The 56,540-nt window shown below is 62.0% G+C and carries 57 protein-coding genes (2 of these 57 running past the window's edge); 23 read left to right on the top strand and 34 right to left on the bottom strand.

Annotation, left to right across the window (positions count from 1 at the left end):
• From ftsH to ruvC, 14 genes are all read right to left on the bottom strand, one after another.
• Positions 1-989 carry the 5' portion of an ATP-dependent zinc metalloprotease FtsH gene (ftsH, locus tag INS80_RS11290; RefSeq protein WP_192965734.1) on the bottom strand. 925 nt of this gene lie to the left of the window's left edge, so only the first 989 of its 1,914 coding nucleotides appear in the window; the start codon lies at positions 987-989; its stop codon lies beyond the left edge, outside the window.
• A 75-nt stretch (positions 990-1,064) separates the two neighbouring features.
• A complete protein-coding gene (gene tilS / locus INS80_RS11285) occupies positions 1,065-2,318 on the bottom strand; it encodes a tRNA lysidine(34) synthetase TilS (RefSeq protein ID WP_226892605.1) in 1,254 nt (417 codons plus the stop codon).
• Positions 2,315-3,145: a tol-pal system protein YbgF gene (ybgF, locus tag INS80_RS11280; protein WP_192965733.1), complete on the bottom strand. Its 831-nt coding sequence runs from the start codon at positions 3,143-3,145 to the stop codon at positions 2,315-2,317. Before ybgF ends, tilS begins: the two co-directional genes overlap by 4 nt.
• A gap of 4 nt (positions 3,146-3,149) precedes the next feature.
• A complete protein-coding gene (pal, locus tag INS80_RS11275; protein WP_192965732.1) occupies positions 3,150-3,653 on the bottom strand; it encodes a peptidoglycan-associated lipoprotein Pal in 504 nt (167 codons plus the stop codon).
• Between the two features lie 108 nt (positions 3,654-3,761).
• Positions 3,762-5,102: a Tol-Pal system beta propeller repeat protein TolB gene (gene tolB / locus INS80_RS11270; protein ID WP_192965731.1), complete on the bottom strand. Its 1,341-nt coding sequence runs from the start codon at positions 5,100-5,102 to the stop codon at positions 3,762-3,764.
• Complete coding sequence (gene tolA / locus INS80_RS11265) at positions 5,099-6,214, bottom strand: cell envelope integrity protein TolA (protein WP_192965730.1); 1,116 nt, start codon at positions 6,212-6,214, stop codon at positions 5,099-5,101. Before tolA ends, tolB begins: the two co-directional genes overlap by 4 nt.
• A gap of 15 nt (positions 6,215-6,229) precedes the next feature.
• On the bottom strand, positions 6,230-6,736 hold the full coding sequence (tolR, locus tag INS80_RS11260; protein ID WP_192965729.1) for a protein TolR: 507 nt from the start codon (positions 6,734-6,736) through the stop codon (positions 6,230-6,232).
• A 3-nt stretch (positions 6,737-6,739) separates the two neighbouring features.
• A complete protein-coding gene (gene tolQ, locus INS80_RS11255) occupies positions 6,740-7,435 on the bottom strand; it encodes a protein TolQ (protein ID WP_192965728.1) in 696 nt (231 codons plus the stop codon).
• 107 nt (positions 7,436-7,542) lie between these two features.
• Entirely contained in the window at positions 7,543-7,929 is a 387-nt protein-coding gene (gene ybgC / locus INS80_RS11250) for a tol-pal system-associated acyl-CoA thioesterase (RefSeq protein WP_192965727.1), read from the bottom strand.
• A gap of 67 nt (positions 7,930-7,996) precedes the next feature.
• Positions 7,997-8,554, bottom strand: coding sequence for an RNA 2',3'-cyclic phosphodiesterase (gene thpR / locus INS80_RS11245; RefSeq protein ID WP_192965726.1), 558 nt, complete (start codon positions 8,552-8,554; stop codon positions 7,997-7,999).
• 14 nt (positions 8,555-8,568) lie between these two features.
• Complete coding sequence (locus INS80_RS11240) at positions 8,569-9,228, bottom strand: hypothetical protein (RefSeq protein ID WP_192965725.1); 660 nt, start codon at positions 9,226-9,228, stop codon at positions 8,569-8,571.
• A 391-nt stretch (positions 9,229-9,619) separates the two neighbouring features.
• Positions 9,620-10,651: a Holliday junction branch migration DNA helicase RuvB gene (ruvB, locus tag INS80_RS11235; protein WP_192965724.1), complete on the bottom strand. Its 1,032-nt coding sequence runs from the start codon at positions 10,649-10,651 to the stop codon at positions 9,620-9,622.
• Positions 10,652-10,658: 7 nt separating this feature from the next.
• Positions 10,659-11,351, bottom strand: coding sequence for a Holliday junction branch migration protein RuvA (gene ruvA / locus INS80_RS11230; RefSeq protein ID WP_192965723.1), 693 nt, complete (start codon positions 11,349-11,351; stop codon positions 10,659-10,661).
• Positions 11,348-11,845: a crossover junction endodeoxyribonuclease RuvC gene (gene ruvC, locus INS80_RS11225; RefSeq protein ID WP_192965722.1), complete on the bottom strand. Its 498-nt coding sequence runs from the start codon at positions 11,843-11,845 to the stop codon at positions 11,348-11,350. The genes ruvA and ruvC overlap by 4 nt, the downstream gene beginning before the upstream one ends.
• 349 nt (positions 11,846-12,194) lie before the next feature.
• On the opposite strand from ruvC, the gene INS80_RS11220 reads away from it, so the two are divergent.
• Entirely contained in the window at positions 12,195-12,413 is a 219-nt protein-coding gene (locus INS80_RS11220; protein WP_192965721.1) for a DUF1127 domain-containing protein, read from the top strand.
• Between the two features lie 166 nt (positions 12,414-12,579).
• Here the strand turns inward: INS80_RS11220 and INS80_RS11215 are convergent, their stop codons facing one another.
• The 3 genes from INS80_RS11215 to INS80_RS11205 all read right to left on the bottom strand — a co-directional run bounded on the left by INS80_RS11215 (position 12,580) and on the right by INS80_RS11205 (position 15,224).
• Complete coding sequence (locus INS80_RS11215) at positions 12,580-12,975, bottom strand: hypothetical protein (RefSeq protein WP_226892604.1); 396 nt, start codon at positions 12,973-12,975, stop codon at positions 12,580-12,582.
• 63 nt (positions 12,976-13,038) lie between these two features.
• Entirely contained in the window at positions 13,039-13,911 is an 873-nt protein-coding gene (locus tag INS80_RS11210) for a 50S ribosomal protein L11 methyltransferase (RefSeq protein ID WP_192965720.1), read from the bottom strand.
• Between the two features lie 77 nt (positions 13,912-13,988).
• Entirely contained in the window at positions 13,989-15,224 is a 1,236-nt protein-coding gene (locus tag INS80_RS11205) for an MFS transporter (protein WP_192967259.1), read from the bottom strand.
• Positions 15,225-15,353: 129 nt separating this feature from the next.
• Between INS80_RS11205 and INS80_RS11200 the strand changes: the two genes are divergently transcribed.
• Entirely contained in the window at positions 15,354-16,415 is a 1,062-nt protein-coding gene (locus INS80_RS11200; RefSeq protein WP_192965719.1) for a YeeE/YedE family protein, read from the top strand.
• 8 nt (positions 16,416-16,423) lie between these two features.
• On the opposite strand, the gene INS80_RS11195 is transcribed toward INS80_RS11200, so the two are convergent.
• Complete coding sequence (locus INS80_RS11195; protein WP_192965718.1) at positions 16,424-18,619, bottom strand: primosomal protein N'; 2,196 nt, start codon at positions 18,617-18,619, stop codon at positions 16,424-16,426.
• A 107-nt stretch (positions 18,620-18,726) separates the two neighbouring features.
• Between INS80_RS11195 and fsa the strand changes: the two genes are divergently transcribed.
• Positions 18,727-19,380, top strand: a complete 654-nt coding sequence (gene fsa, locus INS80_RS11190; protein WP_192965717.1) for a fructose-6-phosphate aldolase — start codon at positions 18,727-18,729, stop codon at positions 19,378-19,380.
• Positions 19,381-19,727: 347 nt separating this feature from the next.
• On the opposite strand, the gene INS80_RS11185 is transcribed toward fsa, so the two are convergent.
• Positions 19,728-20,261, bottom strand: coding sequence for a transcriptional regulator (locus INS80_RS11185; RefSeq protein ID WP_192965716.1), 534 nt, complete (start codon positions 20,259-20,261; stop codon positions 19,728-19,730).
• A gap of 41 nt (positions 20,262-20,302) precedes the next feature.
• Between INS80_RS11185 and INS80_RS11180 the strand changes: the two genes are divergently transcribed.
• The 3 genes from INS80_RS11180 (at position 20,303) to INS80_RS11170 (ending at position 22,446) form a co-directional block, all read left to right on the top strand.
• Positions 20,303-20,680, top strand: a complete 378-nt coding sequence (locus INS80_RS11180) for a VOC family protein (RefSeq protein ID WP_192965715.1) — start codon at positions 20,303-20,305, stop codon at positions 20,678-20,680.
• A gap of 120 nt (positions 20,681-20,800) precedes the next feature.
• Positions 20,801-21,514, top strand: a complete 714-nt coding sequence (locus tag INS80_RS11175; RefSeq protein ID WP_192965714.1) for a DUF484 family protein — start codon at positions 20,801-20,803, stop codon at positions 21,512-21,514.
• Positions 21,511-22,446, top strand: a complete 936-nt coding sequence (locus tag INS80_RS11170) for a tyrosine recombinase XerC (RefSeq protein ID WP_192965712.1) — start codon at positions 21,511-21,513, stop codon at positions 22,444-22,446. The genes INS80_RS11175 and INS80_RS11170 overlap by 4 nt, the downstream gene beginning before the upstream one ends.
• 28 nt (positions 22,447-22,474) lie before the next feature.
• Here the strand turns inward: INS80_RS11170 and INS80_RS11165 are convergent, their stop codons facing one another.
• On the bottom strand, positions 22,475-23,086 hold the full coding sequence (locus tag INS80_RS11165) for a class I SAM-dependent methyltransferase (RefSeq protein WP_192965711.1): 612 nt from the start codon (positions 23,084-23,086) through the stop codon (positions 22,475-22,477).
• 199 nt (positions 23,087-23,285) lie between these two features.
• Here INS80_RS11165 and INS80_RS11160 point away from each other — a divergent pair, with 199 nt between their 5' ends.
• The 3 genes from INS80_RS11160 to INS80_RS11150 all read left to right on the top strand — a co-directional run bounded on the left by INS80_RS11160 (position 23,286) and on the right by INS80_RS11150 (position 25,049).
• Positions 23,286-23,492, top strand: coding sequence for a hypothetical protein (locus tag INS80_RS11160; RefSeq protein WP_192965710.1), 207 nt, complete (start codon positions 23,286-23,288; stop codon positions 23,490-23,492).
• A gap of 39 nt (positions 23,493-23,531) precedes the next feature.
• On the top strand, positions 23,532-24,227 hold the full coding sequence (locus INS80_RS11155) for a CDP-alcohol phosphatidyltransferase family protein (protein ID WP_192965709.1): 696 nt from the start codon (positions 23,532-23,534) through the stop codon (positions 24,225-24,227).
• A gap of 189 nt (positions 24,228-24,416) precedes the next feature.
• On the top strand, positions 24,417-25,049 hold the full coding sequence (locus INS80_RS11150) for a hypothetical protein (RefSeq protein ID WP_192965708.1): 633 nt from the start codon (positions 24,417-24,419) through the stop codon (positions 25,047-25,049).
• A gap of 32 nt (positions 25,050-25,081) precedes the next feature.
• Here INS80_RS11150 and INS80_RS11145 read toward each other — a convergent pair whose 3' ends face one another.
• Entirely contained in the window at positions 25,082-25,561 is a 480-nt protein-coding gene (locus INS80_RS11145; protein WP_226892603.1) for a methylated-DNA--[protein]-cysteine S-methyltransferase, read from the bottom strand.
• 212 nt (positions 25,562-25,773) lie between these two features.
• Between INS80_RS11145 and INS80_RS11140 the strand changes: the two genes are divergently transcribed.
• Entirely contained in the window at positions 25,774-26,271 is a 498-nt protein-coding gene (locus INS80_RS11140) for a hypothetical protein (protein WP_192965707.1), read from the top strand.
• Positions 26,272-26,386: 115 nt separating this feature from the next.
• Here INS80_RS11140 and ileS read toward each other — a convergent pair whose 3' ends face one another.
• Positions 26,387-29,308: an isoleucine--tRNA ligase gene (ileS, locus tag INS80_RS11135; protein WP_192965706.1), complete on the bottom strand. Its 2,922-nt coding sequence runs from the start codon at positions 29,306-29,308 to the stop codon at positions 26,387-26,389.
• A 309-nt stretch (positions 29,309-29,617) separates the two neighbouring features.
• Between ileS and INS80_RS11130 the strand changes: the two genes are divergently transcribed.
• Positions 29,618-30,160 (top strand): hypothetical protein, encoded by a 543-nt coding sequence (locus tag INS80_RS11130; RefSeq protein ID WP_192965705.1) that lies wholly within the window; start codon positions 29,618-29,620, stop codon positions 30,158-30,160.
• 153 nt (positions 30,161-30,313) lie between these two features.
• On the opposite strand, the gene INS80_RS11125 is transcribed toward INS80_RS11130, so the two are convergent.
• The 4 genes from INS80_RS11125 to INS80_RS11110 all read right to left on the bottom strand — a co-directional run bounded on the left by INS80_RS11125 (position 30,314) and on the right by INS80_RS11110 (position 34,250).
• Entirely contained in the window at positions 30,314-31,027 is a 714-nt protein-coding gene (locus INS80_RS11125; protein WP_192965704.1) for a VIT1/CCC1 transporter family protein, read from the bottom strand.
• 294 nt (positions 31,028-31,321) lie between these two features.
• Positions 31,322-32,356, bottom strand: a complete 1,035-nt coding sequence (locus INS80_RS11120; protein WP_192965703.1) for a YcjF family protein — start codon at positions 32,354-32,356, stop codon at positions 31,322-31,324.
• The gene (locus INS80_RS11115; RefSeq protein WP_192965702.1) at positions 32,353-32,835 is read right to left on the bottom strand and encodes a GNAT family N-acetyltransferase; all 483 of its coding nucleotides are present in this window, start codon (positions 32,833-32,835) and stop codon (positions 32,353-32,355) included. Before INS80_RS11115 ends, INS80_RS11120 begins: the two co-directional genes overlap by 4 nt.
• Entirely contained in the window at positions 32,832-34,250 is a 1,419-nt protein-coding gene (locus INS80_RS11110) for a YcjX family GTP-binding protein (RefSeq protein WP_192965701.1), read from the bottom strand. The genes INS80_RS11115 and INS80_RS11110 overlap by 4 nt, the downstream gene beginning before the upstream one ends.
• A 146-nt stretch (positions 34,251-34,396) precedes the next feature.
• On the opposite strand from INS80_RS11110, the gene truA reads away from it, so the two are divergent.
• Entirely contained in the window at positions 34,397-35,176 is a 780-nt protein-coding gene (gene truA, locus INS80_RS11105; protein ID WP_192965700.1) for a tRNA pseudouridine(38-40) synthase TruA, read from the top strand.
• 302 nt (positions 35,177-35,478) lie between these two features.
• Here truA and INS80_RS11100 read toward each other — a convergent pair whose 3' ends face one another.
• Positions 35,479-36,279: a thioesterase family protein gene (locus INS80_RS11100; protein WP_192965699.1), complete on the bottom strand. Its 801-nt coding sequence runs from the start codon at positions 36,277-36,279 to the stop codon at positions 35,479-35,481.
• 5 nt (positions 36,280-36,284) lie between these two features.
• Positions 36,285-37,520, bottom strand: coding sequence for an acyl-CoA dehydrogenase family protein (locus tag INS80_RS11095; protein ID WP_192965698.1), 1,236 nt, complete (start codon positions 37,518-37,520; stop codon positions 36,285-36,287).
• A 124-nt stretch (positions 37,521-37,644) separates the two neighbouring features.
• Here INS80_RS11095 and INS80_RS11090 point away from each other — a divergent pair, with 124 nt between their 5' ends.
• Positions 37,645-38,580, top strand: coding sequence for a 2-hydroxyacid dehydrogenase (locus INS80_RS11090; protein ID WP_192965697.1), 936 nt, complete (start codon positions 37,645-37,647; stop codon positions 38,578-38,580).
• Positions 38,581-38,599: 19 nt separating this feature from the next.
• Here INS80_RS11090 and INS80_RS11085 read toward each other — a convergent pair whose 3' ends face one another.
• The 3 genes from INS80_RS11085 to INS80_RS11075 are packed head-to-tail and all read right to left on the bottom strand — an operon-like array spanning position 38,600 to position 41,164.
• Positions 38,600-39,118 carry a flavin reductase family protein gene (locus INS80_RS11085; protein ID WP_192965696.1) on the bottom strand — a complete coding sequence of 173 codons (519 nt, stop codon included), beginning with the start codon at positions 39,116-39,118 and terminating at the stop codon, positions 38,600-38,602.
• A gap of 3 nt (positions 39,119-39,121) precedes the next feature.
• A complete protein-coding gene (locus INS80_RS11080) occupies positions 39,122-40,357 on the bottom strand; it encodes a styrene monooxygenase/indole monooxygenase family protein (protein WP_192965695.1) in 1,236 nt (411 codons plus the stop codon).
• Positions 40,358-40,387: 30 nt separating this feature from the next.
• Complete coding sequence (locus INS80_RS11075; protein ID WP_192965694.1) at positions 40,388-41,164, bottom strand: SDR family oxidoreductase; 777 nt, start codon at positions 41,162-41,164, stop codon at positions 40,388-40,390.
• Between the two features lie 180 nt (positions 41,165-41,344).
• Here INS80_RS11075 and INS80_RS11070 point away from each other — a divergent pair, with 180 nt between their 5' ends.
• The 7 genes from INS80_RS11070 (at position 41,345) to INS80_RS11040 (ending at position 48,585) form a co-directional block, all read left to right on the top strand.
• Positions 41,345-42,385, top strand: a complete 1,041-nt coding sequence (locus INS80_RS11070) for an AraC family transcriptional regulator (RefSeq protein ID WP_192965693.1) — start codon at positions 41,345-41,347, stop codon at positions 42,383-42,385.
• Between the two features lie 211 nt (positions 42,386-42,596).
• Entirely contained in the window at positions 42,597-43,658 is a 1,062-nt protein-coding gene (locus INS80_RS11065) for a C4-dicarboxylate TRAP transporter substrate-binding protein (protein WP_192965692.1), read from the top strand.
• Between the two features lie 124 nt (positions 43,659-43,782).
• The gene (locus tag INS80_RS11060) at positions 43,783-44,295 is read left to right on the top strand and encodes a TRAP transporter small permease (protein ID WP_192965691.1); all 513 of its coding nucleotides are present in this window, start codon (positions 43,783-43,785) and stop codon (positions 44,293-44,295) included.
• Positions 44,295-45,635 carry a TRAP transporter large permease gene (locus INS80_RS11055; RefSeq protein ID WP_192965690.1) on the top strand — a complete coding sequence of 447 codons (1,341 nt, stop codon included), beginning with the start codon at positions 44,295-44,297 and terminating at the stop codon, positions 45,633-45,635. The genes INS80_RS11060 and INS80_RS11055 overlap by 1 nt, the downstream gene beginning before the upstream one ends.
• A gap of 17 nt (positions 45,636-45,652) precedes the next feature.
• Positions 45,653-46,477 carry an IclR family transcriptional regulator gene (locus tag INS80_RS11050; RefSeq protein WP_226892602.1) on the top strand — a complete coding sequence of 275 codons (825 nt, stop codon included), beginning with the start codon at positions 45,653-45,655 and terminating at the stop codon, positions 46,475-46,477.
• A 125-nt stretch (positions 46,478-46,602) separates the two neighbouring features.
• The gene (locus INS80_RS11045) at positions 46,603-47,034 is read left to right on the top strand and encodes a PaaI family thioesterase (RefSeq protein WP_192965689.1); all 432 of its coding nucleotides are present in this window, start codon (positions 46,603-46,605) and stop codon (positions 47,032-47,034) included.
• 54 nt (positions 47,035-47,088) lie between these two features.
• Positions 47,089-48,585, top strand: a complete 1,497-nt coding sequence (locus tag INS80_RS11040) for a class I adenylate-forming enzyme family protein (RefSeq protein WP_192965688.1) — start codon at positions 47,089-47,091, stop codon at positions 48,583-48,585.
• A gap of 6 nt (positions 48,586-48,591) precedes the next feature.
• On the opposite strand, the gene INS80_RS11035 is transcribed toward INS80_RS11040, so the two are convergent.
• The 3 genes from INS80_RS11035 to INS80_RS11025 are packed head-to-tail and all read right to left on the bottom strand — an operon-like array spanning position 48,592 to position 52,883.
• On the bottom strand, positions 48,592-49,800 hold the full coding sequence (locus INS80_RS11035; RefSeq protein ID WP_192965687.1) for an efflux RND transporter periplasmic adaptor subunit: 1,209 nt from the start codon (positions 49,798-49,800) through the stop codon (positions 48,592-48,594).
• 7 nt (positions 49,801-49,807) lie between these two features.
• Positions 49,808-52,171, bottom strand: coding sequence for an ABC transporter permease (locus INS80_RS11030; protein ID WP_192965686.1), 2,364 nt, complete (start codon positions 52,169-52,171; stop codon positions 49,808-49,810).
• A gap of 4 nt (positions 52,172-52,175) precedes the next feature.
• Entirely contained in the window at positions 52,176-52,883 is a 708-nt protein-coding gene (locus tag INS80_RS11025; protein WP_192965685.1) for an ABC transporter ATP-binding protein, read from the bottom strand.
• A 197-nt stretch (positions 52,884-53,080) separates the two neighbouring features.
• Between INS80_RS11025 and INS80_RS11020 the strand changes: the two genes are divergently transcribed.
• From INS80_RS11020 to INS80_RS11010, 3 genes are all read left to right on the top strand, one after another.
• Positions 53,081-54,703 carry an acyl-CoA synthetase gene (locus INS80_RS11020; RefSeq protein WP_192965684.1) on the top strand — a complete coding sequence of 541 codons (1,623 nt, stop codon included), beginning with the start codon at positions 53,081-53,083 and terminating at the stop codon, positions 54,701-54,703.
• Between the two features lie 231 nt (positions 54,704-54,934).
• On the top strand, positions 54,935-55,960 hold the full coding sequence (locus tag INS80_RS11015) for a BMP family protein (RefSeq protein WP_192965683.1): 1,026 nt from the start codon (positions 54,935-54,937) through the stop codon (positions 55,958-55,960).
• Between the two features lie 16 nt (positions 55,961-55,976).
• Positions 55,977-56,540 carry the start of an ABC transporter ATP-binding protein gene (locus tag INS80_RS11010; RefSeq protein WP_192965682.1) on the top strand. It continues 981 nt past the right edge of the window, so only the first 564 of its 1,545 coding nucleotides appear in the window; it begins with the start codon at positions 55,977-55,979; its stop codon lies beyond the right edge, outside the window.

The raw sequence follows: 56,540 nt of genomic DNA, 5'->3' as shown, positions 1-56,540 counted from the left end.
TCGCGGCCCTTGATATCAGGGTTGCCCACGGTGACGTTGCGGTCAAACCGGCCCGGACGCAGCAGCGCGGGGTCCAGAACGTCGCGGCGGTTGGTGGCGGCGAGGATAATCACGCCCTCGTTCGCTTCGAAACCGTCCATTTCCACCAGCAATTGGTTCAACGTCTGCTCGCGTTCGTCGTTGCCGCCGCCATAGCCGGCGCCACGATGACGGCCCACGGCGTCGATCTCGTCGATGAAGACGATACAGGGCGCGTTTTTCTTGGCCTGTTCGAACATGTCACGCACACGAGATGCACCGACACCCACGAACATTTCAACGAAGTCCGAACCGGAGATAGTGAAGAAGGGCACACCCGCCTCGCCTGCAATCGCACGGGCCAGCAGGGTCTTACCGGTGCCCGGAGGGCCAACCAGCAGCGCGCCTTTCGGGATCTTGCCACCAAGGCGCGAGAATTTCTGCGGGTTGCGCAGGAATTCCACGATCTCTTCCAGCTCTTCCTTGGCCTCGTCGATGCCTGCAACATCGTCAAAGGTGACGCGGCCATGTTTCTCGGTCAGCATCTTGGCTTTGGATTTGCCAAAGCCCATGGCGCCGCCCTTGCCGCCGCCCTGCATGCGGTTCATGAAGTAGACCCAGACGCCGATCAGCAGAAGGAATGGCAGCAGAGTGATCAGGAAGGACTGAAAACCCGACTGCTCCTGCTTTTCGGCGCGCACCGGGATATTGTTCTCGATCAGCATCGAGGTGACTTCGGCGTCGGTCGGCTTGATGGTGACATAGCTCTGCCCGTCAGAGGTGCTGAAGCGAACCTGCTCCCCGTCAAGGGTGACGGTGCTGACCTGGCCTCCTTCAACGGCGGCGACAAAGTCGGAATAGGTGCGCTCACGGCTCTGCATATTGCTGCCGGATCCGCTGAACAGGTTGAACAGCGCGAGGATCAGCAGGAACAGAACGACCCAGAAGGCGATATTGCGTGCATTACCCAAGGAAAATCTCCCAATGTTCCAGGCGACACTCAGGACGCCTGCGTTGCGCTTAAAATAGGGAACATTCGGTCAGGTTCAATGCGATAAAAAGGATGCATGGAACTCTTCTTCTCCGCGTATCAGCTCTGCCTCGCATTCATTTGCTCGCCGCAACAGGGGCGCGGCAAGCAACGCAGGGCCTCTCCACAGGGCCGGAGTGACAGCGAGTACGGGTGCAGGTAGCCCGCTTTCGCGCCAGTCCGGGCATTGACGCAAGCCATCCTCCCCAAGGGCGCGAATGCTGCAATCCTTTGTTTCCTTGACAAGAATACGCCATCGCCCGTCCCAGACCTCTTCCGGGGCCACGTCGCAGCCCGCAACGGCGCGGCTTTCCCGGCAAATCCAGATCCGTCCCCGCTGATAGAACAGGCGCACCCCGCCCAAGGTGGCGCCTCTGCCTTCGCGAAGTCCTGTAATCGCCGCCAGCATGGGCGCGCGGCGCGGCGGGTATCCGGCGCAGGTGACCCATTTTATCGCGCCCAGAAGCAATCGATAAGCGATTTCATCCGGTAAAGCGGCAAAACCGGCTGCCTCAATGGACACCGCCCCCGCGCGCAGTTCTGCCAGATTTTTTGCTGCCAATTTTGCATAGTGGTCAAGGGCTTGGCGCGCCTGCGCCATGTTTTCCGCAACAATGGAAAGCGCCTCTGCCGTTAGCCCAAGGTCCTGCAGTGTCTCCAGTGCGCGGCGCACCCGCACACGTTCGAATCGCACATCCTCATTTGAGGGATCCTCGATCCATTTCAGCCCCATGTCGTCCAGATAGGAACGCAGCTCCTGCCGCCGGACCGAAAGCAAAGGGCGCCAAAGCGTCACACCATTGCGATCACGCACCTCGGACATGGCCGAAAGACCATCCACGCCGGAGGCACGCATGAGGCGCATCAAAACCGTTTCCGCCTGATCGTCTGCCGTATGCCCAAGCGCCAGCCATTCAATGCCCCTGGCACGAGCCCAGTCAGCCATCAAATCGTAACGTGCCTGACGCGCCTGATCCTGGAGGTTGCCCTGTGTTGGTCCCTCTTGCCAGACGATGATATCGTGCGAAAGGCCAAGGCCATCAGCCAGATCTGCCACCTGCCGCGCCTCATCAGCAGCTGCTGCACGCAAGCCATGATCAACCGTGACCACAGACAGTTCGACACCTTTTGGGGACAGGCTCTGATGCAAAAGATGCAAGAGCGCCACAGAATCGCTACCGCCAGAAACTGCAACGCCGATCCTTTCTGGCAGGGGCGCGCGAAGCGTGGCGCCAATCCTGCTCAGAATATCTTCAGCAGTTTTCTTCAAGAACAGCCCAGCCGCGCCATCTCGGCCTCGGCCTTGGCAACGGTTTCGTTACCCGAAAAACGGGCTCCAACTTCCGACAGGGTGATACAGGCCTGGTCCATCTGCCCGAGGCGCCCAAGGGCGGCGCCAAGTTCAAACAGGGCTTCGGGCGCCATCGGGCCAACCGCATCGCCGGTAAAAGACGCAAGGTAGGCCCGCGCCGCCTCACGAGTATCGCCCAGTCCATCCATCGCCTTACCGCGGTGGAAATCAGCCTTGGCCGCCAGAGGGCTACCGGGATAGGCCGCGTTGAAGGCGGCGAACTTATCGGCAGCCTCCTGATAGCTGCCGCTTTCCAGCGCGGCCTTGGCCGCGTCGAAATCCGCGCGTTCGCCGACAGCCAGTTCTTCGGTCGGGCCAGTCTGAGCGGTCGGCGTTTCAGCGCCGCCGCCTTCGACGTCTCCACCAAGGGTGGAGGTCTCACCCAGCGCCGCGATATCCCCACCTTCCAGCTCAACCAGGCGGAATTCCAGATCGCCAATCCGGTTGGTGCCATCTGCGACGATCCGGTTGATCCGGTATTCCAGCTGTTCGGTCTGCGCCGTCAGGCGCTGCAACTCCATTTCAATCGCCGCAACACGATCCAGAACCGATGTCCCCGCCAGATTGGTCGACGGCGCACCGGTGGTCGACAGTTCGCGATTGAGTCTCTGTATCTCCACATGCAGCACGGTCAGTTCCTGCCGGATATCGGCGAGGGTATGCTGATCCTGCGCCCGAGCGGGCAGAGGGACACACAGCACGCATGCAGTGACCGAGGCGGTCAGGAAGGCTCGGATTGATCGCATCGGATTACCCCGTCAAGCCACTCGCCAGCACGGTCACAGCCCTGCGGTTCTTGGCATAGCAGCTTTCGGCCGAGCAGATCTCGATCGGGCGTTCCTTGCCAAAGCTCACGACCTGAATGCGGTTTCCCGCCACCCCTTGCGAGATCAGGAATTCGCGCGCTGCATTGGCACGGCGCGCGCCAAGGGCGAGGTTGTATTCGCGCGTGCCCTGCTCGTCGGCATGGCCCTGGATGGTGACGTTGTAATCAGTATTGGCAAGAAGCCAACCCGCCTGACCGCGCAGGGTTGCCTCTGCTTCGGGAGAAAGGGTTGACTGATCCACCGCGAAGAGAACCCGATCACCGATCGCCTGCTGGAAATAGGCGGGGCTGGTGGGGTCAGAGACCGATCCGGCTGCTCCGGCGCCCGCGCCACTGCCGCCAAAACGCGTGTCATCCCATGTCGCGTTACTACATGCCGCCAGCCCGAGGGCTGCGGCCATAACAAGTGCAATTCTCAGTCCGCTCATCTTCAATCCCTACCCCTTCGCATTTCTTGACGGCAACCTACCATATGCTGAGTCAGTCGACCATGCTCGTATTTATGCCCAAATTGCGTTGTCCTTATTCATGCAGACCTAGTTCTGCAACGGCGACCAGGCCGGATCCGAAGCCCCATCGGGCGTGCGCACCGGCTTGAGGTTGCGCCCCGAGATGTCCACCGAATAGAGCAGCGCCCGCCCGCTGGCCCCTTGGGTTTCGCGGGTGAACATGATCACCCTTCCATTTGGCGACCAGGTTGGTCCTTCATCAAGGAAAGACGCTGTCAGCAGGCGTTCCTCGCTGCCATCGGTGCGCATGACGCCGATGTGAAAGCGGCCCTTGTTCTGCTTGGTAAAGGCGATGAGATCCCCGCGCGGCGACCACACCGGCGTGCCATAGCGCCCGGAACCAAAGCTGATCCGCTTGGCCGCGCCGCCTGTGGCAGGCATCACATAGAGCTGTGGCGCACCGGACCGGTCACTTTCAAAGACGATCTGGCTGCCATCGGGCGAATAGGAGGGCGCAGTCTCGATCGAAGGCGCCGTGGTCAGGCGGGTGCGCTGGCCGCTGGCGATATCCATTGTGAACAGATCAGTATTGCCGCCCTGAGACTGGGAATAGACCACAGTGCGCCCATCGGGCGAAAACCGCGGCGCAAAACTCATGATGCCGTCATCCGTCGACAGGATACGGCGCTGCACCCGCCCCACATCAAGCACGTGGATCTGTGGAAAGCCGGTCTCGTAACTGGTGTAGAGCACTCGGTCGCCGGTGGGCGAAAACCGTGGGGCCAGCACGATGGCATCGCTGTTGGTCAGATACTGCACATTGGCGCCATCATAATCCATGATCGCCAGCCGTTTGCGCCGATCGTTCTTGGGGCCGGTTTCAGAGACGAACACCACACGGCTGTCGAAATAGCCGCCCTCGCCGGTGATACGGCTGTAGACCGCATCGGCTACCTTGTGCGCCATACGTCGCCAACCGTCGGTGGTCCCTGAGAATTGCAAACCACCGCCCAATTCTTTTTCAGCAAAGACATCATAGGCGCGGAAGCGGACAGTCAGCTGTCGCCCGTTGACGCTAACGGCGCCTGCGATCAGCGCCTGAGCATTCACTGCCTTCCAATCCGCGAACTTCACCGGATCATCAAAGCCGGTGATCTTTGAGATATGCGCCGAGGCAGGCACTTCCCGAAACAGGCCCGTACCGGACAGATCCGTCGCCACCACCCGCGCGATCAGGGACGCATACTCGGAGGCCGCCGCATCATCCGGGATGAAGTCAGGTACCGCATAGGGCAAGGGTTCGATCACACCCTGGTCGATCTCGATCCTGAGCGGCCCGCTTTGCGCGGACGCAGCGCCCGCCGTGATCAGGGCCGCAGCGCACAAGGTCAGGCAAATTTGAGCCAGGCGTGCCAGATAGGTCCTCATTTGATCCGCATCCTTTCGGGATTGAATGTCATCTCAATATCACGCCAGTGCGCGTATTTATCAGGGGGAAGTTGAAATCCTCGTGAACCGCAGCGGATTATTGCCCGCCGTGCGGCCTCGTAAGCCTGTTTCGCTGCCGCCGCAGAGCCGCCTGTGCTCGACAGCATCCGGATTGAGCCAACATCCGGCTTGCCATCCTGCGCGAGGCTCACACCGACCACGACAGTGGTACGCAACGCATCCGAAGACAGAGAGCCAACGTTCCAACATTGCGAAACCGCAACGCGCAAAGCGTCCTTTTCGCCGCTGGTCAAAGGTGGCCCGGCCGGCTCCGGCGCCTCCACGTCAGCCCCCCCTGCAAGCGCAGCCGCCAGGGCATCCTCAACCGCCGAGCGTTCAACCGCCGTGTCGGACTGCGGTGCGGTCTCCTCTGGCGCTTCTGCGACCGCCCGCTGGGGGCGGCTTTTGGGGCGCACGGACCGCGTCGGCGCAGCCACGACCTGCTCTTCCGCGCGGTTTTCCTCGGTCACGATCCGGTCATTTGCGGCTTCGGGTGCGGTGGCCTCCTGGACCTCCTGCGTATCGTCCGCCCCGTCCTCCGGTGCCACCTCGGGCTGCACAACATCGTCCACCGCCACATCGGGTTCCGGCGGCGCAACAGGTACCGGCGCGACACGATCCACCGGCGTGAGTTGCGGCGCTTCCGGCTGGGGCGGCAGAACCACTGCGGTTTCGGGCGCCTCGACCTCTGGCGGAGTGTCCCGCACGATCGGGTCAGGCTCGACTTCTGGCACATCCTCTACGATCGAATCCGGGGTCGGCTCCGGTAGCGGTTCCGGGCGCTCTGGCGCTACGTCCGGTTCGGGGCGCGGCGCTGGCGGCACAGAGACCTCGGGCGCCGCGCTTTCTTCAGGCGGTGCCAGTACGGTTGCATCAGGTGCCACCACCGGCGCCTGACGCTGCTGGCTGAGACGCGCGAACTCCTCTGCGGAAATCAATGAGACCTCTTGGACCGCAAAGGGCTGCGGCTCAGACTGGAACCAGCCGCCAAGCGCGGCCCAGCCAAGGAGCAACCCGTGCCCAGCGATGGAGATCTTGGTTCCGGTCTGCACGTGCCGTGCCCCCGCCTATTGATCCGCGCTGCTGCCGGATGCGCCAGCAGATGAACCATCCAGTGCAGGGCCACCCGTATCGGTCACAAGGCCCACATTGGCAAAGCCGCCCGCATTGAGCGCGCCCATGATCTGCATGACCTCGCTATAGGCAATCGCCCCGTCCGCCCGCAGGAAAATCCGGTCAGATGTGCGTTCAGCCGCAATGGCGCGCAGCTTGGCCACCAGTTCGGCGCGCGGCACCGATGTGGTCTGGATCTGAATGTCTCCATCCGCCGTCATGGTGACGGTCAGCGGCTCTTCCTCATCGCCCGGCAGTGCGCCCGCCGCCGTTTTCGGCAGCTCTACCGGCACACCGACGGTCATCAGTGGCGCGGCCACCATGAAGATGATCAGCAAAACCAGCATCACATCAACAAATGGCGTGACGTTGATCTCGGCCATCGGCTGCGCGCGGCCGCGGCGGCGTCCACGGCGGCGCCCGCCGCCGCCCGATGTTTTTTGCTGAACCGCAGCGCCCATGGCTCAGGAATCCAACTGGCGGCTGAGGATGGTTGCGAACTCATCCGCAAAGGCCTCATAGCTGCCCAGGATGCGGTCGCTGTCGGCGCTCAGCTTGTTGTAAAAGATCACCGCGGGGATCGCCGCGAGCAGGCCAAGCCCCGTCGCCAAAAGCGCCTCGGCAATGCCGGGCGCGACAACCGCAAGGTTGGTGTTCTGCTGCTCTGCGATCTCGATGAAGGCGTGCATGATACCCCAGACAGTGCCGAACAGGCCGATGAAAGGCGCGGTGGAACCAATCGAGGCCAGGATCGGCAAACCGGCCTGCAGGCTCTCGGCCTCCTTGGCGATGGCCACATCCATTGAGCGATCGATGCGCGCCTGCGCGCCGGGGATCAGCCCGCCATCGCTGCGATGGCTGCGACGCCATTCGGCCATGCCCGCGCAAAAGATGCGCTCGGACTGCCCTGCGGGATCTGGTCCAAGCTGGTCGAACAGCCCGTCGAGCGGCTCTCCGGACCAGAAAGCCGCCTCAAAGGCTGCGGCCTCGGCGCGCGCCTTTCGGTAGTTGATCACTTTCTGAAAAATGATGCCCCAGGACCAAACCGAGGCGGCGATCAGCATCAGCATCACCAGTTTTACGGTGATGGTGGCCCGCGCGAAAAGGCCCCACATGGAGAAATCAATCTCCTGCGCCAGCGCCAGAGTTTCTGCTTCCATTAGCCTGCTCTATCGTTTCCGGCCGTCTGTTCGCGACCTTGATTGGAACAACGCTAGCTCAAATCAAACCGAAAAGCCAATGAAACAGGCGTGACAGCGCCCAAAGCCTAGAGCAATGCGCGAATCTCTGCCGGCAGGCGTGTCGGGCGACCATCACTGGCGGTGACGCAGACTGCCGTAACGACGGCCTTGAACAGAGGGGTGTCGCCACGGCGTACCAACTGGCGCATGGTCAGGCGTGCACCGGTCAGTTTTTCCACCTCGGTTTCCACCATCAGCTCGTCCTCGAACTTGGCGGGCGCGAGGTAGTCCGCCTCGATCCGCTGAACGACCCAGATAATCCCGGCATCGCGCATCGCGTTCTGGTCGTTGCCCAGCTTTCGCACCCAGTCGCTGCGCGCGCGCTCAATGTAGCGCAGGTAGTTGGCGTGATAGACGATCCCGCCCATGTCCGTGTCCTCGTAGTAGACCCGTACCGGGAATTCATGCGCCATGATCTGACCTCTCTAGCTTCCTCGGGCACCCTAGGGCGCGCCCATTCGGGCGGCAAGCCCAGTGCGTCTATCGGCCCTCGCCTGCCTCCAACGGATAGTCCGCAAGAAGATCGTATCTTGCGCCATCTGGCGTGAGGGTGGAGCGGTAGAGCGCCATGCGTTCGACCAGAACGTCAGTCAAGGAGAAGTCCCCATGTGCCTGAAGGAAGCCCCCCAAACGCCGGGCCTGATGTTCCGGCATGTCGCGACCAAAGCGCGCCAGCGTGATATGCGGCCTGAACCTTTCACGAGATAGATCGATCTCTGCCCGCTCCGCCGCCCGCCGCACCTGATCGCGCAGGCGAGAGAGGATTGGGTCGGGGCAGACAGCTGCAAACAGAATGCGCGGGCTGCGCCCACCGAACAGATCCAGCCCCCTGATATCAAGCGCCAGTGGGGGCACTCGGATCTGTGACAGTGCCTCATGCAACGCTTGCAGCGCGGCTTCGGGCTGATCATCCAGAAACGCCAGCGTCAGGTGCAGGTTCTCTCCCGGTACGATACGGCCCACGGGAATGCCCTCCTGAAGCCGCTCCAGCGCGTGAAGCGCATCATCTGGCAGGGGAAGTCCAACAAAGGCACGCATGACCGGGCTTGCCGCTACTGGCCCGGAGAGGTCTGCGTCGGTGCCTGCAACCGCGCAAACAGGCGAAGCGCATGAGAGGCATCCTTCGCCGCAACCGGCATCATCCGGTCGTAGGCAGCAGCGATGACCCCCGCGATCTCCGGGCGCAGGATGGTGGCGCCGGTTTCAGGCAGCACCGCCAGCGGGGATTGTTCGGCAAAGGCGTGATCTCCCCACATCAGCATGATCTGCACCGCCTGGGTGAGCGCCAGCGTCTCGGCCGGCATCCTGGCCAGATCGCCGGACATGCGCAGAAAGACAAAGGCCGCCTGAATCCCGCCCTGATCGTCGAACCGGAAGGCGCGGTACTGGCTGGCACCGGCCTCCTTGAGGCGTGCAACACGTTGTGAAAGGTCTGGAACAAGACGATCAAGATCTGGGATCTCGAGCAGCTCATCCCAGTCCCGAAAGAAAAAGAACATGAGGTTTGTCCCCAGTTCCGGGTCAGTCTCCGACATCTGGTGCCCGGCGAGGGTCACAACGGCCTCCAGCGCGCCTTTGATCGTTTTCAGTGTCTCCTCCTCCACACCAAAGACGATGGGCGCAATCGGACGCCCCCAGCGCGCGAACGCATAGGTGCCATCGGCGCGCCTGAACAGGGTTTCGATCTGTTCCGGTGTCAAATCAAGCGTCATGAGAAAGGCTCCGTCACTATCGGCCGTCGGCGACCCGTTGCGTCTATGCCTTTCTGTAAAGCAAACGGCAAGGGCGTGCTCTCGCGTCCGCAGGTGCACCGGCGGTGCCGGCACCCCTTTGCGGACTTGGGCCCGGCGCCGCTGACGCGGCGCGGTTGTCCCAAGGCACGCCCCCGTCCTTTTCCGGGTCAAGGGCCGCGCATGCGGCCACGCGGCACGCGTGGTTTACCCTTGAGGCGGCAAAGGGCCTCCGAAACTGGAATTGGTGCCTTGAGGAGCAGACCTGTTCCTCAAGGCACCTCTCAGCAGATCTCGCGCCGCGTCAGCGGCGCCCAGCCCCACGGAGGCGCGGCATTCTCGATGCCAAAGCGTCGGGCGGGAGAAGCACCGGTCAAGAGAACAAATCGCTCTGCGATTTGGGCGGTGCGATCCCCAGATGCGTCCAGGCCTTTTGCGCCAGCATCCGCCCGCGGGGCGTGCGCTGGATCAGTCCCTGCTGCAACAAATATGGCTCAATCACCTCTTCCAGCGCATCTCGGCTTTCCGACAACGCAGCGGACAGGGTCTCAATTCCCACCGGACCGCCCGCATAGTTCTCCGCGATCAGCCGCAGATACCGCCGGTCCGCCCCATCAAGGCCGAGATTATCCACCCCAAGCCGCGTCAGCGCCCCGTCGGCCAGCTCACGGGTGATCGTTCCATCGCCCTCGACAACCGCAAAGTCCACCACGCGGCGCAAGAGCCGTCCGGCGATCCTTGGGGTGCCGCGCGCGCGCCGCGCGATCTCCCGCGCACCGGCATCATCCGCCGGGGCTCCTAGCTTGCGGGCATTGCGGCTGACGATCTCATGCAGCTCATCCACCGTGTAGAACTGCAGCCGCGTCGGAATGCCGAACCTGTCGCGCAGCGGCGTGGTCAAAAGCCCCATGCGTGTGGTGGCCCCAACCAGCGTGAAGGGCTGCAACTCGATCCGCACTGTACGCGCGGCAGGGCCTTCCCCGATGACCAGATCCAGCTCGAAATCTTCCATCGCCGGATAGAGCACCTCTTCGACGGCCGGGTTCAGCCGGTGGATCTCATCAATGAACAGCACATCACGCGCTTCAAGGTTGGTGAGGATCGCCGCAAGATCACCTGCCTTGGCCAGAACCGGCCCCGAGGTCATGCGGAAATTCACACCCAGTTCCCGCGCCACGATCTGCGCCAGGGTCGTCTTACCAAGGCCAGGTGGGCCGTGAAACAGCGTGTGATCCATCGCCTCGCCACGGCGGCGGGCGCTTTCGATGAAAACGCGCAGGTTGGCGCGCGCTTCGGCCTGGCCGATAAATTCGGACAGCCCTTGCGGCCGCAGGGCGCGATCATTGTCCTGTTCACTGTCTTCCGGCAAGGGTGCCGGGCGCAGGGTTGGATCGGAGTCGGTCATCCAGGCCTCACCCCTTTGGTGCCAGCAGACGCAGGGCAGCGCGGATCAATTCAGCTTCTCCCGCATCGGGATTGTCGCCCGCAGCCTCGGCCACGGCAGCGGCTGCGTCCGAGGGACCGTAACCCAGGTTCGCCAGCGCCGAAAGCGCCCCGGCAGAGGCGGCGGCGGCCCCCGAGGGCGCCTTGGGCTTGGCCGGTTTTGCCTTTTTTGGTGCAGACGCTGGCGTGGCAGGCTCCACCACATCTTCAAGGGCCGGGCCGTCCATTGCCTCGGAGACCGTCCCCCCCATGGCCATCACGCCAGGTGCCTTGTCTTTAAGGTCCAACACAATGCGCTGCGCAGTCTTGGGGCCAACCCCCTTGGCCGCCTTGACGGCTGCCCAATCGCCCAGGGCAATAGCGCGGCTCACCCCATCGGGCCCCAATGCGCCCAGAATGGCGAGCGACACCTTCGCCCCGACCCCCTGCACCGAAGTAAGGAGACGATGCCATTCCTTCTCCACCAGCGAAGGAAAGCCATAAAGCTGCATCAGGTCTTCGCGCACCAGTAGTTCGGTATAAAGCGCGACAGGTTCCCCGACGCCGGGCAATGCCGCAAGAGTGCGATCCGAGCAATAGACGATATAGCCCACCCCGCGCACATCGATCAGGACGTGATCCGGCGCGCGGTACTCCAGCCGTCCGGTCAACTTGCCGATCATGCGCGCACCTCCTTCAAGACCCGTTGGTTCGAGCCCCCGTAATAGGCGTGGCAAATGGCGATGGCCAGCGCATCTGCAGCATCCGCACCCTTTGGGTTACAACCGGGCAGTTGCAGCTTGACCATGTGCAGGATCTGTCCCTTGTCTGCATGGCCCACGCCCACGACTGTCTTTTTCACCCGGTTGGGTGCATATTCGCCCACCGGCAATCCCGCCTTGGCCAGGGTCAACAGAGCGACGCCCCGCGCCTGACCCAGCTTCAGAGTCCCGGCACCGTCCTTGTTCACAAAAGTCTGTTCGATGGCGGCCTCGCCCGGACGGTAGTGCGCGATCACCTCGCTCACCTGGTTGTGCAGCGACAAAAGCCGCTCACCCAAATCATCCCCATCGGAATGGCATAGCCCATTGGCGACATGCGTCAGGCGGGTACCTTGCGATTCGATGATGCCCCAGCCAAGGGTTCGCAGCCCCGGATCGATCCCCAAAATCCGCATGTCCGCTCCACCCCTGCCCGCTCGCTAGAATTGTTTGCAAAAACCGCTAGCACAAAAGGCGAACATGTCCAAACGCTTTTGGCGATCGCCGCACTCCGTGAAGAGGTGCAAAAGCCGAAGATCCGGACCAAAAACGCCGCCCAAAGGTCTGGCAACGACACATTCGCCTCCCCAACGCCACAAATGGCCGTTCCCCCTTATTTACAAGGGATTGAGCTATGCATTTTTTGCGTAGAGCCATGCAAAAATCGATCTTGCAGGACGGATTTTTCGTCTCTACCTGCCGAGTACTGCGCCACGGAGTACGAACGCGCACACAGTGAAACACACACCTTAAGAGGACAAGGATATGGCTGCATTTGATACCACCCGCACCACCTATGGCTCTGTCGGCCTGTTTGGCCGTATCGGAAGCCTTTTGAGCACTGTTCTGGCTGAGGCTATTGCCTGGAATGATGCACGCGTGACCCGCAAGACCCTCGGCGTTCTCAGCGACCGTGAACTGGCCGATATTGGCATGTGCCGCGGCGACATCGACGAGATTGCAAACGGCAAATCACCATTCTGAACTCTTTGATTCAACTGCTACTCGCTTCCCTCGGGGCAGCAGGGATCAGCGCCGCGGAGTCAACTGACGCCGCGGCGTTTCATATTTGGGCGGTCATTTCTCATCTTCAGACTCAGGCCTGTTGCTTCGAGGCTCATTTTAAGGAGAGGTCGCGGGCCCACACCTTTCAGTGAAGGTAAGGGCGCAGCTTGTAGCCAATGAAAACAGAGATGGGTTCGGGCTGCATCACGATGGCTCCGGCGCGCTCGATCAAGATTCCCTTTGACAACTCGGCGACACGCGCCTCGTAGCTGGCAAAACCCAGCGCCGCCATAACGACACCCTTGAAAATAAAGAAGAAACAAAGGAAATAGACGACCGCACGCGGCGTCATCCACCCACGAGACTTTGCGGGCTTGCGTGGCTCCACCACGATAAGGCCATCCGCCCCCACATGTGCGGAGTACCCGGATGTCATAGCGCTATGCTTGTCCTCAAGACGTTGCAAGCGCGCATGGAAATCTCGATGCTGTTTGCTCATAACATGAGCCCCCGAACTGGCCCCCACCAGTCGATATGTCATTCTGCGACCGAATTGTGGCAAGTTTAGGGCAGTTCCCTAAAATTCGTACCAAAATTGGCTAAATCAACCGCCCTTCTTAAGCAGCAGCGTGGTCCATTCGCCGATTTCGTCACGGCGTTGAAGCTTCAGCCCGTTTTCATCGTAAACCGAGATCACGTTGTCGGCCTGATCATTGAGGATGCCAGAAAGGATCGCATAGCCACCCGCGCGCAGGTTTGCCGCTATGTCTGGCGACAGGGCAACGAGCGGCCCTTTGAGGATATTGGCAAAGATCAGATCATAAGGCGCGGCTGCCTTCAGGTCCGCGTGATCGAAACCGGCGGCCTCAAGGCAGGTCACCTGCCCCGCCATATCATTGGCTTTGAGGTTGGCTTCGGCCACCTCGACGGCGACCTCGTCGATGTCGCTGGCCATAAACTGCCCGTCCCAGACCCGCGCCGCCGCCATTGCCAGAACTGCAGTGCCGCAGCCGATGTCGGCAACCTTGGTGCCGGTAAAGCCTGTGTCAATCAGATGATCCAGCGCCTTGAGGCAACCCAGCGTGGTGCCGTGGTGCCCGGTGCCAAAGGCCATGGCCGCCTCGATCAGCAGCGGGATCTTGCCCTTGGGCAGTTTGTCCGCATCATGGCTGCCGTAGACAAAGAACCGCCCGGCCTCAACCGGAGCAAGTTCGCGGCGCACATGGGCGACCCAATCGGTTTCCGGCAGCTCGGAAACGGCAAAGGGCTTGGCCTCGTGCATCGTCGCAAGGAGAGCGAGACCTGCCTCGTCCGGGGCCTCGGTGAAGTAACCGCCGACCTCCCAGAGGCCCGATCCATCCTCGACCTCGAAAACACCGACACCGGTGGGTTCGGGCGTCAGTCGCTCCATCGCCTCGCCCAGCGCCTCGGCTTTGGCTTTTCCGGTCAGGGTCGTCAGGGCGGTATAGGTGGGCATGGGGTCTCTCCAGCGGTTGCTGCCCTGCGCCTAGGCCGCGCGGGGCGCGGCGTCAAGCGTTAGCGCGGATGACGGCCTTACTCTGCCGGGGCTGCAGGCAGGTATTTGGAGAACACCGTCTCGTTGCCCGGCTCCGGATGGCGCGGGATCAGGCAGGCCAGCGCTAGCGACACCAGCGCCATGCCCGCCGCCAGACCAAAGACCGCACCGGGCGAGATCACCCAAAGCATGCCCAGAAGCACTGGTAGGAAGACTGCGGCAATATGATTGATGGTAAACGCCACAGCAGCGGTAGGCGCGATATCTCCCGGGTCCGCGATCTTCTGGAAATAGGTCTTGAGCGCCAACGCCAGCGCAAACAGCACGTGATCCACCACATAAAGGATGGCTGCCAGCAACACGCCCCAGCCGAACCAATAAAGCCCACCATAAAGCGCAAAGACGATGGCAAGCCCCGCATATTCAAAGATCAGAGTGCGCCGCTCCCCAAAGATCGATACAAACCGCCCCAACAAGGGGGCGGCTGCCATATTGATCACCAGGTTAATCAGAAACAGTGCTGTCACTTCGTGCACGTCAAAGCCGAACTTCTCGACCATCATGAAACCGGCAAAGACCACGAAAATCTGCCGCCGCGCGCCGGACATGAACTGTAACGCGTAGTAAAGCCAGTAGCGACGCCGCAGGATCAGCTTCTTGACCTGCGGATGTGGGGCCTCGAACTGCGGATAGACCATGAGGCAGGTAAAGGCGAGCAGCGTCGTCACCCCGCCTGCGGTCATGAACACCACGTTATAGCTGAGGTTCAAAGGCTCCCACAAAAGTACGATCAGCCCGTAGACCACCAGTGTGGCGGCTGACCCCGCCGCCAGAAGCCAGCCCAGCATCTGTGGCGCGCGGTCTTTGGGAAGCCATTGCAGCTGCAACGACTGGTTCACCGTCTCGTAATAGTGAAACCCGATAGAGGACAGCATGGTGATCGTCAGAATGCCGCCCAAGGAGGGATACCAGGCCGTCATCGCCGTCGCCGCCCCCAACAGCATCAGGGAGACAAGTCCGAGGACCTGTTCACGCATCAGCATGATGACAGCAATCACCCCGACAGCCAGAAAACCTGGGATTTCACGCACGGTGTGCAAAAGCCCGATATCGGCGCCATCAAAATCCGCAACCTCGATAACGAAGTTGTTCAGAAGCGCATTCCATGCGTTGAAGGCAATCGGCATACAAAGGGCCATCACGAACAGCAGCGTGGTCGGGCGGCGCCAGCGCGGCAGATGGCGCGCGGTTTCTATCGGGATCGGCTTGAACATGAGACCAGCCATTACGCCTCTTTTCGCGCGCAGGCGAGGATAAAACAGCCCGCGCACATCTGATCTGCATCAATGCGCGCTGGATCGGACGCACATATTAGGATGCTTGCATGTTTCAGGAGGTGCGCAATGGATCTGGTTTCACTCGTTGAACGTATCGGAGAAGCCCCTACGGCCGCCCTCTTTGGCCTTGCCACCGGGCTGACCTTTGGCGTCGCTGCCCAGCGCTCGCGGTTTTGCCTGCGCGCGGCCACCGTTGAATTCGCCCGCGGGCGGATGGAGGACAAGGTGGCGGTCTGGCTCCTGACCTTTTCCACCGCCGTGGTCTGGGTGCAGGCCGCGCAGCTTCTGGGGCTGATGAATGCAGCCGATGCGCGCATGATGGCGGTCCCCGGCAGTTGGTCTGGCGCGGTGATCGGCGGCTTGCTGTTCGGCGCGGGCATGGTGCTGGCGCGAGGATGTTCGGGGCGGCTTCTGGTGCTGGCCGCCACAGGGAACCTGCGCTCGGTCGTCTCGGGGCTGATCTTTGCCGTGGTCGCGCAGATGAGCCTTGCGGGCGTTTTGTCTCCTCTGCGCGACAAGCTGGCTGCCCTCTGGGTCACTTCGGGCGGGCGCAACATGGATCTGCTGGCCACCGTGGGTCTGCCCGATTGGGGAGGGCTCGCCATGGGCCTTGCGATTGCAGTGCTCGCCCTGTGGCTCTCGCGCAGGAACCGCATTGGCGCGGCGCGGCTGATCTTTGCCTCGGGGGTCGGCTTTGCCGTCGCCATGGGCTGGGTGCTGACCTATGGACTCAGCCTCGTGGCCTTTGACCCGGTGCAGATCGAAAGCGCCACCTTCACCGGCCCTTCGGCTCATACGCTGATGTTCTTCCTCGACCGCAACGCCATCCTGGAATTCGATGTCGGCCTTGTCCCCGGTGTCTTTATCGGCGCGATGATCGCCGCCGCCTTTGCCGGAGAGATGAAGATCCAGGCCTTTGACGGTCCCGTTACCATGCGCAAGGCCATGATCGGAGCCGCCCTGATGGGGTTCGGCGGCATGCTGGCAGGCGGCTGCGCCATCGGCGCCGGTGTCACCGGCGGGTCCATCTTTGCCGGAACCGCCTGGCTGGCCCTGTTCTGCATGTGGATCGGCGCGATGGTCACCGACCTGCTGGTCGATCAACGCGCCGAACGCGCATTGGCCTGACGCGGCCTTCAGAAGAAACTCTGCGGGTCGATATCAACGCTGAGCCGCAGATCACCTTTGAGCCGCACCGGCGCGATCCAGCGGGCGATTGCCTCTTGCAGCGGCGCACCCTTGGCGGCCTTCACCAGCATTCGCACCCGGTGGCGCCCCCGAATGCGGGCGATGGGCGCGGGCGCCGGTCCGAACAGCTGCGCGCCGATCTGGCGCAACGCACCGTCGCTGCGCGCCAATGTCTCGCCCAGCTCAAAGACCTGCGCCAGATCCGCCCCGGACAGGATAATCCCTGCCATGCGGCCGAAGGGCGGCACCCCGGCGGCCTGCCGCTCGGCGGCCTCTGCCTTCCAGAAGGCTTCCTCATCCCCCGACAGGATCGCGCGGATCACTGGGTGTTCCGGCTGAAAGGTCTGCAGCAAGGCCTCACCCGGTTTTTCCGCACGTCCCGCCCGCCCGGCGACTTGCCGCATCAACTGGAATGTCCGCTCAGCCGCGCGCAGGTCCGACCCTTGCAGGCCCAGATCCGCATCGATCACCCCCACCAGGGTCAGCAGCGGAAAGTTGTGCCCCTTGGCCACCAGCTGCGTACCAAGGATGATATCCGCCTCCCCAGCCGCAATCTCTTCGATCCGCTGTTTCAGGGCGCGGGCCGAGCCGAACAGATCCGAGCTCAAAACCGCGATGCGCGCCTCGGGAAACAGTGCCGCCGCCTCCTCTCCCAGCCGCTCGATGCCGGGGCCGACCGGAGCCATCTTGCCCTCGACCTGACAGGACGGGCAAACCTCGGGCACGGGTTTTGTCTCACCGCACTGGTGGCACATCAGCCGTTTCAGGAAGCGATGCTCCACCATGCGACTGTCGCAGTGATCGCAGGCCACCTGCGCCCCGCAGGCCCGGCAGATCGTCACCGGCGCAAAGCCACGGCGGTTGAGGAATAGAAGCGACTGCTCGCCGCGCTCAAGCCGCGCCTTCATGGCGAATTTCAGCGTCGGAGAGATCCAGGTCGAGGGCAGCAGGTCTTCGGCCCGCATATCCACCGCGCGCATGGTGGGCAGAACCGACTCCCCAAACCGCGAGGTCAGATCCAGCCGCTTGTATTTGCCCGCTTCGGCATTGGCCCAGGTCTCAAGGCTGGGCGTGGCCGAGGCCAGCACCACCTGCGCCGAGCACATGGCCGCCCGCAGAACCGCCATGTCGCGGGCGTTGTACAGGACGCCATCCTCCTGCTTGTAGGAAGTGTCGTGTTCCTCATCGACGATGATCAGACCCAGATCGCGAAACGGCAGGAACAGGGCAGAGCGCGCGCCGATCACCAGTTGCGCCTTGCCCTGCCCGACCATGCGCCAGACGCGGCGCCGTTCGGTCATGGTCGCGCCCGAATGCCACTCTGCCGGGGTGGCGCCGAACCGCGCCTCGACCCGTTTCAGAAACTCCGCCGTCAGCGCGATTTCCGGCAAAAGCACCAGCGCCTGCCGCCGGGCGCGCAAAGCAGCCGCCACGGCCTCAAGATACACCTCGGTCTTGCCCGATCCGGTGACGCCCATCAGCAGCGTGGTGCCATAGGTGCCGCTTTTGACGCCCTCCTCCAACGCCGCCGCAGCAACCGCCTGATCGTCAGTCAATTCCTTGCCCGGCAGATTGGGGTCCAGATGCGGATAGGGCAGATCGCGCGGCGTTTCCTCCTCCCGCAAGGCGCCCTGTTTCACCAGCCCCTTCACAACCGACGGGGTGACACCCGCCATATCGGCCAATTCTTTTGGCGTAAAAGCGAGCCCGCCGTATTCCTCGATCGTGTCCAGCACCCGCGCACGCGCATCGGTCATCCGGTCGGGGTCCTGATCCCCCCGCCGCAGGATCTTGCGCATCGAGGGCGGATCAGACAGGCCCGGCGCGCGGCTCGCCAGCCTTAGCATCGCAGGCATCGGCGTCAGCGTGTAGTCAGCCGCTTTGCCAAGGAAAGCGCGCATTTCGCTGCGCATCGGCGCAACATCCAGCACACGAGTGACACTGCGCAATTTGGACGAATCAAAATCCCCCGCTCCAGGCCCCCAAACCACGCCCAGCACCTTGCGCGGTCCAAGCGGCACCTCCACATAGGCGCCCAGGAAACAGCCGCCCTCGGGCGCGCGGTAATCCAGAAGCCGATCAAGCGGTTGCGTGGTCAGCACCGCCACCCGCTCCCCTGCCTCGAAGTACTCCTGTCCGCTCACCGCTGCCTACCTTCCGACCCAGCACCGCGCCGGGGCTTTTTAATGCCTCCCTCATGAGGTAAAGGCTAGCTTAAACAAGGCCAACCCACGCCAAAGGATTACGTCAGATGAAATTCTTCGTAGATACCGCCGAAATCGATGCCATTGCCGAACTCAACGACCTTGGCATGGTGGATGGCGTCACCACCAACCCCTCGCTGATCAAGAAGTCAGGTCGCGACATCATCGAAGTCACCAAGGAGATCTGCGATCTGGTCGATGGCCCCGTGTCCGCCGAAGTGACCGCGACCGACGCCGACACCATGATCAAGGAAGGGCGCAAGCTGGTGGAGATCGCGGAAAACATAGCCGTCAAGGTGCCTCTGACCTGGGATGGCCTGAAGGCCTGCAAGACCCTTTCGGACGATGGCCATATGGTCAACGTGACGCTGTGCTTTTCGGCCAACCAGGCGCTTCTGGCGGCCAAGGCGGGCGCGACCTTCATCTCTCCCTTCATCGGGCGGCTCGATGACATCAACCTCGACGGCATGGAGCTGATCGAGGACATCCGCACCATCTACGACAACTACGGCTTCGAGACCGAGATCCTCGCCGCCTCGATCCGCACCGTGAACCACGTTCTGGACTCGGCGCGCATCGGCGCCGATGTGATCACCGCACCGCCCGCCGTGATCAAATCCATGGTGAACCACCCGCTGACCGACAAGGGGCTCGATGCCTTCCTCGCCGACATCAAGGCGGCAGGCATCAAGATCCTGTAACCTCTCCGGCAATCTACCCGGTTTCGAAAGGCGCTCTTTTTCGGGGCGCCTTTTTCATGCCGCAAGGCCCGGAATGCCGGGTCAAGGGCCGCGACAGCGGTCGCGCATCGCGCGATCCACCCTTGACGCGGCCTCTTCAAACACAGTGGGCATGGCGCTTTGAGGGGGCACACTGCCCCCTCAAACGCTTCTCAGCAAACAGCAAAAGGTCCGCAAGGACCGCCCCGCCGGGCGTCAGCCCGGCGCCCGGCCCAACCGGCAAGGGCCAGTCCCCGACTGTCCCGCAGCGGGCGGGAGCCCCACCGGCATGGGCGTTCCGGCCAGCGTCCGGCAACCAACCAGACGCGTCATCGGGCAAGAACCGCCTCACCAAGCTTCAACCCGTCCCCGACCGCCGAATAGACAGGGAAAGGTCTGCGGGCAGAAAGGTCGATCTCCCGCCGGATCCAGCCTTGATCCTCGACATCCAGCAAAGACATCGACAAGGCGCGATCCGTGACCGGGGCCAGCCCCGCCCGCAAACTGGAAAACCGCACCGGGCGTGTGGACTGCGCCAATATGGGCAAGGTCCAGCGTTTGCGTAGCAAAGCGCGTGCGGGATCCTCCTGCACCTGATCCAGAACATGCGCTGCAACCTCCGCCGCGACCGCTCCTTTTCCGGTCAGCCTGAACTCGGGGCGCAGAGGATGCCCGTGGCCGGGGTTGCGCATCAGGAACCCGAGATCGATCAGATGGGCAAGACTGGCCCCAAAGGCTGTCCGCCCAGCCCCAATGGCCGCAAGCAAGGGCGCCTGCCGCCCCGCAACACCGTGATGCATCGCCGCCAGAATGTCGAGCGCCCAAGCTCGCGTCGTCAACTTGACAAGATCATCAATGTCCATAAAGTATAGTTACATTACTTTTTGAAAAAGGAATAGTCTCAATGGCACTGGTTGACCTGACAAACGCCCTCACCATCGCGCTTTCGGTCACGGACCGGCATGCAAGCGCAAAATGGTATTCGGAAAAACTGGGGTTTGAGCTGCGCTTTCACCTGGACGACGCTGGCTGGACCGAGATGCAGACCAAGACCGACAATGTGGTGCTGGGCTTGGGCGAGCAGTCTACCCCTACCCCCGGCAATGCGATCCCGGTCTTTGGCGTAACAGACCTCGACAGCGCCCGCACCGCCCTTGAGCAGGCCGGAGTGGCCTTTGACGGGCCAAGCGAAACCATCGAAGGCATGGTCAAACTCGCGACCTGCTATGATCCCGACAACAATGCGATCATGCTGGCCCAGGACCTGGCCCCGGCGGCCTGACTCGCGGGCAGGCTTGGCAAAGAACGGCCCGTATGGGGGCAGTTGCGCAGGAAAAACTAGAGACTGCCCCCCCACATGTGCTAGAAAGCCTCAAAACCCGCACAGAGGTTCCAAAGCACGATGAGCAGCATCCCCGCCGAAACACCTGATACCCTTCGCAAGAAGATCATCGAAAAGCCCGACATGGTTCTGGACGACCCGGACGTCATGAACGCGTTGGTGGCCGCGAACGAGCGCGCAATGGGCTCAAACATCGTGGACTTGCGCGGCATCGCCATGGAGCGGCTCGAAGCGCGGCTGGACCGCCTGGAGGACACCCATCGTTCGGTCATCGCGGCTGCTTACGAAAATCTGGCCGGAACCAACCAGATCCACCGCGCCATCCTGCGCCTTATGGACCCGGATGATTTCCCCGGCTTCCTGGCAAGTCTCGACAGCGAAATGGCAGGCATCCTGCGCGTCGATGCTCTGGCACTGGTGCTGGAAACCCGGCAAGAAGACGGCTCTGCCGCCGCCGAACGCATTGGTGATGTGCTCAAGACAGTGGCGCCCGGTTTTGTTGCAGAATTTGCGGCCGTGGGCAGCCGGGGCGGCACGGACCATCAGGTCAGCCTGCGGCAGATCCAGAGCGGCAGCGCCCGCATTTATGGCACTAAGGCCGAGTGGATCCGCTCAGAGGCCTGTTTGCGTCTCGATCTGGGAGAGGGACGCCTGCCGGGCATGCTTGTGCTTGGCTCCGAAGACCCGCATCAGTTCTCGCCCCAGCACGGAACCGATCTTCTGGCCTTTTTTGCCGGCGTCTTTGAACGGACGATGCGCCGCTGGCTGGCATGAGCCTGATCTCTCAGGCCATGATCTCAGCGGCCTGCCGGGACGCGCTACAGACCTGGCTGGAGAGCCTCAGCGCTCTGGGCGGCGCGGCTGACAATACGGTCAACGCCTACCGAACCGACGTCAGCGGATTTCTGGCGTTCATGACGAACCATCACGGCGCGCCGCAGGGCCTCGGTGCGCTGGCGCAGATTTCCACCGCGGACATGCGCGCCTGGATGGCCTCTGAGCGCGGCACCGGCACCGGATCACGGTCACTGGCCCGCAAACTCAGTTCTGTCAAAACCTTCTACCGCTGGCTGGCCGCCCGTGAAGGGTTCGAACCAACGGCCGTTCTGGCCACTCGTTCTCCGAAGTTCCAAAAGAAACTGCCTCGCCCCCTCGCCGAGGACGCTGCGCGCGCGGTGATCGAGACGGTCGAGCTGCAATCGACAACCGATTGGATCGCTGCGCGCGATGTGGCCGTTGTCACCCTTCTGTATGGCTGCGGTTTGCGCATCTCAGAGGCGCTGGGTCTGACCGGATCGGATGCACCCCTGCCGCCGGTGTTGCGCATTACCGGCAAGGGCGGCAAAGAGCGCGTGGTACCGGTGATCGCTGCCGCGCGCGATGCTGTCGATCGTTACCTGCGCCTCTGCCCGCACCCGCGGGAGGCCGCATCACCCCTGTTTCGCGGGGCCCGTGGCGGCGCCCTTAATCCAAGGCTGGTGCAAAAGGTGATGGCGCAGGCGCGCGCGCAGCTGGGGCTGCCCGCTACGGCCACGCCACATGCGCTCCGACACAGTTTCGCAACCCACCTACTGGAGGCCGGCGGCGACCTGCGAGCCATCCAGGAGCTTTTGGGCCATGCCTCCCTGTCGACCACCCAAGCCTATACCGCCGTGGACACAGCGCATCTCATGGAGGTCTACAACCGGGCGCATCCAAAAGCGTGACCTCTTACGAGACCGAAAGTGCTACTGCTCAGAGACGTTGAAATACCGCCCAGGTAAAGGACTGCTCTGCGCCGCCGGGCGTCTTGTGCATCTCTTGCCAGTGGTGTCGCAACTCAAACCCGGGACCCATCTCGACTGCCAGCTGTTCGCAGGAATATCTGCGCACGGGCAGACCACTGCATTTGTCAGGGCCATCCGGCGCAAAGGTGGCCAGGATCGCGTAGCCGCCACTCTCCACACCCGCGTTCAGTGCAGCGACATAGGCCGCCCGGTCCGCCGCATCGATCAGGAAGTGGAACACCGCACGATCATGCCAGACGGCATATCGGCGCGGCGGCGTCCAATCGGTGATATTCGCAACGATTCGCGTGACCTGTGTCGACTGCCTGCCCAGTCTCTCTGCGGCAACGGCATGGGCGGCTTCCGAAATGTCCAGAACCGTGAGGTCTTTCCAACCGCGCTCCAACAAGACCTTTGCCAGATCTGACGCGCCGCCGCCCACGTCAATCAGGGGTTGGTTCTCGGCTCCAGTCAGGGCAATCGCCCTAAGGGATGTATCCGGGCGCGGCTGATACCAGCTAACTTTGCTGGGATCCTTTGTCTCGTATACGGCGTTCCAGTGTGCGTCTCGCTGCGTCATGGTTTGTCCCCTTGCGCCGGTAGCCCACGGTCTGGAGTTTGACCGCCACGACAGCATACATTCGCCTGGCAGAATGTGAATAGGCACTACCGGCCACCGAGGATGATTAAAATCCAAGACATTTCAAAACCGAAGCGTAACACGCCCTTAACCACGCCGGGTCTTTCTATGAGCAAACCGCTCCAGAAAGGATGCCCGCATGTTTCACGATCCGTCCCTGTTTCTTAACCAAGCCCCTGCAGCCCCGGCGCATCCCGTCTCGCGCATTCGCTGCCCCCGCTCGGCTCCGAAAACGATCTGGCCGACACCGGGTGTGATGGGAGAAGAGATGCAGCTGATCTTTGGCCCGTCTCCTTTGGACATCTTGGGATCGAACACGCCGGAGGGGAAGAAAACCCTGCACTGAACCCTTGCGGGTTCTGCCCAAATTCGCCATCACGTGCGGATGAAACCTCAGATCCGCGCCATTCTTGTCCACCTTCTGACTGCAACCGGAGCCGTTTTTGCCATGCTGGCCATGCTGGCCGCGGCAAATGCAGAATGGAGCCTCATGTTCCTTTGGCTGGTGGTCGCCTTTGCCGTGGACGGCGTGGATGGTCCGCTGGCGCGTCACTATCACGTCAAACGCTATGCGCCCCAATTTGACGGGGTGCTTTTGGATCTGATCATCGACTACCTGACCTATGTTTTCATCCCGGCCTTTGCCCTGTTCCAATCAGGGCTGATGGCAGGTTGGACTGGCTGGTTCGCGATCATCGTCATCACCTTTGCCAGCGCGATGTATTTCGCCGATACGCGGATGAAGACAAAGGACAACTCCTTTTCTGGGTTTCCCGGGTGCTGGAACATGCTGGTGCTGGTAATCTTCGCCCTGCAGCCAAGCCATTGGACCAGTCTGGCGCTTGTTACGCTGTTGGCCATTGCCATGTTCCTGCCGCTGAAGTTCATTCACCCGGTTCGCACCCAGCGATGGCGTAGCATTTCCCTGCCGATCGCGCTGATCTGGACGGCGCTGGCCGGCTATGCAGCCTGGATCGACTTTCATCCCGAAAGCTGGGCGCATTGGGGGCTTGTAGTAACGTCGCTTTATCTTCTGTTCGTGGGAATCGTGCAGCAGGTCTTCCCTCCAAAGCGTACCTAAGACGCGGGATCATTAGATCAGCAGAGCAAAAACCAAGGCATGGCAAGAGGTTGCAAATCCTCCACAAAGCCGCATCAAATGCCAAGCACTTTGCGGCACGGGGGTAAGCCGCGCTTAAAGCCTGAATGTCAGAGTGGACGTCCATCTCTCTCACCACTGTCGCGCTGCGACCATTCAGGAGACACTTTCATGCCTTCGATTTCTGCCCTAGGCGGCCTTTCGACCGCGCTGTTTTCGACAATGTCAGCGCAACGGTCCGAACTGCCAGAACAAACGCCGCAACCCGGTCCTCCAGATCATGCCAAGGCCTGGGGCTGGCGCGCGAAGCAGGCTGCAGCGGCTGAAACCGTACAGCCTCCCGTAGAGGCACCCACCGACCTGCAGGAACCGGCAAAGGTAGATGCGCTGCTCAGCGGCAGCTTTGGCGAAATCTCGATCAAGATCGAAAATGCCGCAGGGGAATTCAAGATCGAAGTGGCTCGCGATGACGACGGGCTCAGCGTCGAAATCAAGGCCGAGACCAATTTCGGTGAGATCAAGATCGAATTCGAAAGCGGCGAACATGGCGGCATAGAGGTCAAGTTCGAAATGGACGATGCCGCAGAGATTTCACTTTCGGTTTCCAACCTTGATGACAGCGACGATGAAACCGCTGTCGAACTGTTGGAAGACGCGGTCGCCGAAGGCAGCGGGCCCGCCGCACCGGAATCCAGCGGCGCTGACATGGAAAGCGTCGTCATGAACAACACGCTTGGAACAACCGCGACCACTGCATCCGGCGCGATGTCAGAGTATGAAAAGATGCAGGCGCTTTTCTCCTGATCGTCTCAAAGCACAGCTCCACATCGGAGATTTCAGATAAGCAGCCCTGCCGCGCCTTCATGGCGCAGCAGGGTTACCTTCGTTTCGACGCCGCCGCGCCCTGAGAAGCCCCCAAGATCCGAACTGCCAAGAACCCGATGGCAAGGAATGAGGATCGGAATGGGATTGGCGCCGCAGGCATTGCCAACGGCCTGGGCCGAGCTGCCAATTCGCCGGGCCAGCTCGCCGTAGGTGCGTGTCCGGCCAAACGGGATCGCTGACATTTCAGCACAGACAGCCCTTTGATAGTCCGATCCAGCCACGTGCAGCGGCAGATCAAAGACCCGTAAGCGACCGTCAAAGTAGGCCGAGAGCTGTTGCAACGCCTCAGCCAGTATTCCGTCAGGCTCTGATGGGACTGCGATGACAGATGATGTTACGCCCCAAGAAAGGCCCGTGATTGCACCGCCTGACGCGGTGAGCGTCAACAGCCCGACAGGCGACTGCAAGCTCGCTTCGGACAAGATCTCCATCTCCCGCCCCTCCATTTTAACACCACCGACACCCTTTGGTATAGGTTTGGTAACCATCTGTCGCAACGCCCTGCCCATGCGAGCGCGACACAGCAGCAGGTTACTTTGTTATTTATTTAGAGCGTGTCGGCCACCACGGTCGGCTGAAATCAAGCTGAGTGACACTCTGCGAAGATTGAACGCGAACAGGTTTACAAGATCGGGATTGAGACATGCTGACACTGGATACCCACAACACGGTCTGGAAGAACCCATTCAAAGCACACGCCCCGATTCATGTCGATCCGATGATGCGAGACCTCACGATCTACCACCTCACGGCAGTGCAGGAGACTGAAAAGGTCCCCACACCAACCGAGCGAAAGCTTGGCAGTGACGAGGGCATGGCTTTTCGCATCCAACGTGAGGTGGGTCTGGAGCAGGAAGAGCTGAAAGTCGGGCCCGTCGCCCAGGAGCCTCCCTCCAAGCCCTACAATCAACAGCTAAAGGAGATCGGGCTTGCTCCGGAATGGGACAGCAAGGCAGGCCCATCCGGCGGGATCGACCATGATAGCTCCTCGCACGCACAGGCCGAAATCTCGTCGGCAGCCAAGGCGCTTTGGCAGCAATATGTCGCGCTTCTGGCAGGGCGTGCCGTCGGCCCCCTCCCAATGAGCGTCATCAATGCGGTGGCGAGCTATTCATCCGCAAAGCAGGCAGTAGCCGCATAATACCGCTACTCACTCTCTCACCACTCACCCAACCAAAAGCGCCGCCGAGACCCATCATGGGTTCCGGCGGCGCTTTGGCTTGTGACGATCCTGCAACTGGCGGTCCGCCCCGGCGTTAGCCAAGGGCGGTGTTGCAACGGCCGCAGACGCCCGGATGGGCGTGGCTGCCGACGTCGGGCTGAATCTTCCAGCAGCGCTGACACTTCTCGCCGTCAGCCTTTTCAAAGACCACCGAAATGCCATCCACCTCGGGCATGCGGAAGGCTTCGGCCGGGGCAGGATCACCGGTCAGCACCACGTCAGAGGTGATGCAGATATCGGCGAAATTCACCGATTTCAGCGCCGCCAGCACCTCGGCATCGCGCACATGCACCACCGGGGCAGCCTCAAGCGAGGCACCGATCACCTTGTCGGTACGCTGGATTTCCAGCGCCGAAGTCACCACCCGGCGGGCCTGACGGATCGACGCCCATTTTGCCGCCAGGGGTTCGTTCAGCCAGTCAGCGGGAGTTTCAGGGATATCCACCAGATGCACGGAACTGTCGTCACCCGGGAAGCGTTCCAGCCAGACCTCTTCCATGGTGAAGACCAGGATCGGCGCGAGCCATGTGGTCAGCCGGTGGAACAGGATATCGAGCACAGTGCGCGCGGCGCGGGCATTCAGCGTATCACCATCACAATAAAGCGCATCCTTGCGGATATCGAAGTAGAAGGCCGACAGGTCCACCGTGGCGAAGTTGAAGATCGCCTGCCACACACCATTGAAATCAAAGGCCTTGTAGCCTTGGCGCACGGTATGATCCAGCTCGGCCAGGCGGTGCAGCACCCATTGTTCCAGCTCGGGCATATCGGCGGGCGCGACGCGCTGGTCCTCGGTGAAATCGCCAAGGCTACCCAGCATGAAGCGCATGGTATTGCGCAGGCGGCGGTAGCTGTCAGCAGTGCCCTTCAGAATTTCCGGGCCGATGCGCTGGTCGGCGGTATAATCGGTCTGGGCCACCCAGAGGCGCAGGATATCGGCGCCGTACTGCTGTACGACCTTTTCCGGCACGATTGTGTTGCCCAGGGATTTGGACATCTTCATGCCCTTCTCATCGAGCGTAAAGCCGTGGGTCACAACATTGCGATAGGGGGCGCGGCCAAGGGTCCCGCAGGCCTCCAAGAGGGAGGAGTGGAACCAGCCGCGGTGCTGGTCGGTGCCTTCCATATAAACATCGGCGATGCCGTCCTCGGTGCCATCGGCGCGGTCGCGCAGCACGAAGGCATGGGTGGAGCCGGAATCGAACCACACATCCAGCACGTCAAAGACCTGCTCATAGGCCTCTGGGTCGACGATGCCGCCCAGAACCTGTTCCTTGAAGCCGTCCTCGTACCAGACATCGGCGCCCTTTTCCTCGAATGCGGCAACGATGCGGGCGTTCACCTCGTCATTGCGCAAGAGATAGTCGGAATCGGTCGGCAGGGCGCCTTTCTTGGTGAAGCAGGTCAGCGGCACGCCCCAGGCGCGCTGGCGCGATAGCACCCAGTCGGGGCGCGCTTCGATCATGGAATAAAGACGGTTGCGACCGGTCTGCGGTGTCCATTTCACCAGCTGGTCGATCGAGGTCAGCGCGCGTTCACGGATGGTCTTGCCGTAATTGTCGAGCCCATCGCCCAGCTCGCGATCCACAGCCACGAACCACTGCGGCGTGTTGCGGTAGATGATCGGCGCCTTGGAGCGCCAGGAGTGCGGGTAGCTGTGCTTGATCTTGCCGCGCGCCATCAGCCCGCCAACCTCGACCAGTTTGTCGATGACGGCCTTGTTGGCATCGCCCTCGCCGCCCTTGCGGTTGAGGATATACTTGCCGCCAAAGAAGGGCAGATCGGCCCGGAAGGAACCATCATCCATCACGTTGTAGGTGATAACCTGCTCCAGCATGCCGAGGTCGCGGTAGAGTTCGAATTCCTCCATCCCGTGGGAGGGCGCGCAATGCACGAAGCCGGTGCCTTCGGTGTCGGTCACAAAATCGGCGGCGCGGAAATCGCGGATGTCATCCCATTCGCCGTTGCCGCCCTCGGCTCCTGCCAGCGGGTGGGTCAGACCGATACCGGCAAGGTCCGAAACCGGCACATCGGCCACGCGGGTGTACTGGTCTTCCTCCAGCCGCGCGCGTTTCATCACATCTGCTGCCAGGTTGTCGGCCAGCACGTATTTGTCACCCACCTTGACCCAGGATTCCTCCGGCGTGCCGGTCACCTCGTAAAGGCCGTAGGCAATGTCCTCGCCGTAAACCACGGCCTTGTTCGACGGCATGGTCCACGGAGTCGTGGTCCAGATCACCACATAGGCGCCTGCCAGTTTGTGATCGGCAGGCTCAGCCACCTTGAACTTCACCCAGATGGTGAAGCTTTCCTTGTCGTGGTATTCCACCTCGGCCTCGGCCAGGGCAGTTTTCTCCACCGGCGACCACATCACGGGTTTCGATCCCTGATAGAGCGTTCCGTTCATCAGGAATTTCTGGAATTCACCCGCGATCACCGCCTCGGCGTGGTAGTCCATTGTCAGGTAGGGATCGGCCCAATTGCCGGTGATACCCAGACGCTTGAACTCTTCGCGCTGGATATCGACCCATTCATCGGCAAAGGCGCGGCATTCCTGGCGGAATTCCACGACCGGCACCGCATCCTTGTTCTTGCCCTTCTTGCGGTACTGTTCCTCGATCTTCCACTCGATCGGCAGACCGTGACAGTCCCAGCCCGGCACATAGCGCGCATCAAAACCCATCATCTGGTGCGAACGCACGATGATGTCCTTGATGGTCTTGTTCAGCGCGTGCCCAATGTGCAGGTGCCCGTTCGCATAAGGAGGGCCATCATGCAGGGTAAAGGGCTGGCGACCCTTGGCGTTCTCGCGCAGGCGATCATAGACGCCGATCTTGGCCCAACGCTCCAGCCATGTGGGCTCGCGCTTGGGCAGGCCTGCGCGCATGGGGAAATCGGTCTTGGGCAGGTTCAGCGTGTCTTTATAGTCGGGGGTCTGGGGCGTGTCGGCGCACATCGGTGGCGTCCTTTGAATAGCTGTTCGGTCTTGGGATATTCGGTTCGGTGCGATGGCTCAAGCACCTTTGCCCGGCGGCTCTTGCGTTTCCTGCAAAGGGGATCAGAGCGCCGGGTTCGTAATTCGAATAATGATGGCCGCGCGGTGGGACATGGGCGCCTTATAGGGTGGTCGCGCGGAAGGGTAAAGCGATAGAGCGATGCCACAGGCCCCGTTTGCTTCCCAGGGCGCATGAAAGGTTGCCTCGCGCACCCCATGGATGTATTCACGATGGCATAATCAACTATGCAACTATGACAGGGCCTTCTTGTGAAATCATACGTTCTTCCAGCGCTGATTGCCGTCAGCGTCACCGTTTCCGCGTGTTCCTCCGAGCAAACTCCCAGCCAAACCTATGCAGAAACGTTGCAAAGCTCGGAACAACTGCCAGTATCGAAGAACATCTCTCTGACGGCCGCGGGCAAGAAATTGCCGCTGGAAACCGGAACCACTACCCGGATCGGCTTTGCCAATACCGACCTCAATGATCCCAACCCACCGATGACCGAAGCGGACTGCAGGCTGAAAAGTGTCGCTTTCACCGGAAGCATCAAAGCTCCAGCAAAATTGAACTTGCCCAGCTTTGGCCGTGCCACCCCCCCGATGACCATCACCTGCACGGATGGGGATGACACGGTCACAAAAACCGTCGAGGTTGCCAACCTAACCCAGATCAAGGCCCAGCAAGACGCAGCAGGACAAATGCTATGGGGTGGTGGCCTGCTGGGGGCCGCTGTTCTGGCGGGCATGTCGAGTGAGCGCGACAAATCGCAGGACAACTACGGCTACCCTCCGCAAATCATGCTCAAATAGAGCCACCGGGCCTTGCGCCTGGAAAGCAAACCTCCGAGGCCGCTGCTGTGCCGGCCTCGGCGAGCACGCGCTGAGAACGGTGCTGAAACCAGATTTTCACACTTTAAAACAGTATTTTAATACGTTTCGCGCGCGAAACATTTGTGACCGCCTTCAGGCGTGAAACAACATCCCCACACCATAGGCCATGGCAGCTGCCGCACCGCCGATGAGCAGGGTCTCCCCCCCCGAACGCCACCAGGGCGCAAGGGACCAACGGCTTTTGAAGGCACCTATCGCAAAGAAGCACGCCATGGTCATCCAGGACGAGATCGCAAAGGCATTCGCCAGCCCGAACAGAAAAGGCAACAGCGGCACCATCCCTGCCACCAGGAAAGCGGCAAAGGTGGCCAAGGCCGCCTTCATCGGGCGTGGATCGACACCAGAAAGGCCGTACTCCCCCTCCATCATCAGGTCGATCCAAGTCTCGCGGCTCTTGCAGATCTCATCGGTGGCTTCTTCCAGAACCCGTCCACTCAGCCCTTTAAGCCGTAGGATTTCGCGCACCTCGCTGCGCTCTCCATCTGGGTGGGCATCGATATGCTGGTTTTCGATCTGGCGCAGGCGCCGGATATCGTCCAGTTCGGCCTTGGTTCCAGAGTAGTTGCCTGCTGCCATGGAAAACCCATCGGCCAGCACATTCGCAAGGCCAAGTGCGACGATCACGAAAGGCGACAGCCCCGCACCCGCAACGCCTGCCACGATCGCAAAGGTCGTGACCGAGCCATCGATGCCGCCATAGACCACGTCTCGAAGCACACCGCGCCCCGGCGGCGAGCCGATACGATCCCTGATTTCCTGCTGGCTGTGGCCGTGTTCTTCTGCCATGGCGGGCGTCCTTTCCTGATGCCCACCAGACTAGCCTCTTTCACCTCCTCAGCCTTGCGTCAGATCAAGAGACCAAATGCGCGCATCCCAGCCCCCAGATGCTCCCGATGCTCCCGCGCGCGTTTGAGCGCGGTTGAGGCGCCCGCACCATCTCCCCCTGGCGCCCTTGGGGCCTGTGCGGCGCAACGCGCACCGCTCAAGCGGCACCAGGCTCAACCGGGCAAGGTCGTCGTCGGACAGCCAGATTCCGGGCAACAGCGCCAAGAGCGACCCTCTTTCTCTTTGGGAATTTGTTTACTTGGATTGCGGGTCGGTTTTTCGCTTGGAAAACAAGCCGGACAGCGCCCCTTGCACCACCTTTCGGGTCGAAGGCTTCCGACCTGCGGAAAACGGCATCGGGCGGCATACTTCCATCGCGGCGATGCCAACCCTCGCCGAAAGTGCACCGTTCACCACGCCCTCGCCAAACCGGCGCGACAACTTGGACAGCACCGATCCTCCCAGAACCGATTCGAGCATATCATCGCCTGCCGCCACGGCTCCGGTTGCAACGAGATGCGCCAGAACCGCCCGCATCAGCCGCCATGAACTGAAAAGGCCAGACCGGCCACCGTATATCTCGGCCACGCGGCGGATCATCCGCACCGAGGCCGAAAGCGCCACCACGACATCAGCAAGCGCCAACGGCACCAGCGCCGTCACCAGCGCCACCTGCCGGGCCGCGGCCTCAACCTCTACCAGCGCGCGGGCATCAAGCGGCGCCAGCAGCTCCTCTTCGACAAGGTCCAGAACAGCGTCACCATCCATAACCTCCCCGCTGCGCTCCGCCAGACGCGCGCGCGGCCAGCTGAGATCTTTGCGATGGGCGTAAAACCCGTTTATCTGGCCCTCAATCTCGCGCGCGGCGCTCATATTCACCGCGGCTGCGGTCCGCACCTGCGCAGCGCGACTGCGCAAATCATCCACCCGGCGCAACCGAGCCAGTGCCAGCCCTTCCCGCACCAGCATGATCAGCGCCAGAATCAGCAAGGCCACCAGCCCCGCACTCACCGCCCAGCCCAGAACCGGCAAGCGCGCGACCAAGGAGGTGGCGAAATCCCAAACCGCGAGAGAGGCCGCTGCCCCAAACAGCGACAGGAGTATCCCCCAGAACCACCGCGACAGACGCGAGCGGGGACGCGCCGCGATCAAGACGGCCTGCTCCAGCGCCACAGGGGATGAATCGCTCCCGCCCGCAGGTGCAATGTCAGGCACCGGCGCAGCCTCACTCACCTTGGGTGCAGGCTGGGGGTCGTGCTCCAGATCGAAAACCACGGGACCCTGGGTCATGCCGTCATCTCCAGTTTTTCCCTACGCGGCCGCCAGACGTACTCGATATCCGGCAGCCCCTCTTCGTTTCGGGTTCCATCGCTGCGCCGGACTTCGGTAAACCCTTCACGCCGATAGAACCGCTGCGCGCCCTTATTGGCCTGGAAGGTCCAAAGGCTCAGGCGTGGGGCTTGGTCGGCCCTGCTGACCTCCCCTTTTGCAGCATCCAAAAGCCGCTTTCCAATGCCCTGCCCGCAGGCCTCGGCCGCCAAATAAAGAGAGCAGATCTCAGCTCCATCCCGCGCCAGAAACCCGACGATGCCCTGATCGGTTTCAGCCACGGTAACCCAGCCCCGGTCGATCATCACACCGCAAAACGCAATAGCCTCTGCCCCTGTATAAAGATCAGGCATCCAGGTGGTCTCGCGGGTAAAGCGGTGCAGGATCTCACCCATTTGTCCGGCATCCGTTGATCGCGCGGGGCGCAGCGTCGGAGTCATAGCCGGTCTCCGATCAGGAACTCCGCAGCCCGATCCAACCTAATGTGGGGCGGGCCGTCCCCGGGTTTCAGATCAAGGGTCGCCGGGGCAAAGCGCATGGTCTGATAGTCACCTTCGAGCCAGCGTTCGACCCCTTGCCGCGCCGGGACCAGCAGTTTGCCCGGATCCTGAGGCAAGGCACCAGGATAAAAGGCGGCCTGTTTCCCACTGTCCAGCAGGGTGCCGCGCACGCAGGGAAGATCCCGCCCTTCGTGTCGGCGCATTTCTTCGGTTGTCGCCCGGATCGAGGCCAGTGCGAGCGCCGCCGTCTCCGCCCCGGCAAAACGGGCCCGGTCCTGCGCATCGCGGGTCAAAGCCTCGATAATGGAAGTCAACTGCGGGTGCTGCTCGTGGTGCAGATGATCCGCCTTTGTGGCTGCAAAGAGGATCCTCTCTACCCGTTTGCCACCCAGAACCCGCGTCAGAAACCGATTGCGACCGGGTCGGAATGCGCCGAGGATATCCGCCATCGACTGGCGCAGATCCTCGACTGCGGGCGGGCCAGAGTGAATGGCACCCAGCGCATCCACCAGCACCACCTGACGGTCAATGCGCGAGAAATGATCCCTGAAAAAGGGCCGCACCACCTGCGTCTTGTAAGCCTCATAGCGGCGCGCCATCTCGCGGCGCAGGCTGCCACGCGGCGCCTTTGCCTGCCCGGCCCGCACCGGCGCAAAGGTCAAAACCGGCGATCCCGCCAGATCCCCCGGCAGTAGAAACCGCCCGGGCGTGCAGTCGTAAAACCCCGCCTCACGGGCTGCTTTCAGGTACTCGGTAAAGGCCGCAGCAACGGCCTGCGCCAGTGGCTCATCATGGGGCGCATCGCCGTCGCAAGAGGAAATCGCCGCCATAAAACCCTGCGCTTGGCTGCGTGCATCGATCCGCGCCAGAACCTCTGCTGACCAATCCTCATAACTCTTGTCCAGAAGGGACAGATCCAAAAGCCATTCGCCCGGATAATCGACGATATCAAGGTGCAGCACACGCGGCCCCTGCAGACCAGACAAAAGACCGGTTGGCCGTACCTTGAGGCTCAGCCGCAGCTCCGAGACCGCCCGCGTACTGTCCGGCCAATTCGGTTCGGGGCCGGTCAGGGCTGCCAGGTGGTTTTCATAGTCAAAGCGCGGCACCGTGTCATCGGGCTGGGGCTGCAGAAAGGCCGTCTCGATCCGCCCCTCCCGCGCCGCCGAAAGCTGCAGCATACGCCCCCTGTTCATCAGGTTGGCGACCAAGGAGGTAATGAAGACCGTCTTGCCCGCCCGCGCCAGGCCCGTCACACCAAGGCGCAAAGAAGGCTCGAAAAGGGCCTCGGACAGGCTGCTGCCAAGGGCCTCTACCCTGCGGGCCGTGCTGTCGGCTAGGGATGTCAGTACCACGCGCCTGCCTTTGTTCTGCTCTGCCACTTGCTTCGGTCGTTGCGCCGATACAGTCAAGATAGGCAGGAAGTCGCGGCGATACCAGTGCAGGGCGTGCCATCCGCAAGGGGCTTGCCTCGAACTGTGGCCCGCGCTACTGCCCCGGCATGGCACGCTATGCTTTGAAAGTCGAATATCACGGAGCCCCTTTTGCCGGATGGCAAAGGCAGAAGGATCAACCCTCGGTACAGGGCGCGATCGAGGCTGCGCTGGAGCGGCTGGAACCGGGCGAGCATACCATCGCGGCCGCCGGGCGCACCGATGCGGGTGTTCATGCACTGGGACAAGTGGCCCACTGCGACCTTGCAAAAGACTGGGATCCCTTCCGACTGTCCGAAGCGCTGAACTATCACCTCAAACCGGCACCGGTTGCGATCACGGCCTGCGCACGGGTCACGGATGACTGGCATGCGCGGTTCTCTGCAGTAGAGCGGCAGTATCTCTTCCGCATTCTTATGCGTCGCGCCCCGGCAACCCATGAAGCCGGGCAGGTCTGGCAGATATCCCATGATCTTGATGTCGCGGCAATGCAGGCAGCAGCGGACTACCTTTTGGGAAACCATGACTTCACCACCTTCCGCTCGTCGATCTGCCAGGCGCAAAGCCCGATCAAGACGCTGGACGAGTTGCGCGTCGAGAGGGTGGAAGGTTTCACGGGCCCCGAAGTACATTTCCACGTGCGCGCCCGCAGCTTCCTGCACAACCAGGTGCGCAGCTTTGTCGGCACACTGGAGCGCGTTGGCGCCGGCAGCTGGACGCCCGAGGATGTGAAGTCCGCGCTTGAGGCCTGCAACCGCGCGGCCTGCGGGCCTGTGTGTCCGGGCCACGGCCTCTACCTTGCACGCGTGGGCTATCCGGAACCGGTGTTCACCGAAGACCGCGCATAGAACGCAAGCCCTCCCGCGCCTTTCCTCGCATCATGGATGCAAGACAAAGCCTTGGGCCCGGCGCCGCTGGCGCGGCGCGGTCCCTCTGTAGCCGCCGGGTCAAGGGCGGCACCGCCGCCGCGCGGCACGCGCGGTTTACCCTTGAGGCGGCAATCCCAACTAAAATCGACTTCGCGCGTTCAGGGGCAGACCTGCCCCTGAACCGCTTCCCCAGCAGATCTGCGCCGCGTCAGCGGCGCCACGCCCAAGCATGAGCAGCATTCGCCAGAATGCTCCGAATGGGCGGGAGAACCCGTTCGCGGTCAGGAGGGCGGATGCAACACAAGGGTCTGCAGCGCCGTGGCGATCGGGCCCTTGGTGTCATGCAAAACAGATTGGGACATGCCGACACCGGTGCCATGCCAATGTGAAATCGACTCAGCGGCCAGCCAATCGCTTTGCGGCTCGCGGTGGACGTGCAGCGTCAGGTCCGTATTCATGAACCCCATCTCCGACGGGCGCGCGTTCCAGGAAATCCCGTTGCCGCAATCCGCCAAGGCACAAATGGACTGGACAGGCGACTGCGCCTCCCCTTCCAATAGTTGCGGCGTGCGCATCCACATGGTCTTTGGCCCGACGCCCACCGAGAACCCCGGCGGATAAGCGACTTCGATGAAGTCGGCAAAAAAGGGTTTCTGATGCGGGCCCCTGTCGGGGAAAAACTGACCCGGCACAGCCTCATCGCGTCGCAAGGGGGTCACTGGCGCCGTGGGCACCTCTCCCAAATCCTTGCGCACCAGATGCATGGTGCTGGCCCGAACGCAAAGCGTGCCGTCGAGATCTCGCACCCAAACCGTGGTGGTCGCTAGGGTGCGCGTATGCCGCGTCGTCTCGGCAGAGACCTCAAGGCCCGCCAAGGGCAAGGGCCGCAGGATATCAAGGGTCAGCCGGGTCAGCATCTTATCCGGCCCGACCTCCTGTTCAGCAGCCCGCGCGACCAGCCCCGTTACGGGACCGGCATGACAGTGCGCGGGCGACCAGGGCCCGCGCGCCGAGTCGTTCCCGACGAAAACGCCTTGCGCGTCCTGCGAGAAAAACGGCGGCGCGGCGCGGGCATCTGCCACGCGGCTCAGACCTTTTCCTGCGTGTACTTCTTCAACTCGGCCCGAGCGACCTGACGCCGGTGCACCGCATCGGGCCCATCCGCGAGACGCAGGGTGCGCACATGGGTCCAGGCAATGCCGAGGGGCGTATCCTGGCTGATCCCCTGCCCGCCATGCATCTGCACCGCCTCGTCGATCACCTTGAGCGCCACCCGTGGTGCGATCACCTTGATCTGGCTGATCCACGGGGCCGCCGCCACCTTGTCGCCCTGATCCATGTACCAGGCCGCCTTGAGGCACAACAGCCGCGCCATTTCGATCTCCATGCGACATTCGGCGATGATGTCGTAGTTGGCGCCCAGCTGGGCCAACTTCTTGCCAAAGGCCTCGCGCTGAAGCGAGCGCTTGCACAAAAGCTCAAGCGCCGCCTCGGCCTGACCGATGGCCCGCATGCAGTGGTGGATCCGTCCCGGCCCAAGGCGCCCTTGCGCGATTTCAAATCCGCGCCCTTCGCCCAGAAGCAGGTTTTCGGCAGGCACGCGCACATTGGTGAAACGGATATGCATATGACCATGCGGTGCATCGTCGTGGCCATAGACTTCCATCGGGCGCAGGATTTCGATGCCCGGCGCATCCGCGGGCACCACGATCATCGACTGGCGCTTGTGCTTGGGCAGATCGTCGCCGCCGGTCTTGACCATGACGATATAGACCTTGCAGCGTGGATCGCCGGCCCCCGAGGCCCACCATTTCTCGCCGTTCAGCACATAGTCATCGCCATCGCGCACGCAGGACATGCAGATGTTGGTCGCATCGGACGAGGCCACATCAGGCTCGGTCATCAGATAGGCCGAGCGGATCTCACCCTCCAGAAGCGGTGCCAGCCACTCCTGCTTCATCTTCTCGGTGCCGTAGCGCTCAAAAACTTCCATGTTGCCGGTGTCGGGCGCCGAGCAGTTGAACACTTCTGCCCCGAGCGGCGTCTTGCCCATTTCCTCGGCAAAGAGCGCATATTCAACCGTCGTAAGGCCAAAGCCCTTGTCGCTGTCGGTCAGCCAGAAATTCCAAAGACCTTCGGATTTCGCCTTGGCCTTGAGCCCCTCGAGGATCTCGGCCTGCCGCGCCGTATAGGCCCAGCGGTCCTCCTTGCCGATTTCGGCCTGATACTCGGCCTCCAGCGGCATGATCTCGTCGCGCACCATGGCTGCAACCCGATCGAGCAGTTTGCGGTTTTCCTCCCGCATCCCGAAATTCATATCCATGACCGTCCTCCCTGCGGCTTTCGCTTTGGTCGAAATCATGGCTTAGTCGCGCAAAGACTGTCCAGCACTGTGACGGAACGTAACAGGCTGACGGTACGGCACAAAGACGAAGGACACTGTTGCAATGGCATTGCTCATCAGCATCGGACACAACGGGTGGTACAGCGAAGAGGACTTGGCGGCAGAACTGCGCAGGCTTGCCCCCGGAGCCGATATCCGCCCCGCCTCAGACCCCGGCAACCTCGATGAGATCACCATGCTGGCGGTCTCGACCCTCAAGACGGATATCGCTGCGCGCCTGCCGAACCTGCAACTCGTGCAGAAACTGGGCGCCGGGGTCGAGACCATCGTGAACCACCCCACCGTGGCCCCTCATGTGCGGGTGGCGCGCCTCAAACCCGAGGAACCCGCGCGGGAAATCGCAGAATACTGCCTGGCCTATGTGTTGCGCGAGCAGCGCAACCTTTTGCACCATGCCAAAGCGCAGACCCATGCTGATTGGGATCCTGTCGAACCGAAGCGCACGCATATGACGACCGTGGGCGTACTGGGGCTGGGCCATATTGGCGGGCTGACGGCGCGGCTGATGGCGCGCCTCGGCTTTCAGGCGCACGGCTGGAGCCGCACTGAGAAAGCCATCGAGGGCGTCACCTGCCACCACGGCAGCGATGCCCTGCCCCGAATGCTGGGCCAATGCGACTATGTCTGCGCGATCCTGCCTTCGACGCCGGACACCCGCGGTCTGATGGATGCAAAGATGCTGGCAGCCATGAAGCCCGGATCGGTCTTGATCAACGCCGGGCGCGGCGATCTGATCGATGAAGCCGCGCTGATTACCGCGCTGGACAGCGGCACACCGGGCCATGCGGTACTTGATGTGCTGTGCAAGGAACCCCTGCCCAAAGACGATCCGCTTTGGCGCCATCCTTCGGTGACCATCACACCGCATGTGTCGGGCTGGCACCTTGGCGATGCGCTGGGGGATGTGGTGGAAAATCTGCGCCGTCTTGGCAGTGGCGAGACGCTTTTGCACGAAGTGGACCGGGCGCGCGGCTACTGACGCGCCCGGCAACCCAGCTTCAGATCGGGGCGAGACACTGAAAACCAGAGCGTTCATATAGAAGCGGCTCGCCTTCGCCCTGAACGATATCCACGATCTGCCCGATGAAAACCGTGTGGCTACCTGCCTCGGTCGCCTCGATCACATCGCAGGAAAAGCACAAGAGCGCCGAGGCCAGCCTCGGCAGGCCGCGCGCATCGCTTGTCCAGTCGCCTTCTGCGAACTTTGCTTCGCCTGTGACCCCGCCCTGCCCCGCGAATTGGAGCGCCAGAAGCCCGTCAGGTTTCGCCAGCAGGTTGACGTTGAAACGCCCCGTCTGATGGATCGCCGCGCGGGTGCCGGTGGCACGGTTGACGCAGACCAGAAGGCTGGGCGGATCGGCCGAGACCGAGCAGACGGCGGTGGCGGTGATGCCCCGGCGTTCAGACCCGTTCTCTGATCCGTCCTTTGGTCCCGACAGGGCAGTGATCACTGTCACCGCCCCCGGAAACCGCGCCATGGCCGACCGGAAGGCGCTCGGATCGACGCACATGCTCATGCCTCAGGCCGCCTGCAGGTCTGCAAGGTAGGCCTCGGCCGCCTGCGGATCAGCGAACCACGGGAAGAAATCGCGCGGATCGTCAAAGCCGTTGGTGATGCGGTTGGCCAGGCGCTGCTCGCCGCAGGCGGTGCCCATGATATTCAGCACATGGGGCGGCGGCGGCAGCAGCATCATGTTGGTCCAGTTCACCACCCATTGCGCATAGTCCCAATAGGCGTTGAAAGTGCCCTGCATCCAGGCCTCGTCAAAGGGCTGCCCCTCCCGCGCCAGGATCCGGTCCATATAGACCTTCGCCGCCTTGGAGGCATTGTTGGATCCCTGCCCGGTGATCGGATCGTTGAGACAGACCGCATCGCCAATCCCCAGCACCTTGGCCCCCGATGGCAGCGTTGCCACCGGTTTGCGCACGGTCGGCGGGAAACGGCCCGCAAGGATGCCGTTGTCATCCGTCAGTTCGATATCCGTGCAGCGCTCTGCCTCCCAGGGCAAGAAGGTCGACAGGATCTCTTTCGATTTTGCCAGATGCTGGTCGGGGGATTTCACATCGCCCCAGCAATCCATTGGCCCGCCTGGCACGCCTTCAAAGACCATGATCTCGCAAGGGCCCGTTGTGGTCAGCGCCGGAAAGACGAAATACTCACCCACTCCGGGGATCAGGTTGAAGCAGACGGCGGAGTGCTCCTCGCGCGGGGTCATACCCTTGACGTAGGTCAGCGCCAGCGCCCGCATCGGCGCATCATAAGGAGATTTCTCGGCATCGCGTTCAAAGAGACGCCCGACCTCACCCTTGCCCGAGGCAACCAGCACCAAATCGTCCTCGCGGGCATAAAGCTCCAGATCGCTGATCCCGGCCTCCTTGATCACAAGCCGCCCGCCAAGGCGCTCGAATTCATCAAGCCAGACCGGCATCTTGACCCGCTGGTCCACGGAATAGGCAAAGCGATCGAGTTTACCGGTCCAGTCAATCGCCTTGGCGCCTGCCTGTTCGGGATGCGGCACCGCGAAGGAAATGCCCTCGACCGGGGGGCACTGGTCCTCGGTCCAGAAGTCGATGCCAAGGTCCCGCTCGTTCTGCACCGATTCGCCGAACATGCATTGGCTGGACATGACGCGGCCCGTCTTGATGTCCTCGCCGGTGCGATCCTGAACGATGCGCACCTTGTAGCCGTTCTTCAAAAGGCCAAGACCCAGTTGCAGGCCGGACTGGCCGCCGCCTATGATGGTGATCTTTCTCATTGTCATTACTCCCTGTTTCTTGTTGCGCGCTCAGGCCATCAGCTGGGCGATGGCTTCTTCGTCGCGTTCCGGTCCCATGGCGGTGTAGCCGCCATCCACGCGGATATCGGTGCCGGTGATGAAGCCTGCCTCGTCCGAGCAGAGGAACAGCACGGAATTGGCGACTTCCTCGGGGTTGCCGGTGCGCCCCAGGAGGTGAAAGGGCTTAGCAACATTGTCGGTCTTCTCCCGGTCGCCACCGGTGAGTTCGTCCATGATGTTGGACCAGGTCCATCCGGGGCTGACCGCATTCACGCGAATGCCATCGGGCGCCAGATCCATCGCCTGATTGCGGGTGAGCTGCAGGATTGCCGCTTTGGACACCGGATAAAGCCAGCGCCCCTTTTGCGCGATACGTGCCGAGATCGAACCGAAATTGACGATGGCACCGCGGTTCTTGGCCAGTTCTTCGCGCGCCGCCTGCATCAGCATCACCGAGCCAACGATGTTCACATCAAGACTTTCGAGCCATTCGGCCCGCGTCGACTCTGCTCCGTTATCCAGATAAGAGCAGGCGACGTTCACCAGGAAATCGATGCGGCCGAATTCTTTCTTGGTGGCCGCAACCAGCGCGGTGATGTCATTATCGTCGCGCAGGTTCGTCTTGCAAAATGCAATGCCGTCACCCGCCAAAGCCTTTCCTGCCTCTTCATTGATATCGGCGATCATCACCTTGGTGCCAGCCGCGCGAAACGCCTGTGCAATGGCCGCGCCGATCTTGGTGGCGCCGCCCGGAATGATGGCAACCTTGCCGTCCAGTCCCTTCATCTGTCATGTCCCTGTCGTTCTTGTGTGGTTCTTGGGTGTTGTGTGAGACAGGTTTCCCGCAGCCTTTACGCCCGGCTATCCGCATCACGCAGCCACTATCCGAAAAACGAAGGAATCTGCGCCGCGCTATGTGGAACGGCGAACCCATGCTATGGTCCAGCCAGTTCAACAGGACGACAGATGCCAGCCCCGCAGAACACGCAGCATATCGCGGACCGGGGACCGGCAGTGCCGCTTGCGCGGTTTGCACGGTTCCGCACGCATGATCTGGACGAGGCCCGCGAGGCCGTCGGCCGCATTTTCTGTCCCCATGAGCTGCACACCATTGGCAAGGCGTCCTTTGCGGCGCGCCACCACCATGTGCCGGGCGAACGGGTGTCTCTCAACTACATCGAATATGGCGCCAAGACGCAAATCGCGCCGGGGTGCCTTGAACAATTCTACCTGGTACAAATCCCGCTGAGCGGCAGCGCGGCCATTGTCAACGGAGCTGACAGCTACACCAGTGACACCGGGCGCGCAGCGGTGCTCAACCCGCACCGGGAAACAACGATGATCTGGGAAGAAGGTTGCAGGCAGCTCTTGCTGCAAATCAGCCGCCGGGCGCTGCATGCCCATGCCAACGCGAATCTTGGCCTCAACACCGACCAGCCGATCACGTTCACCGGGGCGCTGGATCTGTCGCAGGGACCGGGCGCGCGCCTGCTGCGGCTGGCGCATATGCTGGTTGACGACGCCGAGGCGACTGAGGGCTTTGGATCCTCAAGCACCGGTACCCTGCTGACCCATTACATGGAGAACACGGTGATGACCGGCCTTCTGGAGGCGCACCGTCACAACTATTCCGATCAGTTGAGGCGGGTAACCTCCTCGATCATTCCCGGCCATGTACGCCGCGCGCAGGCCTATATGCTGGCCAATCTGGACCGCCCCCTGGATATCGAGGAAATCGCCGCCTACGCTGGGGTGAGTGCGCGCAACCTTCAGATTGGCTTCAAACGGTTTCTGTCCACGGCGCCAATGGCCTACCTCCGCAATACACGCTTACAGCGGGCGCATGAGGATCTTTTGCAGGGCCGCCGAAACGCGAGCGTGACCGAAATCGCCGAGCGCTGGGGCATGACCCACCTTGGCCGGTTTTCGCAGTACTACAAATCCCGCTACGGCTGCAGTCCGCAGGAAACGCTGAAAAACGCCCGCGCGCGCGACTTCCTCGCCTGACCGCCTCACACGACCCATAGCTCCACCACGTGAAAGCCAGACTGCGACCCTGCCTGCTGGCGCCATGTTGACCTGCAAAACCTTCCCTTACGTCATCTTCTTGTAGGCGCGCTGCAAGAATCCTGTTGCCTTTCTGTTGTCGATCAGACAAGAATTTCCATTATCGGAACTTAATTCTGCATAGTGGAATATCTCTGGGAGGGGACCTGACATGAACATCCGTATAAAATCGCGCCTGAAATCCGCCCTGTTGCCTGCTGCACTGATGGCCTTTGCAGGCGTCGCCTCGGCTGAAACCACGCTGATCCACGGTGAAGCCGGCCCGAATCGCGGCGCGCGTGCCGCCGCTCTGCAGTGGTTTGCCGATACCGTTGGCGAAACCTCGGGCGGCGATCTGAAAATTGACGTGCAATGGGGCGGCGCCCTGTTCAAGGCCAATGCCGCAGTGCAGTCCATCGGCGATGGCGTTGCCGACATGGGCACGGTGATCGCGGTCTACTATCCGCAAGAAATGCAATCCTACGGCATCGCGGACCTGCCGCTCGACAACCCGGACGCCTGGGTCGGCATGCGCGCCACGGATGAGCTGATGCGCTCCTCCCCGATCATCGCCGAGGATCTGGCCAAGAAAAACTTGGTCTACATCGGCACCTTCACCACCTCAGCCGTGCACATCGGTTGCACCGGCGGCGCGATCCGCTCGGTTGCAGACATCAAGGATCGCAAAATCCGCGGCACCGGCGCCTATGGCAAGGTCTTCGGTGAGCTGGGCGGCAACATGGTCAACATGAGCATTTACAAGGCCTACCAGGGCCTGGACACCGGCCTGCTCGATTGCTCGCAGGGCTATTCCTATGCGGTCACCGCGCTGAAGCAGCAGGAAGTGATGGAGAACTACACGCTTCTGAACTGGGGCCAGGTCGGCGGCCTTGGCATCCTGATGAACAAGGACGTCTTCGACAGCCTCTCGGACGAGCAACAGCAGGTGCTGCTGGATGCAGGCCGTGGCATGGCGGATGAATTCGGCCGCCTGATCACCACCGCGAACGATGCTGCCATCGAGACCATGAAGGAAAAGGGCATCGAGGTGATCACCCTGCCCGAAGAAGAGCGCGCGCAGCTGGTGGCCGCCGGGACCAAGTATATCGACGCCTGGGTCGAGCAGATGAACGCATCCGGCATGGACGGCGCGGCGCTGCTGGAGGAATACCGCGGTCTCATCGCCAAATACACCGAAGAGCGTGACAGCAAGGGCTACCCCTGGACGCGCTAAGCCAGACTTGAGGTCCCCCCTCCTCATCTCCGGTGGCCTGGCCACCAGGGGGACCTCACCTGCAGGGGCGGGCTTTGCGCCGCCCCTGTTCTTTTACCAACCGCCTGACAGATAAGAGAAACCAATGCTGAAAGCGCTGGAGAGCTTCCTCTTGAACCTTGCGGTGGCCGCTGTCATCGCCTTGGGACTGTTGATCACGGCCAGCGTGGTTTCGCGCGCCCTGTTCAACTTTGCCCTGCCCGACACTATCGTCATCGTGCGGGAGCTGATGGTCGCGGCCATCGTTCTGCCTTTGGCCGCTGCAACGCTCGCGCGCAGCCATATCGCTGTGGAGTTCATCGCCGCCAAACTGCCGCACCGGACGCAGGCCTGGCTGGCGGTCTTTGGCTCGCTCGTGGGGCTGTTTGCGCTGATGCCGCTGATCTATGCAGGCGGGCGAGAGTTCTCTCATACCTTCACTTCGGGCGGGTTCTTCTATGGTGATCTGGAGCTGCCGAAATGGCCGGGGCGCCTCGTTTTCCTGATTGGGATTTCCCTATGCTGGCTGCGCCTTCTGGTGCTGGTGGTGCAGGATATTCGCGCGATCCGCGCAGGGGATTTCAGCTTTATCGATAAACATGCCGAGGGTTTGGACTGATGGACGCCTCAACAATCGGGCTGATTGCCTTTGCCGCCGTTCTTATCCTGCTGGCGCTGCGCGTGCCGATCAGTTTCACCCTTGCGGGCGTTGCCGCCGTGGGCACCTTTTGCATTTTCGCCTTCCGCACAGGGACCTTCATGCCCGAGCGTGCGCTCAAGGCCACCACGTCGATGGTGTTTTCCAACTCCTTCGACCTCATCCACTCCTACGATCTGTCGATGATCCCGCTGTTCATCGCGCTGGGGCATATCGCCTACAAGGCCGATATCACCACCCGCATCTATTATGCGGCGCGGGTCTGGCTGTCAGCGGTTCCGGGCGGCGTTGCAATGGCATCGGTCATGGGGTGTGGCGGGTTTTCTGCCATCACCGGATCGTCGATCGCCTGCGCTTCGACCATGGGGCGGATCTGCACGCCGGAAATGCTGCGGATGGGCTATGACAATCGCCTTGCTACCGCATCGGTCGCAGCGGGCGGCACGTTGGGATCGCTGATCCCGCCCAGCGTTCTGTTCATCATCTACGGCATCTTTACCGAGACCTCGATCAACAAACTGTTCGTTGCGGGCATCCTGCCGGGCCTTCTGACGCTGGCGGGCTTCGTCCTGGTAATCTTCATCTGGGTCAAGCGCGATCCCGCCTCGGCCCCCGTTGACACGAGCGAGATCACCTACGCCGAGCGGTTCCGCGCCGCCCTTCTGGCCTGGCCCGCGCTGGTGCTGTTCCTGGTAATCATCGGTGGCATCTATGGCGGCATCTTCACCGCAACCGAAGCGGCCGCCGTCTGCCTCAGCGCCGCCGTGCTCATCGGCATCGCCCAGCGCAAGCTTACGCTCACCTCGATCTGGGAGGCCTTCCGCGAAACCTGCCTGCAAACCGCTTCGATCTTCTTCATTGCGGCGGGCGCCAAGATCTTTGTTGCCTTTGTCGCCCTGACCGGCGTGGCCCCGGCCATCGTCGATACCGTCACCGCGGCTGAGCTCTCCGTATTCTGGCTGATGCTGTCGATTGCGCTGATCTACCTGCTGCTCGGCATGTTTCTTGACCCCATCGGGATCATGGTGCTGACACTGCCGCTGATGGTGCCGCTGGTGGAGACCTACGGGATGGACCTGATCTGGTTCGGCGTCGTGGTCATCAAGCTGCTGGAAATCGGCCTGATCACCCCGCCCGTCGGCCTCAATGTCTTTGTCATCGCCAATGTGGTCGGCAAGGATGCCCCTATCGACCGGATCTTTGCGGGCATCGCACGGTTTTTGTCCGTGGACGTGATCGTATTGATCCTTCTGATGGTCTTCCCCGCGATTTCGTTGCTTCTACCGAACTCAATGATGTAATCCGGTCTGAACCAACTATGACGGGAACCACAGACATGGCCAACGAAGCTCCGACGGATCGCCGGTTTGCCACCACCCTGGCGCGTGGGATGAGCGTTCTGCGCGCCTTTCGTCCCAGCGACGACGGGCTCAGCAATCAGGAACTGTCCGAGCGTACCGGCCTGCCCAAATCAACCGTCTCGCGGCTGACCTTCACGCTGCAGGCACTGGGTTACCTGTCGCACGGGCACCGGCATGATCGCTATCGGCCGGGGCCCGCCCTTCTGGCTCTGGGGAACGTGGCATCTGCCTCTGTCTCTTTCGTGGATACGGCAACGGACATCATGCAGCCGCTGGCCGATGAGACCGGCACGCTGGTGCTGATCGGGGTCCGGGACGAGCAGAAGATCCTCCTGACCAAGACTTGGCGTCCGCATCAGGCGTCATCGATCTGGCTCGAGGTGGGCCACCGCATTCCGCTCACCCATTCGTCTTCGGGACAAGCGCAGCTGGCAGCCCAATCTGACCGGGAGTTCTCTGCCTATCTCGACACTTACGGACCCGAAGTGGAGGGCGCCGAGGTCACGGTCAGCGACCTGCGCGAGGAGGCCTATTCCCAGCTCGTGGCACGCGGGTTCGTGATCGCGGGCAAGGGACTGCGCTATGCCAGCACCGTAAATGCGGTGTCTGTGCCCTTCCGCAGCCACGAATTTGACGAACCTGTCGTCTTTACCTGTGGAGCAACACCACAGATGCTGACCCATGAACGAATGGAGACCGAGGTCGGCCCGAAATTACAGGCCGCGGTGCGGACCCTGGAGCGGATGACCGGCAAAAGTCCGGCCCTCGTTCAACGCGGTTAATTCCACATAGTGGAATTTAATTTTATAAGTTGAAACATCAGTGCCCCTTGTTATGGTGCCGCGAAAACGACTGTGCGCCCCGCAGCCCCTTCGGCGCAGGCACCGCAGGACCAAAGGAGCAACTGATGTCCTCACAAGATCTGATCATACAAGGTGAAACCGGCCCGCAGCGTCTCATCGGCTATGTGCTGGACGTGAGCAACAGTGCAGGCGACGGCGGCGCGCGGTGCTGGCTGGATCTGAATGACAGCCACCTGAACCGCCATGGGGTGCTGCATGGCGGTATCGCCACAACGATGCTGGACAGCGCCAGCGGCGCCACAGGATCGATGAGCGTAGATCCAACGGGCCGCGCACCTTTCCTCACGATCTCTCTGACCACGCAGTTCATCGCGCCAGCACGCAGCGGCCGGGTAACGGCAACAGGGCTGATCACCGGCGGCGGGCGCAGCACGCTGTTCATCGCGGCCCGGCTGGAGGCTGAAGACGGCACGCTGATCGCCACCTCGAACGGGGTCTTCCGCCGCGTTCCGACCGAGCGGCTGCCACAGAGCTAAGACAGGGCAAACACAGCGCCTCGTACGACATTTGATGAAGACTGGACACTTGCCATGACCACCTACACCCGCATTCACGAAACAGTCGGCCGCTGGGCAACCACGACACCCGATGCCCTTGCTTTTCTGGATTTCGACGGGCGCCCCATCACCTATGGCGAGCTGAAACAATCCATCAAAGAGGCCAAGGCAGACCTGCTGGCCGAAGGCGTTCAGCCCGGCGACCGGGTGCTGATCGTCTCGGAAAATTCTATCGCGACCGTCGCCTTCCTCTTTGCCTGCAGCTGCATCGATGCCTGGGCGGTGCCAATCAATGCCCGGATGAGCGCCGATGAAATCACCCGTGTGACCGACCACGCCAAACCCCGCGCCATTGTGCTGACCTCCGCCGCCTCGAGTGAGGCAACCGCCCATGCCAAGCGCCTCGGCGCGCAAAGCCGCTATGGTCTTTACGGTCAGGTCGCCATCGTGACGCCAGGACACAACGCGCCCGAGCCAGTGCAGCAAGGTCCCGAGCAGATTGCAGTTATGCTGTATACCACCGGCACCACGGGCGATCCGAAGGGCGTGATGCTGAGCCATGCGAACCTTCTTTTTGCCGGGCTGGCCTCGGCCAATCTGCGCGGGATCAAGCCCGGCGATCAGGTCTATGGCGGCCTTCCGATCACCCATGTCTTTGGCCTGGCTTCGATGATCGTGGCCTCGACCCGCGCAGGTGCCGCTGTGCGCCTGCAGGCGCGGTTCTCTCCGGCGGCGCTGTTCGACGCCTTGCAGGATGGCGTCACCATTCTTCCCGCCGTGCCGCAGATGCACGCGCTCTTGATGCAGCACGCCCGCGCGCAAGGCGTTGCAAAACTTGAAGGCGCAGCGCTGCGCTATGTCTCTTCGGGCGCCGCTCCGCTGGATCCTGCCTGGAAGCGCGAGGCGGAGGCCTTTTATGGCCTGCCCCTGCAGAACGGCTATGGCATGACCGAATGCACCGCCGGCCTTTCCGCCACGACAAATGCCATCGGCGATCCCGATACCAGCGTCGGCACCGCCCTGCCCGGCACCGAGGTGCGCATCAAGGAAGGCGCCGAAACCGGTGAGATAGAGGCCCGCGGCCCACACGTGATGGTTGGCTACTACCGCAACCCGGAAGCGACTCGTACAACCATCGACGCTGAAGGCTGGCTCAGCACCGGCGACATTGGCCGCTTTGACGAACAGGGCCGCCTGCATATCGTTGGCCGCAGCAAGGAGATCATCATTCGCTCTGGCTTCAACGTCTACCCGCAAGAGGTGGAGGCCGCGCTCAACGATCACCCCGCCGTGGTCCAAAGCGCCGTTGTGGGCCGCAAGCTGGATGGCAATGAAGAGGTGCTGGCCTTTGTGCAGGTGACGGCTCTGGACGCCACTGATGAGACCACGCTCAAGGCCCATGTGGCGGATCGGCTGTCGGCCTACAAACGCCCCTCGCACGTGGTGCTGACGCTGGAACTGCCCGCCGCCCCGACCGGCAAGATCCTCAAACACAAGCTGATCGAGACCTTCGCCAAGGACCTGGAATAGACCCGGTCAGATCTCTTCAGGGCGTCGCTCGATCAGAGTGCCAACACTTATCTGATCCGAAGGATGCAGGATCACCCGATCACCGGGGTTCAGCCCCTCCAGCACCTCGGCATTGTGATCGTTGCGGCGGCCAAGCGTGATGATCCGGCGCTCCGCCAGACCTGACGCTTCGACAAAAACCGCCCAGTCGGCGCCATGCCGAAACACCGCGCTCAAGGGGACGGAGAGCACATCATCGCTTTCCCATTCGACGATGCGCAGGAAGACGGCAAAGCCATCGCCCATCCCAGCGTAATCCTCAGGCGGAGAGGTCAGATCCAGGATCACATCCACGCGCTGCTCTTCGATGCCAAGGGCCGACACCTTGGTATAGCCCGCAGGCTCGATCCGCCGCACACGGGCGCTGAGGTCCTGATCGCCGCCCCAGCGTTCGACTATGGCCCTGTCTCCCTCCTGCAGCCGCACGGCATCCGTGGACAGAAGATCGGCGACAATCTCAAGATCACTGGGATCTCCAAGGGAAATCAGCCGGGTGCCCGCCAGCACCGTCTGCTCACTCAGCACATCGACCGTCAGCACCTGACCCGACATCGGCGCCATCACGGTCAGGCAGCAACTGCTGCCCGCCCCCGGCGCGCCGGGTTCGATCAATGCAGCGCGGGCACGATCCAGCGTACCCTTAGCCATTTCCAGCGCCGAGACCGCAGCAGTCATCGCCGCGCGGTCGATGTGCAGCCGCTGCTCCAGTTCCTCGAGTCGGGTTTTCGACACCACCCCCCGCTGCACCAGCGTATCGGCGCGGCGGAATTCACTTTCCGACAGGGTCAGCGTTTCAGAGGCCTGGCGCATCTTGCTACGCGCCACCGCAAGCCCCGCTTCGGCCTCGCGCACGGCGGCCTCGGCCTGGCTACGACTGCGCGCATCCAGGAGAGTGGCGGCAGCAGGCTCCAGAACGGCAACCACGGTCTCGCCTTCTGTCACCGCATCCCCAACCCGCACCGGCGCGCGCTGCGCGGTTCCCGTGATCGGGGCTGAGACATCATAGATCTCGCGGATGCGGGTCTTTCCATCGGCATTGACCGTCACCTGCAAAGGTCCACGCCCGATTTCGTGCAGGTCCACCGCCACCGGTTCAGGGCGCATCGCAACATAGCCCAGCGTTCCTGTCACCAGCAAAGCCAATCCGGCCATGACAACTGTGCGTGTTCTCAGCATCGTTCATCTACTCCCGCGTTTTCATGACCTGGACCAGATCCAGCCTGTCCAGCCGCCGCCGCACCACCAGCACCGAAATCAGCGCCGCCCCCAGCACCACAAGGCTCGCCGTGGCAAAGCCCGCAGGCTTCAGCACCAATGGTATCGAATAAAGATCATTGGCAGAGGTTTCTGCCAGAAGCCCCGCAATCCCCGCCCCCAGCAGCCACCCCACCGGCTGCGCCAGAAGCGCCAGAAGCATGGTTTCACCCACCAGAATGAAAGAGACCTCCGCCCGCGTGAACCCGAGGATGCGCAGACTGGCCAGCTCGCGCGCGCGCTCAGACATCTGGATGCGGGCGCCGTTATAGGCCACCCCCACCGTGATCAGCACCGCGATGACGCTATAGACGGTGGTCATGATGATGACGTTCTGGCGGATGGTGTCGCGAAACGACTGTCGGATCTCGGTCATCATCGACAGACCACTCAGCGAGGGCGTCTCCTTCAGGAGCGCATGCAGCTCGGGCAGGGAATTTTGATCCAGCCGCAAATGCGCCGTGGTCACGCGCGGCGCCTGCCGCAGCAACGCGCTGAGGCTGTCCAGCTCCATATAGGCGCCAAGGCCGAAATACTGACGCACGATGCCCGAGACACGCACCTGATGCGTCTCGTTCCGCCCGCCTTTGAGCTCGACCTCGATGATGTCACCGGGCTGCGCCGCCAGCTGGTCCGCCAGCCGCTCCGACAGCAGTATACCCCCGGCAGGTGGCTCCACCACACGAGCATCGGCGTCCAGAATGCGGGCAAGATCGGCTCCGGGGCGCCGCGCCTCGATCGAAACATCCTTGCTCAGGTGGCCATTGCACAAGACTGCGGCCTGATAGAATTGCCCTTCGGCCCGGATCACCCCCGGCAGGTTGGCCACATCCGCAAGGGCGGTTTCGGGGATCTCGGGGGAGAAGATCAGCGCCGCGTCCTGCCGATTGGCCTGATAGAATGAGGTCTCTACCATCTCATCGAGCGCGTCCTGGAAAAAGCCGGAGGCCACCAACACCGAGACCGCAAGCGACAGACCCAGAATACTGAGGCCGGACCGGATCGGCCAGCGTACGAGGCTGCGCAGCACCATCATCACCGCCTGCGAGGGGCCGAGCCGGGTCAGGAGACGGTCGATGAAATTGCGCTTGAAACGGGGCGGCGCGGGCGGCGACATGGCCACCGCCGGAGCAAGACGCGCCACAGCCAGTGCGCTTTGGGCCGCGCCAAGGCCTGCGGTCGCCAGCGCCAACACCCCGGAAAGCCCGTAGGCATCCAGCGGCGTGCGGAAAATCAGATAGGGAAATTCGTAGAACTGTGCATATATCTGCGCCAGACCTCGTGCCAGCCAACTGCCCGCCGCCCAGCCGATCAAGACGCCAAGGCAGGCGATCAGCCCCGCCAGCATCAGATAATGCAGGCAAACCTCGGCGTTGGAATAGCCCAGCGCCTTCAGAAGTCCGATCTCGCTACGCTCCAGAAGGACGATCCGCCCGATCACCATATTGACCAGAAAGGCGGTGATACCAAAGAAGATCGGCGGCAGGATCAGGGCGGTGTTGCGCAGCTGCTTGAGCTCGGCGTCGATGAAACTGTCCGAAAGCTGCAGATCCCGCCCATGGGCGCCAAGTCCCCCATAGGGCGCGAGTATGTCGTCGATGCGGTCGATCACCTCTTCGGCCCGGGCAGCGGGATCGAGCTTGACCGACAGGCTGTTGAAGGCGCCCTGCATGTCGAACGCGGCCTCGGCCACACGCTCAGGTAGCCAAAGAATACCGAAGGTTTCGTTGTCCGGCATCAGCGCGCCGGGACCAAGCGTATAGATGAACTCGGGCGACAAAACGGTGCCAGTGACACGGAATTCACGCCGGTTGCCATCAAGATTGGCGCTGAACCTGTCGCCCAGCGCAAGGCCATTGGCCTCGGCAAAGGGTTCGTTGAGCAGAACCTCGTCCGAAGCATCGGCATCCGGCATGCGCCCTGATCGCAACAGCGGCACGTTCAGCACCGGCCCGCCATTCACCGGCAAGGACAGAACCAGTCCGGTGACAGTCTCCACCTTGCCCGGCAAATCGAGGATCGCGTAGTGCTCCACGCGCGCTTCACCCGCGCGTACGCCATCAATGGCCAGGATCCGGCCCATCTCGTGATCGGGCACTCGGGTTGCCCTGGCAAAGACATCGGCAAAACGGTTGCGCTCGTAATAGGCATCACGGGTATCGCCAAGCGCCCGCTCCATGCCAAAGGCCATCAGAAGGATCGCCACCCCGCAGGCCAGCACCAGCGCAATCGCCAGTGCCTGCGCCCAGAGGCGGCGAAAGCTGCGCAGGAGCTTGAGATCCAGCGCCTCCATCTCCCTACCACTCGATCTCGGACGGGGCGAGTTGGGTGTCGTTTTCCTCCACCAGCCGAATCTTGCCGTCCTGGAACCAGATCACCCGATGCGCCATCTGCCGGATCGCGGCATTGTGGGTGATGACAACAGTGGTGGTGCCGGTCGTTTCATTGATCCGTTGCAGCGCCTCCAGCACCTGCACGCCGGTCTTGCTGTCGAGCGCGCCCGTGGGCTCATCACACAAAAGGATCTCGGGGCGTTTGGCGATGGCGCGGGCGATGGCAACGCGCTGCTGCTCGCCGCCTGACATCTCCGCCGGGAAGTGATCCATACGGGCGCCCAGGCCGACCTCCTTCAGCGCCTCTTCGGGCGGCATCGGGTTTCGGGCCACATCAGTCACCAGCTGCACGTTCTCCCAGGCCGAGAGGCTGGGCACGAGGTTGTAGAATTGAAAGACAAAACCGACGTGATCGCGCCGATAGCGCGTGAGCCCGCGATCATTCATCGTGGTGAGTTCCTGATCGCGGAACCAGACCCGCCCGTCGGTGGCATGATCCAGCCCGCCAAGGATGTTCAAAAGCGTCGACTTGCCGCTGCCCGAAGGACCCAGCAGAACCACCAACTCGCCGGTGAGCAGCTCAAGATCCACGCCGGCCAAGGCATGCACCTTTTGCGTACCGGTGTCGTAGACCTTGGTCACGCCTTCGGTTTTGAAAACCACATCTTTCATAATCACCTCTCACCCCAAGGGATAGGCGCGCTGCACTGCAGAGACTTTGACATGGCTCAACATGAAACCAAAGGCCGATCTCCGCGCTCTCGTGAAAGGACCGGAAAGGACGCAAGGTGACAGCGGCCTAGAGGCCTAGGAAACTTGACGAATTTGGATTTCTCGGCAGGATCGCCAGCAGAACCAGGGAGGAAAGCATGACAAACAATAATCAGGCTGCGCCGCCGGACGCGCAGCTAACGGCCACGATTGCGCGTGCCCGTAGCCAGCAATTAGGAGACCTCTTGCGCCGCAGCGCCGCCCGCACGCCAAACAAGACCGCGCTGGTTTTTCGGGGGCAGCGCGACAGTTTCGCAGAGCTGGACCGGGTGGTGAACCGTTGCGCCAATGCCCTGGCGGCGCGCGGCATCACCAAGGGAGACTGGGTCGCGCTCTACTCCCACAACAACCGCGCTTTTGTGGTGATCCGCTTTGCGCTGGCGCGGCTTGGCGCGGTGATGACGCCGGTGAATTTCATGCTCAGCGCCGATGACGTGGCCTATATCCTTGATCATTCCGGCGCCCGCGCGATCATTGCCGAAGATGCCCTGTGCACCACCGCTGATGCGGCGCTTGCTCAACTTGATCAGCCGATGCTGTTCCGCCTGTCCATTTCCCATGCGCTCGACAGCTTGCCGACAGGTTGGGAGGCCGCCGAAGCCCTGTTCGATCACGCAGACGACAGCGCGCCTTATGTTGAGATCGCGGGCGATGATCCGATCCAGATGATGTACACCAGCGGCACCGAATCCCGGCCAAAGGGGGCGCTACTGTCCTCGGACGCGCTTTATGCGCAATACGGCAGCTGCATCAGCGATGGCGAGATGTCGGCCAGCGATATCGAACTCCACTGCCTGCCGCTGTTTCACTGTGCGCAGCTGGACTGTTTCCTGACGCCGGATCTTTACCTAGGCGCCACGAGTATCCTGATGGAGGCGGCGGACCCCGGCCTGATGCTGGAAGCCATTGCCGCCGAAGGCGTCACCAAGCTCTTTTGCCCGCCCACTGTCTGGATCGCGCTACTGCGCCACCCCGATTTCGACACAACCGACCTCAGCGCGCTGCGCAAGGGGTACTACGGCGCCTCGATCATGCCCACGGCCATCATCGAAGAGCTGACCACCCGCCTGCCAAACCTGCGGCTGTTCAACTTCTACGGCCAAACCGAAATGGCCCCCGTTGCGACGATCCTTTTGCCGCATGAACAGCTGAGCAAGCTTGGCTCGGCCGGGCGGCCAGCGCTGAACGTGGAGACCCGCGTGGTGGATGATGCGGGCAACGACCTGCCCGTGGGTGAAGTGGGCGAGATCGTCCATCGCAGCCCGCATCTGATTCTTGGCTATTACAACGACCCGGCCAAGACGTCGGAGGCCTTTGAGGGCGGCTGGTTCCACTCGGGCGATTTGGGACGGTTCGACGAGGACGGCTACCTTTACGTGGTCGACCGCAAGAAGGACATGATCAAGACAGGCGGCGAAAACGTCGCCAGCCGCGAAGTGGAGGAAGCGATCTTCCGCCACCCCTCCGTGGCCGAGGTCGCCGTTTTTGGCGTGCCGCACCCGAAATGGATCGAAGCTGTGACCGCCGTAATCGTGCCCAAACCGGGGGAGGAGGTCACAATTGAAGCCCTGCAAGCCTATTGCGGCGATACCCTTGCCAATTTCAAACGGCCCAAACACGTCGCAATAGTCGAGGCCCTGCCCAAAAACGCCAGCGGCAAGATCCTGAAAAAGGATCTGCGCATCGAATATGCAGGGGTCTTTGCCGGGGGGGCCACCTAACCCAACCAGCCCCTGTGCCTCGCCTGACTTCGGCGGGGCATGGTGCCGGTTCTGTCCGCGCTGCGCCGCGCAAAATGGCGAAATTTCTTGCACATGCCCATAATTTGCGCGCAGGCTCTGAACGGTAAGTATCCAACGGATCTCCGCTTGTCTGTACAGCGGGATATTTTTACCGATTGGACAACCGCCCCACATTTTGACCGGGGCGGATTTCAACAGGGGGATTGTTCCATGAAAGATAAAGCCACGGGCGTTCTGTCACGCCGCCAGTTTCTGGGCACCAGTGCCGCCGTCGCATTGACCGCAGGCGCTCTGTCCGCACCCGCTCGTCTGTTTGCCAGCGAACCGCTCAAGGTCGCCGGCATCTACACCGTCCCGGTTGAGCAGCAATGGGTCAGCCGCATTCACGTTGCCGCGCTGACAGCGCAGGACCGCGGTGACATCAGCTATACCTATTCCGAGAACACCTCGAACTCGGATTATTCCCGCGTCATGCGCGAATATGCCGAGCAGGGCTATCAGATGATCATCGGTGAAATCTTCGGCGTCGAGGCCGAAGCGCGCGAGGTCATGGCCGACTATCCGGATGTGGCCTTCCTGATGGGCTCTTCCTTTAAGGAAGACCCGAGCATCCCGAACCTTTCGGTCTTTGACAACTACATCCAGGATGCGGCCTACCTGTCGGGCATCATTGCAGGTTCCATGTCCAAATCGGGCAATATCGGCATGGTCGGTGGCTTCCCGATCCCCGAGGTGAACCGCCTGATGCACGCCTTTATGGCCGGCGCGCGCGAGATGAACCCGGAAATGAAGTTCCAGGTCTCCTTTATTGGTTCCTGGTTCGACCCGCCAAAGGCCAAGGAAACCGCGTTCGCCATGATCGAGAACGGCGCCGATATCCTTTATGCGGAACGTTTTGGCGTTTCGGATGCGGCCAAGGAAAAGGGCATTCTGGCCATCGGCAACGTGATCGATACGCAGGCGGACTATCCCGACACCGTCGTTGCCTCCGCCATCTGGCATTTCGAGCCGACGCTGGACGCAGCCATTGCCGCGGTCAAGGGCGGCACATTCACCGCCGCCGATTACGGCGTCTATTCCTTCATGAAGGAGGGCGGCTGCTCGCTCGCGCCCTATGGCACCTTCGAGGGCAAGATCCCGCAAGAGGCGCTGGATCTGGTCGCCGCCCGCACCGCCGCGATCAAGGACGGCTCCTACACCGTTGCGATCAACGACGAAGAACCCAAATCCTCGTGATGAGGGCCTTTCGGGTATGACTGACAGTGAAAAGGCGCAGGTTGTCCTGCGCCTTGATGGCATTACCAAACGGTTCGGTCCCGTCACCGCCAATGAGAACGTCAGCTTTGCCCTGCACCGGGGCGAAGTGATCGCGTTGTTGGGGGAAAACGGCGCGGGCAAAACCACGCTGATGAACATCCTTTTCGGCCAGTACACCGCCGATGAGGGTTCGGTCGAGCTGTTCGGCCAGCCCCTGCCCGCAGGCAATCCGCGGGCCGCGCTGGACGCTGGCGTTGGGATGGTGCATCAACATTTCACCCTGGCCGGGAACCTGACGGTCTGGGAAAACATCGTGCTGGGCGTTGATGCGCTGAGCGCCGCCAGCCTTAAACCCGCCGCCGCCAAGGCCCGCATCCGCGCCCTGTCGGACCGGTTCCACCTGAAGGTGGACCCGGATGCCAAAGTGGGCCGCCTCACCGTGGGGGAACGCCAGCGGGTCGAGATCCTGAAGGCGCTCTATCGCGATGCGAAAATCCTGATCCTCGATGAGCCCACCGCCGTGCTGACCCCGCAAGAGGCTGACGCCCTGTTCGCAACC

Source organism: Phycobacter azelaicus (genome assembly GCF_014884385.1).
GTDB lineage: Bacteria > Pseudomonadota > Alphaproteobacteria > Rhodobacterales > Rhodobacteraceae > Phycobacter > Phycobacter azelaicus.
The sequence above is the reverse complement of the archived record's forward strand: the minus strand, read 5'-3'. Positions and strand labels throughout refer to the sequence as shown.

Coding starts and splice junctions, on each gene's coding strand:
- ybgF (WP_192965733.1), bottom strand. CDS start 3,145: ATGCGATCAATCCGAGCCTTCCTGACCGCCTCGGTCACTGCATGCGTG.
- pal (WP_192965732.1), bottom strand. CDS start 3,653: ATGAGCGGACTGAGAATTGCACTTGTTATGGCCGCAGCCCTCGGGCTG.
- tolB (WP_192965731.1), bottom strand. CDS start 5,102: ATGAGGACCTATCTGGCACGCCTGGCTCAAATTTGCCTGACCTTGTGC.
- tolR (WP_192965729.1), bottom strand. CDS start 6,736: ATGGGCGCTGCGGTTCAGCAAAAAACATCGGGCGGCGGCGGGCGCCGC.
- tolQ (WP_192965728.1), bottom strand. CDS start 7,435: ATGGAAGCAGAAACTCTGGCGCTGGCGCAGGAGATTGATTTCTCCATG.
- ybgC (WP_192965727.1), bottom strand. CDS start 7,929: ATGGCGCATGAATTCCCGGTACGGGTCTACTACGAGGACACGGACATG.
- thpR (WP_192965726.1), bottom strand. CDS start 8,554: ATGCGTGCCTTTGTTGGACTTCCCCTGCCAGATGATGCGCTTCACGCG.
- INS80_RS11240 (WP_192965725.1), bottom strand. CDS start 9,228: ATGACGCTTGATTTGACACCGGAACAGATCGAAACCCTGTTCAGGCGC.
- ruvB (WP_192965724.1), bottom strand. CDS start 10,651: ATGACCGACTCCGATCCAACCCTGCGCCCGGCACCCTTGCCGGAAGAC.
- ruvA (WP_192965723.1), bottom strand. CDS start 11,351: ATGATCGGCAAGTTGACCGGACGGCTGGAGTACCGCGCGCCGGATCAC.
- ruvC (WP_192965722.1), bottom strand. CDS start 11,845: ATGCGGATTTTGGGGATCGATCCGGGGCTGCGAACCCTTGGCTGGGGC.
- INS80_RS11220 (WP_192965721.1), top strand. CDS start 12,195: ATGGCTGCATTTGATACCACCCGCACCACCTATGGCTCTGTCGGCCTG.
- INS80_RS11215 (WP_226892604.1), bottom strand. CDS start 12,975: ATGACATATCGACTGGTGGGGGCCAGTTCGGGGGCTCATGTTATGAGC.
- INS80_RS11210 (WP_192965720.1), bottom strand. CDS start 13,911: ATGCCCACCTATACCGCCCTGACGACCCTGACCGGAAAAGCCAAAGCC.
- INS80_RS11205 (WP_192967259.1), bottom strand. CDS start 15,224: ATGTTCAAGCCGATCCCGATAGAAACCGCGCGCCATCTGCCGCGCTGG.
- INS80_RS11200 (WP_192965719.1), top strand. CDS start 15,354: ATGGATCTGGTTTCACTCGTTGAACGTATCGGAGAAGCCCCTACGGCC.
- fsa (WP_192965717.1), top strand. CDS start 18,727: ATGAAATTCTTCGTAGATACCGCCGAAATCGATGCCATTGCCGAACTC.
- INS80_RS11185 (WP_192965716.1), bottom strand. CDS start 20,261: ATGGACATTGATGATCTTGTCAAGTTGACGACGCGAGCTTGGGCGCTC.
- INS80_RS11180 (WP_192965715.1), top strand. CDS start 20,303: ATGGCACTGGTTGACCTGACAAACGCCCTCACCATCGCGCTTTCGGTC.
- INS80_RS11175 (WP_192965714.1), top strand. CDS start 20,801: ATGAGCAGCATCCCCGCCGAAACACCTGATACCCTTCGCAAGAAGATC.
- INS80_RS11170 (WP_192965712.1), top strand. CDS start 21,511: ATGAGCCTGATCTCTCAGGCCATGATCTCAGCGGCCTGCCGGGACGCG.
- INS80_RS11165 (WP_192965711.1), bottom strand. CDS start 23,086: ATGACGCAGCGAGACGCACACTGGAACGCCGTATACGAGACAAAGGAT.
- INS80_RS11160 (WP_192965710.1), top strand. CDS start 23,286: ATGTTTCACGATCCGTCCCTGTTTCTTAACCAAGCCCCTGCAGCCCCG.
- INS80_RS11155 (WP_192965709.1), top strand. CDS start 23,532: ATGAAACCTCAGATCCGCGCCATTCTTGTCCACCTTCTGACTGCAACC.
- INS80_RS11150 (WP_192965708.1), top strand. CDS start 24,417: ATGCCTTCGATTTCTGCCCTAGGCGGCCTTTCGACCGCGCTGTTTTCG.
- INS80_RS11145 (WP_226892603.1), bottom strand. CDS start 25,561: ATGGAGATCTTGTCCGAAGCGAGCTTGCAGTCGCCTGTCGGGCTGTTG.
- INS80_RS11140 (WP_192965707.1), top strand. CDS start 25,774: ATGCTGACACTGGATACCCACAACACGGTCTGGAAGAACCCATTCAAA.
- ileS (WP_192965706.1), bottom strand. CDS start 29,308: ATGTGCGCCGACACGCCCCAGACCCCCGACTATAAAGACACGCTGAAC.
- INS80_RS11125 (WP_192965704.1), bottom strand. CDS start 31,027: ATGGCAGAAGAACACGGCCACAGCCAGCAGGAAATCAGGGATCGTATC.
- INS80_RS11120 (WP_192965703.1), bottom strand. CDS start 32,356: ATGACCCAGGGTCCCGTGGTTTTCGATCTGGAGCACGACCCCCAGCCT.
- INS80_RS11115 (WP_192965702.1), bottom strand. CDS start 32,835: ATGACTCCGACGCTGCGCCCCGCGCGATCAACGGATGCCGGACAAATG.
- truA (WP_192965700.1), top strand. CDS start 34,397: ATGGCACGCTATGCTTTGAAAGTCGAATATCACGGAGCCCCTTTTGCC.
- INS80_RS11095 (WP_192965698.1), bottom strand. CDS start 37,520: ATGGATATGAATTTCGGGATGCGGGAGGAAAACCGCAAACTGCTCGAT.
- INS80_RS11090 (WP_192965697.1), top strand. CDS start 37,645: ATGGCATTGCTCATCAGCATCGGACACAACGGGTGGTACAGCGAAGAG.
- INS80_RS11085 (WP_192965696.1), bottom strand. CDS start 39,118: ATGAGCATGTGCGTCGATCCGAGCGCCTTCCGGTCGGCCATGGCGCGG.
- INS80_RS11080 (WP_192965695.1), bottom strand. CDS start 40,357: ATGAGAAAGATCACCATCATAGGCGGCGGCCAGTCCGGCCTGCAACTG.
- INS80_RS11075 (WP_192965694.1), bottom strand. CDS start 41,164: ATGAAGGGACTGGACGGCAAGGTTGCCATCATTCCGGGCGGCGCCACC.
- INS80_RS11070 (WP_192965693.1), top strand. CDS start 41,345: ATGCCAGCCCCGCAGAACACGCAGCATATCGCGGACCGGGGACCGGCA.
- INS80_RS11065 (WP_192965692.1), top strand. CDS start 42,597: ATGAACATCCGTATAAAATCGCGCCTGAAATCCGCCCTGTTGCCTGCT.
- INS80_RS11060 (WP_192965691.1), top strand. CDS start 43,783: ATGCTGAAAGCGCTGGAGAGCTTCCTCTTGAACCTTGCGGTGGCCGCT.
- INS80_RS11055 (WP_192965690.1), top strand. CDS start 44,295: ATGGACGCCTCAACAATCGGGCTGATTGCCTTTGCCGCCGTTCTTATC.
- INS80_RS11050 (WP_226892602.1), top strand. CDS start 45,653: ATGACGGGAACCACAGACATGGCCAACGAAGCTCCGACGGATCGCCGG.
- INS80_RS11045 (WP_192965689.1), top strand. CDS start 46,603: ATGTCCTCACAAGATCTGATCATACAAGGTGAAACCGGCCCGCAGCGT.
- INS80_RS11040 (WP_192965688.1), top strand. CDS start 47,089: ATGACCACCTACACCCGCATTCACGAAACAGTCGGCCGCTGGGCAACC.
- INS80_RS11035 (WP_192965687.1), bottom strand. CDS start 49,800: ATGCTGAGAACACGCACAGTTGTCATGGCCGGATTGGCTTTGCTGGTG.
- INS80_RS11030 (WP_192965686.1), bottom strand. CDS start 52,171: ATGGAGGCGCTGGATCTCAAGCTCCTGCGCAGCTTTCGCCGCCTCTGG.
- INS80_RS11025 (WP_192965685.1), bottom strand. CDS start 52,883: ATGAAAGATGTGGTTTTCAAAACCGAAGGCGTGACCAAGGTCTACGAC.
- INS80_RS11020 (WP_192965684.1), top strand. CDS start 53,081: ATGACAAACAATAATCAGGCTGCGCCGCCGGACGCGCAGCTAACGGCC.
- INS80_RS11015 (WP_192965683.1), top strand. CDS start 54,935: ATGAAAGATAAAGCCACGGGCGTTCTGTCACGCCGCCAGTTTCTGGGC.